Below are 57671 nucleotides of genomic sequence, written 5' to 3'. Positions count from 1 at the left end.
AGCGCCGCGCCGCGCGATGGCCGGCCCTGCTGCCTACGCTTCAGGAAGCCTCGGAAATCACCACCCGCACCGCCCTGGCCAACCTTGCCCGGAGTTTCGCCGGAGTCACCGGTCAAGTCTGGCACGCAGCGGGATGGCGGGTGATCTGGGCGCACGACCGACAACTCGAGCCCTCGCCGCTGTTTCGCACCTTGCTGCTCAAACCGCTGCCGCGGGCACTCATCTGCGGCACTCTGCTGCCCTGGCGCAATGTCCTGCAAAGCTGTGCACTGATCTGCGCCGAGCCAGAATCTGCCGAATTGTCGCGCACGCTGATTGCGGCAGGTATCACCCGCATCACGCCGATCGAGGCGATCCATGACGGCTACGATGGCGAACCCCACGATGGCGTCTACGCCCTGCAACGCTTGAGCCGACGGGTGTCGGTCAGCCTGTCGCCAGCGATATTGCCCCGCCATGCCACACTTGACGCGTTGCCATCAGCGCCCTGCGTCATCGGCCAGCCGATCCTGAGCAAAGAGGCGTTTGCCGCGCACCCGATCAATCCGTCGGCGCAGCTGTACTTCCGCTCCGGTGGCAGCAGCGGCGTGCCAGCGTTGGCGGGCTACAGCTATCGCGACTTCCACCAGCAAATGCGCGCCGCGGCCGACGGTTTGTTTGCCGCCGGTCTCGACCCAGCCCGGGACAGGGTGATGAATCTGTTCTTCTGCGGTGGCTTGTACGGGGGGTTCTTCAGTTTCGCCAAGGTCCTCGAGCAACTGGACGTGACGCATCTGCCGATGGGCGCGCCGGCCGACGACGATTACAGCGAAATTGCCCAACTGATCGTCGATCAACGTGTAACAACGCTGGTCGGTATGCCCAGCACCCTGCACCGCCTGTTTCTCAATGAGGGGCAGCGACTGCGCGACTATGCCGGGGTGGAAAAAATCTTCCTCGGCGGCGAGCACATGGGTGAGCAAAGCCGCCAGTTGATGCACAGCTGCGGCGCCACATTGATTCGCTCGGCGATTTACGGCAGCGTCGATGCCGGCCCGTTGGGCCATGCCTGCACGGCTACAGGTGATGGTGTGTTTCACCTGATGAGCGACGCCCAGCATCTGGAAATCGTCGAGTTCGAGACAGATCAGCCAGTCAGCGGCGATGAAATCGGTCGACTGCTGTTTACATCAATCGCTCGCGAAGGCCAGCACGTTCACCGTTACGACATCGGCGACAGCGGCCGCTGGGTCACGGGCCGATGCGCATGCGGCCTCACATCGCCACGCTTCGAATTGCTGCAACGCCATGGCAAGCTGCTGCGCATCGGCACGGACTTCATCTCTCTGACGGAACTGGCGCAGAACCTGCAAACACCGTTTCAGTTGGTGCTGGATCACGCGGATGACGGACTCGAACGCATGCTGTTGCGCAGCGCAACAGCGCCAGACGAGGTGCATGCGCGACTGCTGAACTACCCGACACTGGCCACGGTGATTCAGACCGGGTTGCTGCGCGTGGACGCTGAAGTCTGCGACGAAGGGCAATTCGCGCGAAATACCCACAGCGGCAAGACACCGCTGGTGATCGATAACCGGCGTCCACCGCGATCCGCACCCGCCAGCCGCACGGTCGCTCTGGAGCAAACGCCATGAACGACTTCATTGAACTGAACGAGCTGCTCGCTTTCGCGCGTGAGCATTCAAGTTTTTACCGCGAGCATTTCACCGGTGTACCCGAACACATACGTTTGCTCAGCGAACTGCCGATCGTCGACCCGGTTGCCTATTGGAAGGACAGTCATGATCTGGACCAGTGGCCAGTGCTGAGTTGCGCGATAAGCAACGCACTGATCTACAAAACCGGAGGCACCACCGGCGAAGGCCGGTTTTCGGTATTCGACCGGGAAGAATGGCGAATGCTGGTGCAAGACTTCGGCAACAGTCTTGCGCAGCAACTGAATGCAGGCGACCGCGTGGCGAACCTGTTCTTTGTAGGCGACCTGTATGCCAGTTTCATATTTGTGCATGATGCCTTGGCACACGCAGGGCCGGGGGTCGTCGAATTTCCGTTTACCGGCATGGTCGAGCCCGCAGTTCTGGCCGAAGCGATTGCGCAGCAACGGATCAATGTGTTGGCCGGCGTACCTGCACAGCTACTGACATTCGCTGCGTGGCTGGATCAACACGACCAGACGCTGTACGGCGTTGAAACCCTGCTCTACGGCGGCGAAAGCCTGTTCCCCGCGCAACTGCAATTGCTCGGCCGGGTCTTCCCCAACGTGCGCGTTGCCTCGATGGGCTACGCCAGCGTCGACGCCGGGTTCCTCGGCGCCAGTCATCTTGATTGCATCCTGGGTGAACACCGAACGCCGGATGGCCACAGCGTTCTGGAGATCATCGACGAGCACACCGGCGAAGTGATTACTGAATGTGATCGCATCGGCATGCTGGTGACGACCAACCTCACGCGGCGCCTGATGCCAATGATCCGCTACCCGGTGGGTGATCGGGCCTGCTGGCGCGAGCCTTGCGCGACGCCCATGCGCAAATTCGCGTTGATGGGCCGCAGCGCTGACAGCCAGCGTGTGCGCGTGGGCATATTGACGCTGCTGATCCGCACGCTTGGCGAGCTCGTGCAGCGCTACACCGGCAGTGTCGACTGGCAATTGGTGATCGAGCAGACCGGGCGCAAAGATGTGCTGAGCGTGAAATGGGCGCCGGTCGGCACCACGCTTACACCTGCCGAGGCCAATCGCGCACTGCGCCAGGCGTTGATCGAACACTACCCACTGATTGACCAACTGCGCGCCGATCAGCTCCTCGATTTGCACACGCAGTGCTGCCCGGTCGAAGCGCTGTCACGCCATCCGCGCTCGGGCAAGCACCGCCAGGTAATCGATCTGCGCGAGTACGACAGTTCGCCTCAGGAGCCTTCATCATGCAAAGCGTGATTCTGAGAAGCTTCCGCAAGAGCGACGCTTCGGCCGTTACCGATTTGTTTCGCAAGGTTTATGGCGACTGTTACGTGCAGCCTCAGGTCTACCTGCCATGCATGATCAACCAGAACCACGCGGCGGGTCGCTGGCACTCACTGGTGGCGGTGGCCGATGATCAGATGCTGGGGCATGCCACGCTCGTTCGCGCCAAGGGGTCGAGTATCGCTGAACTGGCGTTGACCGTGGTTGACCCGGATACCCGCGGCCTGAGCATTGCTACCCGGCTGTCACAGCAACTATTGATTCACGCCCAGGCGCTGGGCTGTCAAGGCGTAACCATCAAGCAGGTCACCCACCATGACTACACGCAACGCATGGCTGCCCGCCTCGGCTTTCACAACATCGGCGTTTTGCCTGACTACGCCCGATCTCCGCATGGCGAGTCGGAGCCGGTGACGCTGGTCATCGGTTATCAACCCATCGACGGTTATCAACGCGCAATTCCGGCGTTGGCCTGGCCCGTGGCGTGTCGCGATTTCATGCTGCGCCAATGCGCAGTATTCGGAACGCAGCCGATCGCGTCGCCATGGATCGGTGCCCCGGTGCATCTCGAACAGAATGCCGACCGTTACGACGGGACTTTCAAGGAGCTGGACGCAAGCCTGCTGTCGCAGCTGCAGCGCTTGCCCTATCACTGGATGATCTCGATCCGGCTCAGACTGGCGCAAGGTTTCGACAGCGCTGAATACGCGTTATCGACGATGGGTTTTGTGTTCACCGGGCTGGCGCCAGATGAGCGGGGTAGAGGATGGCAGGCTTTGTTTCATCGAGGTTTTCAACGACGGGCGCTGGAAATGCACTGCCCGCATATGCAGTATCTGCATGACCGGATGGGCTTCCCGCCATCGTCCGCAGACACGATGCGCCTTGAAGGAAGCTGATCGGAGGACAAGGCCCGTTCCGTCATCGGACGGGCCACAAACCAGCATCAGGCCTTGGCGCTGACGCCCTTGTCGGTAGGCGGAAGGCGCTCGCCACCCTGGCCGTACGTCTTCAGGTTCTGCAGCACATAAATGGCTTTTTTATACTCGGGGATCAACGCGTTGGCGTACTTGTTGCCCTGGATATTGTTGCTCTGGATGTTGTCCAGTTGCGTGGCGAAATACTCCAGCGCGTTGAACTTGGCGTCGATGTCCTTCGGTACGCCGAAGCGATCGAACTTGTCACCGGCATTGAACAGGTTGATCGACGTGATCTCGGAGATCAGGCCGCGGCTGCGCAGCATCTCACTCAATTTGCCCATCTGTTTGGTCGAAACGTTTTCCGGATCAAAACCCCTGATTGCCTTGTGCAACCCCTGCTTGTCCATCTCTGCGGTGTTGATCGCTGTTGGATCGTTACCGACCAAGGCCAGCATTTGCTTGACCTTGAGGTTTTGCGACACCGGTTTGCCGGAAACCGAAGTATCGCGCACCAGCAAACCTGCCTTGGGTTGCCAGGTTCCAGTAAGGCCGATCGTCATGAGCGGGTTCCTTGCGAGAAAGACATGGATATTTCCTTATTGATCGACTGCAAATTGCCGCGAGTATCGGTCGATGAACAGATGGATCCAACTCTTTTCTCATATTTTTTACAAATCTTGTACATTCCGGATACAAACCAGCCTCCCCTAGCAATCATTGACTTTTGTCGGCTCTGACCGGATCACCAGATTGCAGCTTTAAGACCAATGAACCGTCTGGTTAGTCTTCATGTATCGATCTCGATACCCACCACTGGTCTTCAAAGCACTTTTTAGTACTTGAGTACCTCAAGCTTCTTTGCGCCACGACGATAAGTAGTAGAACCCCGCGCTGTTTTCTCTCCGCCGATAATAAGAATCCCTGCTCAAGGACCGGTTTCCATGCCCGCATTCCGCACTATTCAGGCTCGCTACACGCTGTTTCTGGTTCTGTTCATTCTGCTGCTGTCGGTGCTGACGGTGGTTGGCATCAGCCAACTGGTTGCACCCAAGCTGCGCCACACCGAAGAGCAGGTAGTGCTCAACCGCATCGCCGAAGTCGCCGAGCAGATCCAGGGCGAACTGAACAAGGTGCAGTCCCAGCAGCGCAGCATCACCCAGACTGTTCCGCTGCTCGACAGCGCAGCCATCGACACGGTGCTGCCGGGGCTGGTGGATCAGTACGGCGAGCTGAAAGTGTTCGGCGGCGGGATCTGGCCGTTGCCGGGACAGCGCGAGGCCGGGCGCAACAAATTCAGCACGTTCTGGCACCGCGATGCCTCGGGCAAACTGGCAGTCAACACCTTCTGGAACAGCGACGCGGCACCCAACTATTACGATCAGAGCTGGTACAAGGGCGGCATGCAGACCCCGCGCGGTCAGTGCGCCTGGGCCGCCGCTTATAAGGACGACGCCAGCGCCGAACCGCGCACCAACTGCGCCATGGCCATCCAGAAAAACGGCAGCGCGTGGGGCGTGTCGACCATCGACGTCACGCTGGGCTTCTTCAACGACCTGGTGGCGCGCAAGGAAAAAGACCTCAACGCCGAAATGCTCATCGTCGAAGCCGACGGCAAGGTCATCAGTAATAGCTCGCGCATCAGCGGCCCGATCGTCCTGAAAAACATCAGCGAACTCGCCGCCAGTTCGACCTTCGCCAGCCAGGTCAAGGCCGGGCTGCAAAACCGCGATCAGGCGCAGCGTGTCGAATTCGACAATAACGGCGAAGCCAGCACCTTCTTCATGCGTCCGATCGAAGGTACGCCGTGGTTCCTCGCCACCGCCCTGCCGACCCGCCTGATCACCGCTCAGCGCGATGACGTACTGAGCACGCTGAGTCTGTTGCAGATTCCGATGGTGATCCTGCTGGTGCTGTTGCAGCTCTATGCGATCCGCCAACTGGTGCAGCGCATGAAAGCCCTCAAAGCCAACATCGATCTGCTGTCCAGCGGCGACGCCGACCTGACCCGACGCATCACCATTCGCGCCGAAGACGAACTGGGCGCCATTGGCCACTCGGTCAACACCTTCATCGTTTACCTGCAAAACATGATCGGCGAAGTCACCCAGGCCACCGGCGCGATGGCGTCCGGCCTTGACGATCTGCAACGCACCTCGGCGCACACCAGCCAGATCCTGCTGCGCCACGCCTCGGAAACCGACCAGACCGTCACCGCCATCACCGAAATGAGTTCGACCGCCGAAAGCGTCGCGCAGAACGCCGCCGAAACCGCAGCCTTCACCCAGCGCGCCAACGAAAACGCCGACCGCTCGCGGATCGTCGTCGGCGAGGCCTCCAACAGCGTCGTGGCCTTGATCGACGAAGTCGCCGGCGCCACGCGCAAAGTCGAGAGCATGCAGCAGGACGCACAGCGCATCACCGAAATCCTTGGCGTGATCGGCGCCATCGCCGGTCAGACCAACCTGCTGGCGCTGAACGCCGCCATCGAAGCGGCCCGCGCTGGCGAGCAGGGTCGCGGCTTCGCAGTGGTAGCTGACGAAGTACGCGCCCTCGCCGCCCGCACCCAGGCCAGCACCTCGGAAATCAACGAGATGTTGACCCGTTTGACGCAAGGCGTGAGTTCGTCGGTCAGCGCCATGGAAAACACTCAGGTCAGTTGCCAGTCGGCCGCCGACGCAACCGCCCGGGTCAATTCCGGCCTCGACGAAATGGCCGGTTCGGTCAGCCACATCAACAGCCTGAGCACACAGATTGCCACCGCTGCCGAACAGCAAAGCGCGGTGACCGAAGAGATCAACCGCAGCATGGTGCAGATCCGCCACATGGTCGAAGAGCTGGTGCAGAGCGGCCACACCAGCGAACTCAACACCCGTCAGTTGCTCGAAGCCAACAGCCGCGTCAGCGCAATCATGGGGCGTTTCAAGGTTCGCTGACAGATTTGTCATCTGCCACTCAGCGGCCTGTCAGGTTTGATCTACGATCATCCTGGCAGGCCTGCCTTGAATTAACTGGAAACACTCCGTTGAAGCCCGGCAGGAAAATCAGGTCAAAATGCGTTCTTTTCTGACCACATTCAAGCCGAGAGCCCTGTATGCGAAACCCTCTGCGTCTGGTCGCCCTGAGCGCCCTGTTCATTTCCTCCCTGGCGCAAGCCGCCGACCTGATCCCGATTGAAGTCCATCGTGACGCCAATTGCGGCTGCTGCAAAAAGTGGATCAGCCACCTCGAAGCCAACGGCTTCAAGGTCGAGGATCACGTCGAAAGCAACATGAGCGAGTTCAAGCTCAAGCACGGCGTGCCGCCACGTCTGAACTCGTGCCACACCGGAATCATCAACGGCAAATTCGTCGAGGGCCACGTGCCCGCGGAACAAGTCCTCGCCCTGAGCAAGCGTGACGACCTGCTTGGCGTGGCCGCACCGGGCATGCCGATGGGTTCGCCCGGCATGGAAATGGACGGCATGAGCGATGCGTATCAAGTCATCGGTCTGAAAAAGGACGGTACTGACGTGATCGTGGCGGACTACCCGGCGCATTGATGGCGGCGGCTTACACCGGGCTGTTCTTCGCCGCATTTGGGGCCGCGACGTTGCTGCCGCTGCAATCCGAGGCATTGCTGGTCGGTTTGATTGTCAGCGAGCGCTATTGGCTGTGGGGCTTGCTCGCGGTGGCGACATTGGGCAACGTGCTCGGTTCGCTGGTGAACTGGTGGCTGGGGCGCGGGCTGGAGCGGTTCCAGGATCGGCGCTGGTTTCCCGTGAGTGCCGACCACATGCAGCGAGCACGCAAGCACTATCAGCGCTACGGACATTGGACGCTGCTGCTCAGTTGGCTGCCGGTGATCGGTGATCCACTGACGCTGGTTGCGGGCGTGATGCGCGAGCCGCTATGGCGTTTTCTGTTGATCGTCACGCTGGCCAAAGGTGCACGCTATACCGTGGTAGCGATGCTCACGCTCGGCTGGCTCGGTTGAACGTTCGGGCGCGGGTATTGCCTGTGGTTAACGTCGCCATAATCCGGCCGATCAAGCATCGGTCGATTTCCTACGGAGTTGCCCCTATGTCTGTGTCGCTTTCCCGCTGGCTGCCCGGCCTGCTCCTGACCGCAACTCTGCCGCTGGTTGCGCATGCCGAAGACGCGCAATACGGCCCGGAACTGCAAGGTTTCGACTATCCCTACACCCTCAAACATTTTGAATTTCAATCCCAGGGCAAATCCCTGCAAATGGGCTACATGGACGTCGCCGCCGATGGCAAGGCCAATGGTCGTTCGGTAGTTCTGATGCACGGCAAGAACTTCTGCGGCGCGACCTGGGACAGTTCGATCAAAGCCCTGAGCGAGGCCGGTTACCGGGTGATCGCACCGGATCAGATCGGTTTCTGTAGCTCCAGCAAGCCCGAGCACTATCAGTACAGCTTCCAGCAACTGGCGACCAACACCCAGCAATTGCTCAAAGCGCTGGGTATCCAGAAAGCCACCTTGCTCGGCCATTCCACAGGCGGCATGCTCGCCACCCGCTATGCGCTGCAATACCCGGATCAGGTCGACCAGTTGGCGCTGGTCAACCCGATCGGTCTGGAAGACTGGAAAGCCCTCGGCGTGCCGTATCGCACCGTAGACCAGTGGTATCAGCGTGAACTGAAAGTCACCGCCGAAGGCATCCGCGACTACGAACGCACAACTTATTACGACGGCCGCTGGAAACCTGAATTCGACCGCTGGGTAGACATGCTCGCGGGTCTGAGCAACGGCCCGGGCAAGACGCAAGTCGCATGGAACTCGGCGCTGATCTACGACATGATTTTCACCCAGCCGGTGTACTACGAGTTCAAAGACCTGAAAATGCCGACCCTGCTGTTGATCGGCACCTCCGATACCACGGCCATCGGCAAGGACATCGCGCCGCCTGAGGTAAAGGCGAAGATCGGGCATTACGAAGTGCTCGGCAAGCAGGTAGCGAAGCTGATTCCACATTCGACGCTGGTGGAATTCCCCGGAATGGGCCACGCCCCGCAGATGGAAGAACCGGCCAAATTCCACCAGGCATTGCTCGGCTGGCTGGCGCAAAACAAACTCGCTCCTTGATGAGGTAAGGCTGATGGCGTTGCAAATCGCAGTGATCGATGACTGGCAGGACGTGGCTCGCGATGTGGTCGACTGGTCGGTGCTGGACAGCCTGGGCGAAGTGAGTTTTGTGCATGAGTATCCGGCGGACAACGCCACACTGGCCGAACGTCTGGCACGCTTCGAAGTGATCTGCGTGATGCGCGAGCGCACCCGGTTCGATGAGGATTTGCTCAAGCGACTACCGAACCTGAAGTTGCTGGTCACCGGCGGCATGCGCAACGCCGCGCTGGACATGCCAGCCGCTGCGAAGCTGGGCATCCGCATCTGCGGCACCGACAGCTACAAGCACGCCGCTCCCGAACTGACCTGGGCGCTGATCATGGCCGCCACCCGCAACCTGGTGACCGAGGCCAATGCCCTGCGCGACGGCCAGTGGCAGCAAGGTCTGGGTGGCGACCTGCACGGCAAGACCCTGGGGATCCTCGGGCTGGGCAGCATTGGCCAGCGGGTTGCGCAGTTCGGGCAGGTGTTCGGCATGCGCGTGATTGCCTGGAGCGAAAACCTTACCGCCGAACGCGCGTCCGAGGTCGGCGTTACTTATGTCAGCAAGCAGCAACTGTTCGAACAAGCCGATGTGTTATCGGTGCATCTAGTGCTCAGCGAGCGCAGCCGTGGGCTGGTTGATGCTCAGGCCTTGGGCTGGATGAAACCCACTGCGCTGCTGGTCAACACCGCACGCGGGCCGATTGTCGATGAAGCGGCGTTGATCAAGGCGTTACAGAAACAACAGATCGGCGGCGCGGCACTCGATGTGTTTGATCAGGAGCCGCTGCCGTCGCTGCATCCCTTCCGCACGCTGGAGAATGTCTTGGCGACGCCGCATGTGGGCTATGTCAGCCGGCAAAACTATGAGTTGTTCTTTTCGCAGATGATCGAAGATGTTCAGGCTTGGTCAGCTGGAAAGCCGATTCGACTACTGAACTGACTCTCCGCACCGCAACAGTGCACCCGGGCGCCTGCCGCGCCCGAAATGGTGACTGACCAGTCACCGTTTTGAATCGCCCGCCTCTGAAAACCTGCACTTCGTCGGTGCGTACCCCCGCTACAACCCGCGATTTACCTGACGCTGAAACAGATTGTCGAACAATTCGTCCGATTGCCCTCGCCCGCTCTAGGATCTGGCCTAGACTGCTTTTCGCGGGGCGAAATCTCGCCGTCACATAGCAGAAAATTAATCGAAACTTTTGCTGAAGGCGGCGGGTCATCTGAAAGGCAAGGCCAACGCGAGTGGTTCAACTTTTGCAATGGCCTCCTCACCCATTCTGCTTGCACGTGTTGGGTAGCGTTTGCTCACCGATGCGTGGCGCGTTTGCGCCCGGCCACAGGACTTGGCCATGGTCATCGGGTGTTCCAGACAAGAATCAGATCAACGACGGGAGATTCATATGATCAGCGTGGCATTGGATATTCAGGGAGAGCGTGTGCAGCAGTCGATCGGTGAATCGACCACAGTGAGCGTTCCCGGCACCCGGACAATCAACGTCCCGGGTACCAAGCCACTGACGCCGGTAATCCGCCAGAATCCCAACAAGAAGAAAGTTTTGTTCGTTACCTCGGAAATCGCCGACCTGGTGAAAACCGGCGGTCTGGGTGACGTTTCTGCCGCCCTGCCCCGGGCCATGGCGCACCTGCATGATGTAAGAGTGCTGATCCCCGGCTACCCGCAGGTGATGAACAGCGAAAACCCGATTCATATTATCGGCGAGCTGGGCGGGCATGCCGCCTTGCCACCCTGCAAGATCGGGCGCATGGACATGCCTGATGGTCTGGTCATATATGTGCTGATCTGCCCCGAACTCTACGAGCGCGAGGGTTCACCTTACGGCGCCAACAACGGTCGCGACTGGCCGGACAACCACATTCGTTTCGCCCGTCTCGGTCTGGCCGCTGCCGATATCGCCGCCAACCTCGCACAAATTCACTGGTGCCCGGATCTGGTGCACGCCCATGACTGGCCGGCCGGCCTGGCGCCTGCTTACATGCACTGGCGCGGGCAACGCACTCCGACTTTGTTCACCATTCACAACCTCGCCTATCAAGGCGTGACCAGCCTCGGTTCGTGCCCGGAACTCGGCATTCCCAACCATGCCCTGCAACAGGAAGGCATGGAGTTCTACGGCAAGATGTCGTTCCTCAAGGCTGGCATGGCCTATTCGAGCCACATCACCACGGTCAGTGCCACCTATGCGCAGGAAATCACCACCCCGGATTTCGGCTGCGGCCTCGACGGTTTTCTCGCCGCCAAGACCCAGCAAGGTTTGCTCAGCGGTATTCCGAATGGCATCGATGAGAGCTGGGATGCAGCTACTGATCCGCACTTGTTTGCGCCATTCGCCATTGGTGACTGGGAAGGCAAAGCGGTCAACGCCGCGCATGTGCGGCAGTTGTTCGGCCTGAAAGATTCCACCGGCCCGCTGTTCGCCGTGGTCTCGCGTCTGGTTTACCAGAAAGGTCTGGATCTGACCGAAGCAGTGTCTGAGTACATCGTGCAGAACGGTGGCCAGATCGCAATCATCGGTCGCGGAGAGCCAGAGGAAGAACAAGCCATGCGCGAACTGGCGCTGCGCTTCCCCGGCCAGATCGGCGTGCGCATCGGCTTCAATGAAACCGACGCCCGACGCATGTTCGCCGGCAGCGATTTCCTGTTGATGCCATCACGTTACGAACCTTGCGGCCTGAGCCAGATGTACGCCCAGCGTTTCGGCTCGTTGCCGGTGGCACGCAATACCGGCGGCCTGGCTGACACCATCGAAAATGGCGTCACCGGTTTCCTCTTCGACGAATCCACTGCCGACAGTTACCGCGAGGCCCTGAGCCGCGCATTCAAAGTCTTCGCTTATCCCGAACTGCTCAACGCCATGCGTTGCCGGGCGATGGCTGCACCGTTCAATTGGTCCAAAGCGGTCGAACCCTACGCTGAACTTTACGAACAACTGGTCGCCAAGGCGCTAGGTAAAGCCAGCCACAGATAAACAGAGAGATTTTCCACAATGCCGTCACGGTCTATAGCAACCTGGCCCCACGGCGCGATCATGCTGGACGCCGAACACACACAGTTTGCGTTATGGGCGCCGGATGCGTTTTACGTCAGTGTCGAACTGGCCGATGGGCAATCCTTACCAATGCTGCCGCAGGATGACGGCTGGTTTGTAGTCAAGACTCGCTGCCCCGCTGGCAGTCAGTACCGCTTCAATATCGATGGCGAACTGCAAGTGCCGGACCCGGCCTCCAGGGCGCAAAATGGTGGCCTCCAAGGCCACTGCGTGGTGGTCGACCCCCTCGCCTATCAATGGCGAAACACATCCTGGCAGGGTCGGCCGTGGAGTGAAGCGGTGATCTACGAGCTGCACGTCGGTGCGCTTGGCGGCTTCGCCGAAGTCGAACAGCACCTGGCGCGCCTCGCCGAATTGGGCATCACGGCCATCGAACTGATGCCCATCGCGCAATTCCCCGGCGAACGCAATTGGGGTTATGACGGCGTCCTGCATTACGCGCCGCAAGATTCCTACGGCACGCCCGAACAACTGAAACACTTGATCGACAGCGCTCACGGCCATGGCCTGGCGGTGATCCTCGACGTGGTTTACAACCATTTCGGCCCGGACGGAAATTACCTGCATCGCTACGCCGAGAGCTTCTTCCGCGAAGACAAACACACGCCGTGGGGCGCCGCGATTGATTTTCGCCTGCCTGAAGTGCGGGATTTTTTCATCGGCAACGCGCTGATGTGGCTGTTCGAATATCGCTTTGACGGCCTGCGTCTGGACGCGGTTCACGCGATAGAAAGCGAGGATTTCCTGCCGGAACTGGCGCAGCGCATTCGCCAGCAGACCGACCCGGGCCGCCACATATGGCTGACCCTGGAGAACGAACTCAACCAGTCGAGCCTGCTCGAAGAGCACTATGACGCGCAGTGGAACGATGACGGCCATAACGCTCTGCACGTGCTGCTGACCGGTGAAACCGACGCTTATTACGCGGATTACGCGCTGCAACCGACACGCCAGTTGACCCGCTGCCTGAGTCAGGGCTTCGTGTTTCAGGGCCACATCACGCGCCACGGTGAACCGCGCGGCGAGCCTAGCGACCATTTGCCAGCGACCGCTTTCGTGCTGTTCTTGCAGAACCATGATCAGATCGGCAACCGCGCGTTCGGTGAACGCTTGCATCAACTGGCCGCCCCCCGGGCGCTGGAAGCGGCCACGGTGCTGTTACTGCTGTCGCCGATGATTCCGCTGATGTTCATGGGCGATGAATTCGCCGCCGAGCAGCCATTCGTATTTTTCACCCACCATCACGATGAACTGGCCGAGTTGGTGCGCGATGGCCGTCGCAATGAATTCGCCGGTTTCAGTGCCTTTGCTGACCCGGAAAAACGTCAGCGAATTCCCGATCCGAATGCCGAAAAAACCTTCCTTGCCTCGCAACCGCGGCTGATCGGTAACGGCTCACCCAAGCAACAAGCGACGTTGGCGCTGTACCGGCAACTGCTGAAACTGCGCCATCAATACATCATTCCGAACCTGCCTGGCACCCAGGCACTCGGCGCGCAACTGCTTGATCGCGCCGCCGTCAGCGCGCGCTGGCGACTGGGTGATGGCAGTGAGCTGCGAATCGACCTGAACCTCAGCGACAAGCCAGTGGTCAACCTTCCACGGACCGACGCGGTGTGGCGCTTTCAGCAGCCACCCGCCGACGAGACGGCGGATGAGGGCCTGCTCCCTCCGTACTGCGCACTTGTCAGCCTCACGGCCGCAACCCCTTTGCAACCTTTGGATGGAGAGCGCCTATGAGCGATGCGCAACTGGAAATTCTGGCAAGCCGCGCGGGCCTGGCCGTCGACTGGATCGATGCCAACGGCCGTCCGCAGAAAGTCGCTCCGGCAGTGCTGCGCAATGTCCTCACCGGACTTGGCCACCCGGCCAGTACCGCACAGGAAATCGACGCCAGTCTGCTGCAACTGCAACAAGTGCAGCAGGATCGGCACCTGCCGCCGCTGCTGACCGCCGACGTCGGTGTCGGCGTAGATCTGGCACGTTACTTCAAGCCTGAAACGCCTTGCGAAATTCACCTCGAAGACGGTTCGCGCATGGACCTCAAGCTCGACGGGGAAGCACGCTTGCCCGGCCTGATCCCGGTCGGTTACCAGCAAGTGCACATCGACGATCAGCATTTCACGCTGGCCGTGGCCCCTGAGCGTTGCTACAGCGTTGGCGATGCGGTGGACAGTCCGATCCCGCGCGCCTGGGGTTTGAGTGTTCAGCTTTATGGGCTGCGTCGCCCCGGCGATGGTGGCTTCGGCGACACTCAGGCGCTGGAAGAACTGGCCCGAGTGGCGGGTGAACGCGGTGCCGAAGCGCTGGCGATCAGCCCTTTGCACGCGATGTTCAGTGCTGACACCGGGCGTTACAGCCCGTACTCGCCTTCCAGCCGCTTGTTCCTCAATCCGCTTTACGCGGCGCCAGGTGCGATTCTCGGCGAGCGCGCCCTGCGTGATGCAATCGAGTCCGCCGGGCTGACCGAGCAGTTCAAACAGCTCGAAGAGCTGAAACTGATCGACTGGCCAACCGCCGCCGAGGCCAAGCAAAAACTCCTGCACGCCTTGTACGAAGGCTTCACCAGCGGCGCGCATCCGCTGCACGAGGACTTCGCCAGTTTCCGTCACGTCGGCGGCGCGGCGCTGGAAAACCACTGCCGTTTCGAAGCCATTCAAGAGATGCGCGCCGCCCGCGGCGAAAGTCTCGACTGGCGCACCTGGCCAGAACAATGGCAGGACCCGCGCGGCACCGCCCTTGGCGAGTTTGCCGAAGAGAATGCCGCGCGCATCGGCTACTTCGCCTTCTGCCAATGGCTGATCCACCGCTGCCTCGAGCGTGCACAAACTGCCGCGCGCAGCGCCGGGATGGGCATTGGTCTGATCGCCGACCTCGCCGTTGGAGCCGATGGTGGCGGCAGTCAGGCCTGGAGTTTTCAGGACGAGCTGCTCGCCTCACTGACGGTTGGCGCGCCGCCGGACATTCTTAATCGCTCCGGTCAGGGCTGGGGGATTTCCGCGTTTTCCCCGGAAGGTCTGGTGCGCAACGGTTTCCGCGCGTTCATCGAAATGCTGCGTGCCAACTTTGCCCACGCAGGCGGTCTGCGCATCGACCACGTCATGGGCCTGCAACGTTTGTGGGTTATTCCCAACGGCGCAGCTCCGGCGGACGGCGCGTATCTTTATTACCCGGTAGACGACTTGCTGCGCTTGCTGACCCTCGAGTCTCACCGCCATCAAGCGATCGTACTGGGCGAAGACCTCGGCACCGTACCCGACGGTCTCCAGGAAAAACTCATCGCCCGCGCCATGCTCGGCATGCGCGTTCTGTTGTTTGAACACGACAACACCCGTTTCAAACCGATCCTTGACTGGCCGGACAATGCCTTGGCGACCACCAGCACCCACGACTTGCCGACGCTCAATGGCTGGTGGCATGGCCGCGACATCGACTGGAATTCGCGGCTGGGTTTTGTCGATGCCAATGGCGAGATCGAATGGCGCCATCATCGTGCTCGCGAACGCGAAGGCCTGCGCAGCGCGCTCAGCGAAGACCCGCAAAACTTTCGCGAAGAATCCCACGAGGCCGACCAAGTGGTTGATGCTGCCGTACGCTTCCTCGGCCATACCCGCGCGCCACTGGTTTTGCTGCCACTGGAAGACGCCCTTGGCCTCGACGAACAGGCCAACCTCCCCGGCACTATCGACACTCATCCGAACTGGTCACGACGGCTGCCGGGCACCAGTGAAGCATTGCTCGATGGCGCTGACGCCGCGCGCCGTCTGGAACTGCTGGCCTGCGCCCGCCTGCAAGCTGCCGAGCGTGACCAATGAGCGCGCCGATAACCCAACCCATACGCTCCACGGTGCGCCTGCAGTTCCATAAAGGCTTCACCCTGGAACAAGCCGTGCCTTTGGTGCCGTATTTCGCCAAGCTGGGTATCAGCCATATTTATGCTTCGCCGCTGCTGGCAGCCCGTGCCGGTTCGATGCATGGCTACGACGTGGTCGATCCGACTCAAGTCAATCCGGAACTGGGCGGCGAAGTGGCACTGCGGCGCTTCGTGAAGACGCTGCGCGAACACGATATGGGGCTGATCCTCGATATCGTCTCCAACCACATGGCGGTCGGCGGCAGTGACAACCCGTGGTGGCTGGACTTGCTGGAATGGGGACGCCTCAGCCCGTACGGCGAGTTCTTCGACATTCAATGGCACTCGCCCGACCCGCTGATGGAAGGCCAGTTGCTGCTGCCCTTTCTCGGCAGCGATTACGGTATCGCCTTGCAGGATGCGACGCTGCCGCTGTGCTTCAACGCCGATACCGGCAGCTTCCATGTCGAGCACTACGAGCACCACTTCCCGATCTGCCCCAAGGACTACGGCGAACTGCTCAAGCCCGATGCGGCTGTCGACAGCGAACGCGCCCAGGCACTGAACAACCTCGCCGATCGTTTCAACAGCCTCAGCCATCAGACTGACGCGCATGCACTGGCGATTCCGTTGAAAAAGGAACTCAGCGAACTCGTCAGTGATGCGCAGGCACTTGCAGCCATCACACGTAACCTCGCGCTGTACGATTCGAAAACCGCACAAGGCTTCCAGCGCCTGCATCAACTGCTGGAGCGCCAGAGCTATCGCCTCGCCAGTTGGCGCACCGCTGCCGATGACATCAATTGGCGGCGCTTCTTCGATGTCAATGAACTCGGTGGTTTGCGCGTCGAGCGCCCGGCGGTGTTCGAAGCGACTCACGGCAAAATTTTCGAGCTGATCAGCCAAGGTTTGGTTGATGGCTTGCGCATCGACCATATCGACGGTCTGGCCGATCCACGCGGGTACTGCCGCAAACTGCGCCGCCGTCTCGACCTGCTCGCCCCGGATCGGCATCTGCCGCTGTACGTCGAGAAAATCCTCGGCGAAGGCGAAACGTTGCACGAAGATTGGGCGGTAGACGGCAGCACCGGTTACGAATTCATGAACCAGTTGTCGCTGCTGCAACATGAGCCGAGCGGCGAGCAAGTGTTGGGCGAATTGTGGCAACGCCATGCCGAACGCCCTCCTGCTTTCATTGAAGAAGCGCAGCTCGCTCGTCGGGAAATCCTCAACGGCTCGCTGGCCAGTGATTTCGAAAGCGTTGCTCAAGCCCTGCTGCAAGTGGCGCGCGACGACTTGATGACCCGAGATTTGACACTCGGCGCGATCCGCCGCGCACTGCAAGCCTTGATCGTGCACTTCCCGGTTTACCGCACTTACATCGGCGCCATGGGCCGTTCGGCGCAGGACGACGCATTCTTTCAGCAAGCCATGGACGGTGCGCGCCAGACCCTCGGCGAAGGCGACTGGCCGGTACTCGATTGCGTGGCCGCGTGGCTTGGCGGCGAACCATGGCGCAACAAACCGCGTGGCCGCTCACGCAAGATTCTCAAGCATGCCTGTGTGCGTTTCCAGCAACTGACTTCGCCCGCCGCCGCCAAAGCCGTGGAGGACACCGCGCTGTATCGCTCGGCGGTGCTGCTGTCGCGCAATGACGTCGGCTACAACACCGAACAATTCAGCGCGCCACTGAGTGATTTCCACGACATCTGTCAGCAGCGCTTGAAGAGCTTCCCGGACAATCTGCTGACCACCGCTACCCACGACCACAAGCGCGGCGAAGACACCCGCGCGCGACTGGCAGTGCTCAGCGAACGCAGCGCCTGGTATGCCGACCAGATTGAACTGTGGCGCGTGCTGGCCCGGCCGCTGCGCGGTGACGAGCAACAACCGTCAGCCGGTGACGAACTGATCCTCTATCAAGCCCTGCTCGGCAGTTGGCCCTTGGATTTGCGCGCGGATGATCAGAACGACCTGAGCGATTACGCCCGGCGCATCTGGCAGTGGCAACAGAAAGCTTTGCGCGAAGCCAAGTTGCAAAGCAGTTGGAGCGCGCCGAACGAGGCTTACGAAAACAGCGCCAAAGACTTCACCGAACGCCTGCTGTTGTCGCCCGAGGGCCGGCTGCTGCGCGGCAAACTCGCCGACACGGTCAACCACATCGCCGCGGCGGGTGCGCTGAACAGTCTGGCGCAAACCTTGCTGCGCATGACCGTGCCGGGGATTCCCGATCTGTATCAGGGCAACGAGTTCTGGGATTTCAGCCTGGTCGATCCGGACAATCGGCGGCCGGTGGATTACCCGGCGCGCGAACAGGCATTACAGCCAGTCGCGCCGGTGCCGGAACTGCTGGCGAACTGGCGTGACGGGCGCATCAAGCAGGCGCTGATTGCACAGGTATTGAACCTGCGCGCCGAACAGCTGGAGTTGTTTCGCCGTGGTTCGTACCAGGCGCTTGAGGTACTGGGCAGCCAGGCACACAACGTGCTCGCGTTCAGTCGCGAACATGCAGGGCACCGGGCGATCGTGGTTGTTCCAGTCCGTTGCGCGACACTGCTGGAAGACAGTGCCGTACCTCAGATAGATGCGCTGCGCTGGGGCGATACGCGGGTGGTTTTACCGTTCCTCGCCTCTGACGCAAATCTGAAGGGACTTTTTTCCAGCGTCGCAGTCACAAAAAACAGGGAGCTGAACGTCAGCGCCGCGCTGGGGGATTTCCCGGTCAATCTGTTTATCCAACACTTATAGAAGCACTAGTTCAGTTCAGGAGCATTGCGATGAGTACCGACGATAAACGCATTCGCGAATTCGCCTATCAGATCTGGGAATCCGAAGGTCAACCCGAAGGCGAAGACGCTCGCCATTGGGAGATGGCACGCAAACTGGCCGAGGCCGAAGCACTGGCACCGAAGAAGTCGCCGAAGGCTGCTGGCAGCAAAACTGCTGGCAAAACCGCGACCGTCAAGACTGCTGACGCCAAGCCCAAGGCTGCGGACAAGGCCAAGCCTGCCAGCGCAGCCAAAGTGATTCCCCCAGGCGAAAAAGCCGCCGAGAAGAAACCGCGCACCTCGCGCAAACAGGCGAACTGACGCTACTTAGAACTCTGATTTGAACCACCGCGTGGCGAGCTCGCTCGCCACCGAGGACAAACTCGTCCCGGATTTCCCCGATTTGCAGGAGCAATTGCATGACCAGTCCAAAAAAAGCCGATCCCGCCGCACATACCGAGCCTTCGAGAATCCGTGAAGGCCTGCCCTTCCCGCTCGGTGCGACCTGGGACGGTCTGGGGGTCAACTTTGCACTGTTTTCCGCCAACGCCACCAAGGTCGAACTGTGCATTTTCGACGATGCTGGCGAAGTCGAACTCGAGCGCATCGAACTGCCGGAATACACCGACGAGATCTACCACGGCTACTTGCCTGACGCGCATCCGGGGCTGATCTATGGCTACCGCGTGTACGGTGCTTATGACCCGGCCAACGGCCACCGTTTCAACCACAACAAACTGCTGATCGACCCGTACGCCAAGCAACTGGTCGGCGAGTTGAAATGGTCGGAAGCGCTGTTCGGCTACACCATCGGCCACCCGGACGCCGACCTGAGTTTCGATGAACGCGACAGCGCGCCCTTCGTGCCCAAGTGCAAAGTCATCGACCCGGCGCACACCTGGGGCAACGACCAGCGCGTCAGCGTGCCGTGGGACAAAACCATCATTTACGAAACCCACGTACGCGGCATCAGCATGCGTCACCCCTCGGTGCCGGAAAACGTACGCGGTACGTTTGCCGGTCTGATGAATGACGATGTGCTCAAGCACATTCGCAGCGTCGGGGTTTCTTCGGTGGAGCTGCTGCCAATCCACGCCTTCGTCAACGATCAGCACTTGCTGCACAAAGGCATGACCAACTACTGGGGCTATAACAGCATCGCGTTCTTCGCCCCCGACCCGCGTTATCTGGCCAGCGGCAAGATCGCTGAATTCAAGGAGATGGTCGCGCACCTGCACGAAGCCAACCTCGAAGTGATCCTCGACGTGGTCTACAACCACACCGCCGAAGGCAACGAGCAAGGCCCGACCCTGTCGATGCGCGGCATCGACAACGCGTCGTACTACCGACTGATGCCGGACGACAAGCGCTACTACATCAACGATTCCGGTACCGGCAACACGCTGGATCTGAGCCACCCGTGCGTGCTGCAAATGGTCACCGACTCGCTGCGCTACTGGGCCAGCGAAATGCACGTCGACGGTTTCCGCTTTGACCTGGCGACCATTCTCGGGCGTTATCACGATGGTTTCGACGAGCGCCACAGCTTCCTCGTGGCCTGCCGTCAGGACCCGGTGCTGCGTCAGGTGAAAATGATCGCCGAGCCGTGGGACTGCGGCCCCGGTGGTTATCAGGTGGGTAACTTCCCGCCGGGCTGGGTCGAGTGGAACGACAAATTCCGCGACACCGTGCGCGCGTTCTGGAAAGGCGACGACGGCCAGGTTGCCGATTTCGCCAGTCGCATGACCGCCTCTGGCGAAATGTTCAATGAACGTGGGCGCCGGCCATATTCCTCGGTGAACTTCATCACCGCCCACGACGGCTTCACCCTGAATGATCTGGTGTCGTACAACGACAAGCACAACGAGGCCAACGACGAGAACAATCAGGACGGCAGTAATAACAACCTGTCGTGGAACCACGGCGTCGAAGGCCCGACTGACGATCCGGAAATCAATGCGCTGCGCCAACGGCAGATGCGCAATTTCTTCGCCACCCTGCTGCTGGCCCAAGGTACGCCGATGATCGTCGCCGGCGACGAATTCGCCCGCACTCAGGACGGCAATAACAACGCTTACTGTCAGGACAGCGAGATTGGCTGGGTGAACTGGGACCTGAGCGAAGACGGCAAGGCCCTGCTGAAATTCGTCAAACGTCTGATCAAGCTGCGTCTGGCCTATCCGATCCTGCGTCGTGGGCGTTTCCTGGTCGGCGAGTACAACGAAGACATCGGCGTCAAAGACGTAACCTGGCTGGCGCCGGACGCCACCGAGATGACCACCGAGCACTGGCACGACGCGCACAACCGTTGCCTGGGCATGCTGCTCGACGGCCGCGCGCAGGAAACCGGTATCCGCCGCAAAGGCGCCGACGCGACCTTGCTGCTGGTGGTCAACGCCCATCACGACATCGTCAACTTCACGCTGCCGGAAGTCCCGGAAGGCAGTTTCTGGACCTGCATGATCGACACCAATCAGCCGTCGATTCGCGGCCAGGAGCGCTTCGAGTTCGGCCATGAATACTCTGTCACCGGTCGCTCGCTGTTGATGTTCGAACTGCAACGCGAAGAAGAAGATTGATCATGGACCTGCACGGCTATTTATCCGCGCGCACTGCGGATTACGCCGATCCGCAAGCCCTCGGCCAGTGTCTGCGTGAACTGGTCGAGGCCGGACTGGATCGCCTGCCACTGCCGGGCAGTGGCTACACCCTTGAGCGTTTTCAAGGGCTGGCGCTGGTGGGCGGGCATGATCTGGGCGTGTGCAAACTGTATGAGGGCCACACCGACGCGCTGTCGATCATCGAACAACTGGGTGGCGCGCCGACTCCTGGCAGCACCTGGGGCATGTGGGCCGCCGAGCCACCACAGGCGCGGGTCAAGGTCAGTCCATCCGGGCACATGGTGGTGCTGGACGGGCGCAAGGCGTGGTGTTCCGGCGCTGCCGTGCTCAGTCATGCGCTGCTGACGGCGTGGGATGAAGCAGATCGCCAGCAATTGGTGGCGGTCGCGCTCGATCAACCGGGGGTGACCATCACCGATCAAGGCTGGCAAGCGGTCGGCATGGGCGCCACCGGCTCGGTTGAGGTGTTGTTTGACAGGGTCGAGGGCCAAGCGATTGGCAGTCCCGGTGACTACCTGCAACGGCCGGGTTTCTGGCAAGGCGGAATCGGCATCGCCGCCTGTTGGTACGGCGCCGCGAGGGGGATAGCCGAACGTTTGCGCCAACACTGCACACAACGCGAGGAGCCGCATGCATTGGCGCATCTGGGTGCGGTCGATGTGGCGTTGCAGGCTGCTGCCGATGTGTTGCGTTTCAGCGCGCTGCACATTGATGCTCATCCGCAGGCCAATGCCGAACTGCTGGCCCGCCGTGCGCGGGCGGTGGTCGAACAGTCTGCCGCACAAGTCATTGATCATGTTGGTCGCGCATTGGGCGCCGGGCCGTTCTGCAAGGATCGCCAGTTCGCCCGTTTGAGCGCTGATCTGCCGGTGTTCCTGCGTCAAAGCCATGCCGAACGTGACCTCGCCGCCCTCGGGCAATTGATCGCAGCGCAACCCACGGAGACATGGACGTTATGAAAACCAATCCGATTGTCGGCCAGGGCACGACCTTGCACCAATGGCAGAGCTCGCAGCATTTGGCCGAACTGGACAGCATCGACATTCTCAGCCTGGTGCCGCCCGGTTCGCGCGCGGTGGTCATCGCGCCGCATCCGGACGACGAAGTGCTCGGGTGCGGCGGCTTGCTGCAATTGCTCGCCGCTGCCGGACGTCCGCTGCAATTGATCTCGGTCACCGATGGCAGCGCCAGCCACCCCGGCTCGCAACGGTGGCCGGTGGAGCGTTTGAGCGTGGTCCGTCCGCAGGAATCCGCCGAAGCCCTGCGTCGCCTCGGCCTGCCGATGCATCGCTTGAAATGGCTACGCGGCGGTTTTGCCGATACTCAGGTGGCGGCGCGCGAAGCCGAGTTGTGCGAATTCATCCAGCGCCATTTGCGCCCCAACGACGTGGTGTTCACTACATGGAGCGAAGACGGTCACTGCGACCATGAAGCGGTTGGCCGGGCGAGTAGCGAAGCGGCTCGTCGCACGGGCGCAACCTGTCATGAATTACCGGTCTGGACGTGGCACTGGGCGACGCCCGAAGATGCCTTCGTGCCCTGGCAGCGCGCGCGCAAAATCAATCTGACGTGTGCGCAAGTCGCGCGCAAACGCCACGCGGTGCATGCGTTCGCCAGTCAGTTGGAAGGCGACCCAGTGGCTGGACTCGGCCCGGTGCTGGCACCGTACGTGCTGGATCGACTGCTGCAACCGTTTGAGGTGATCTTCCTTTGAGCGTCGACGACCGCTATTTCGACGGGCTGTTTGCCGGCAACGACGACCCTTGGGCGTTTCGCCAGCGCTGGTACGAGCAGCGCAAACGGGCGATCACGCTTGCGGCACTGCCGCGCCCGCACTATCGCGCAATCTTCGAACCGGGCTGCGCCAATGGTGAACTGAGTGCCGAGCTGGCGCAGCGCTGTGACCGCTTATTGTGCTGCGACACGGCCGCCGCTGCGGTGGGACTGGCGCAAACGCGCTTGAGCTTGTTCGATCACGCCGAGGTCCGCCAAAACCGCCTGCCAGATGACTGGCCGGAAGAAAAATTCGACCTGATCGTATTTAGCGAAATCGGCTACTACCTCGATGGCAATGATCTGACAGCCGTGATCCATCACATCAGCAATTCCCTGAGCGCAGACGGGCAACTGCTGGCGTGCCACTGGCGCCCGCCGATTGATCAATGCCCGTTGAATGCGCGTCAGGTACACGATCAGATCCACGACCAATTGGCTCTGCCGAGGCTGGTTTTGCATCAGGAAGCAGACTTCATTCTCGAGGTCTGGAGCCGCGAACCGCGCTCCGTCGCGGCTTTGGAAGGTTTGCGTTGAATCACTGATGTCGCTCAACGTTTCTGCGCCGGTCTGCGACCTCCAACACAGCTATAACAAAAAAACACAGATCAGATTGCTCGCCGACGCGACGAACCGCGCGCCATGAGCAATACTCTCCTGCGCGGCAATCCAGGGTTCGGAGCGCCGCATGGTTTTCCACCAGCCTTCACGGGTCGAAGCGCTTGAGCGATGCTCGCCGCGCGCGATTGAGGGCGAGACACAACAAGGACGTAGCACTCATGAAACCGTTATATCTAAGTGAAGGCAGCCTGCCGGCGCAAATCTGGAACAGCGCCGCGCAACTCGACAACATTCCCGTCATCAACACCCGCAGTCTGGTGCCGGCCGGCGCACGTGCCGTGGTCATCGCCCCGCATCCCGGCGACGAGGTAGTGACTTGTGGCGGCCTGCTGCAATTACTCTCAAGCCTCGGTCACCCGTTGCAACTGCTCTCTATCACCGACGGCAGCGCCAGCCATCCCGGCTCGCGCCAATGGTCAGAGAAACGCTTGAGCGTATTCCGCCCGCAAGAGAGCGTCGAGGCGCTACGGCGTCTGGGGTTGCCGATGCACAGCCTGAAATGGGTGCGTGGCGGCTTTACCCACAACGCCCTGTTCGACAAGGAACTCCAGCTCAGCGAGTTCATCATGCGTTACCTGCGCCCTGGCGATGTGGTGTTCAGCACCTGGTGCAAAGACGGCAGCGACGACCATCAAGTGGTTGGCCGCGCCAGTGCGCGCGCCGCCTTGCAGGCCGGCGCTACCTACCATGATGTGCCGGTCTGGGCCTGGCACTGGCCGGAACGTGATCACGCACAGATTCCCTGGCACCGCGCACGCAAATTGCGTCTGGACACCTGGACTGTCGCGCGCAAAAGCCACGCGACCCACGCCTACGCCAGCCAGCTCACAGGCGAGCCGGCCATCGGCATTGCCCCGATGCTGCCGCGGGCGATTCTTGAACGCATGCGCCTGCCCTATGAAATCGTGCTCGTCGACTGAAACACTGAACTGCGCGTTCGCACGTCAGTCGCATGCACAGGCAGTCATGATTCATAGGAGTAAACGTGTCCAGTGAACCCCAGCGTCACGCTATCGACGCTCAGCCCCTGGAGCCGTCGGCCATCCACCGCTTGCGCGTGCTGACGGTCAATACACACAAGGGTTTTACCGCACTCAACCGGCGTTTCATCCTCCCCGAGCTGCGTGAAGCAGTACGCAGCACGTCAGCCGATCTGGTGTTTCTGCAGGAAGTGGTTGGCGAACACGAACGCCATTCCAATCGTTACAACGAATGGCCGCAAACCTCGCAATACGAGTTTCTCGCCGACAGCATGTGGGCCGATTTCGCCTACGGGCGCAACGCCGTTTATCCCCATGGCCACCACGGCAACGCCCTGCTGTCGAAGTACCCGATCCGCGAGTACCGCAACCTTGATGTTTCGATCACCGGCCCCGAACGACGCGGACTGTTGCATTGCGTGCTCGACGTACCGGGACACGCGGAAGTCCACGCGATCTGCGTGCACTTGAGCCTGCTGGAAAGTCATCGGCAATTGCAGTTGCAGTTGCTCTGCCAACTGCTCGAGTCGCTGCCCGAAAATGCCCCGGTGATCATCGCCGGCGACTTCAACGACTGGCAATTGCAGGGCAACGCCGCCCTCTCCCGCCGCGACTACCTGCACGAAGCTTTCGAACGCCATCATGGCCGACCGGCAAAAACCTATCCGGCGCGTTTTCCATTGCTGCGACTGGACAGGATCTACCTGCGCAATGCCAGCAGCCACGATCCACAGATTCTTGGCAACAAGCCGTGGACACATCTGTCGGATCATTTGCCGTTGGCGGTGGAGGTGCATCTGTAGTCGCAGTTTTGACAGCGGCGCGCACCGGTGGTCAGTTGCCCAAGCGCTCTGAATCACGGACTCGAGGCCGTTCTTCCATACAAACAAGAACTTAGATATGTTCGGATAAACAAACACTTGCATTGCCTGTTTTACCCCTACCGCTCATCGTTCACTTTCTTGACGCATGGGCGCGGGTCTTCTTGAATCTAGGTTACTACCCCCGGAAATACTACTCGGGGCTAACCCACGGACACCCGCGAAAACGGGCGCCCGGCGGTTCGCCCCGTCTCATTCGGTCGCCCCTCATTCGGGGTAGGAGAGACGACAAGGCGAGAGTGCGCATGCGATAGCAAGGTAGACCTCCATGAAAACTTCACTCACTGCTCAAGAGATCAAAACCACCTTCTGCACTGTTTCGAGTTCTATCTTGCTGTGCTCATCCATGGAGGCGCAGGCCGGTTCTGCGGCGGATGAGACAACGTCCTGGTACCGAGAGAACGTGCCGGTCATGACCTTGCCCGCCACCGTCATCACACCCGGGCCGCAACGCCTGAGTCCGCGCCCCGATCTGCGCGGCAATCACCTGATTACCGAAGACATTTCGCCGACAGCGTGGGATCAGCTTTACGGACCGAGTTCACGCCAGGCACAAACCGACGTCCTTAGCCCCGGTTTCGCGATGCCCGGCAGTGGCGACTTCAAAGGCCCTGCCGTGTTGACCTTGCAAAGTGGCAGCGGCCACACACAAAAAATCGGCCTGATCGGCGGGGTCAATCAGATCCAGGCCAACGGCAACGGCCTGATCAGCAACCGCGCCCTCGCCGACCCGAATTCCGACACTCTCAACCTGCAAGGCCAGAGCCTCGGCGCTTACTACAGCCTGACCGGCCCGCAAGGCTGGCACGTCGATCTGTCGGCCAGTGGCGGCCGCGTCAGCGGTTTCAGCCGCAACCAACAAGGCGCACGCCAAGCCACCGAAGGCAGCGCGATGACGCTGTCGGTGGAAGGCGGATTCCCCATCGGCATCAGCGAAAACTGGGTGGTCGAGCCGCAAGCGCAATTGATCAACCAACGCATCACCCTCGACACGCCGTATGCCGGCTCGGGCAACGCGTCATCGAGCGATATCTCATCGTGGAGCGGCCGGGTCGGCGCGCGCTTGAAAGGCAGTTACGATCTGAATGGTCTGCCAGTCGAGCCGTACGTGCGCACCAACCTGTGGCACACGGTCTACACCGGCAACACGGTGACGTTGGATCAGGTGGACAAAATCAGCAGCAGCCGCAAATCCTCGACCGTGGAAGTCGGATTGGGACTGGTGGCGCGGGTGACGCCGACGGTGAGTCTGTACGTCAGTGCGGATTACAGCAGTGACGTGGATGACAACGACTTGAACGGGTTGATTGGCAGCATGGGGGTGCGCATGCGCTGGTAAGTGGATTCGCCGAGACCCTGTGAGAGCTGCGGTGCGACGATTCGATTTGCCAGCGATAGCGTCGGCACATTCAGCGATGATGTTGAATGTGACGGCCTCATCGCTGGCAAGCCAGCTCCCACAGGTATCAAATCCATCCGAAAACCGCACTTCGCTTTTCACCACTCAACACGATGAGCGTTAGCTCGAGTACCGCTCTTGATCTCAAGCGCCCGTCGGCAGGCTGAGTGGAGGGATTGATCCGGGGTTGGGAGCGCAGCGACCGTTTGGCGCAGCCAAACACATCGAGGGGAGGTGCAGCGCAGCAAACCGGAGGCGATGCCCCCGGATCAATCACGGAGCGAAGGAACCCGAGCCTAAGCGAGGGCCGAACGTCAGGGAAAAGCCTTTTGGGTTACCTTTTTGGCGTTTGAAAAAGGTGACCCGCCGTAAGGGCGGAACCCTCAGAAGCCGTTACCGCAGCAACGGATATGTACTCAGCCAGAAAAATCCATCGCCTGACCCGACGCCATCGCTGGCAAGCCAGCTCCCACAGTTTTCGAGTACATCCGCACTAGCTTCAGCGCCTGAAAGATAGCCATCGACGCGGTCCGGGATCAACCCTCAGGCTTGAGAATCAACACCGCCAGCGGCGGCAAATTCAGCTCCAGCGACAACGACTGGCCATGGCTCGCCACCTCTTCAGTAAACGCCCCACCACCATTGCCATAATTGGAACCGGCATATTGCTCGGCATCACTGTTAAGCAACTCCTTCCAGCGCCCGGCAAACGGTACGCCGACCCGATACGCCTGCCGCGGCACCGGCGTGAAGTTAGCCACCACCAGCACCGGCGTACCGTCCTTGCTCCAGCGCAACCAGGCGAAAACGCTGTTGATCGCGTCATCACCGATCAGCCACTGGAAGCCCTGCGGCGCGTCATCCTGATCGTGCAGCGCCGGCTCCTCGCGGTACAGCCGATTGAGGTCACCAACCAGTTTCTGTACGCCTTTGTGCTCCGAATACTGCAGCAGATACCAATCAAGCTGCTGATCATGATTCCACTCGCGCCACTGGCCAAACTCGCAGCCCATGAACAGCAACTTCTTGCCCGGATGCGTCCACATGAAGCTCAGATACGCCCGCAGGTTGGCAAACTTCTGCCAACGATCGCCGGGCATCTTGTCGATCAGCGAATGCTTGCCGTGCACCACTTCATCGTGGGAAATCGGCAGGATAAAGCGCTCGGACCACGCGTAAACCAGACCAAAACTCAGCTCGTTATGGTGATGGGCGCGGTACACCGGATCCTGCTGAATGTAGTGCAGCGAATCGTGCATCCATCCCATGTTCCACTTGTAGGCAAAGCCGAGGCCACCCTGCTGAGTGCTCTGACTCACGCCCGGCCACGCGGTGGATTCCTCGGCAATCACCAGCGCGCCCGGCGCTTCCAGCTCGACCACGTCGTTCAAATGACGCAGGAAGTCGATGGCTTCAAGATTCTCGCGACCGCCATGCCGATTCGGCACCCACTCGCCAGCCTTGCGCGAGTAGTCGCGATAAAGCATCGAAGCCACCGCATCCACGCGCAGACCGTCGATATGGAAATGCTTCAACCAGTGCAACGCCGAAGCCAGCATGTAGCCGTGCACTTCGGTGCGGCCGAGGTTGTAGATCAGCGTGTCCCAGTCCTGATGGAAACCTTCCAGCGGGTTGCCGTATTCGTACAGCGCCGTGCCATCGAACTGCGCCAGACCGTGGGTATCGGTCGGGAAATGCGCCGGGACCCAGTCAAGGATCACGCCGATTTCCGCCCGGTGGCAGGCGTCGATGAACGCAGCAAACTGCTCCGGCGTGCCATAACGCGCACTCGGCGCGAACTGCGAGAGCAATTGATAACCCCACGAGCCACCGAACGGGTGCTCCATGATCGGCATCAGTTCGATGTGAGTGAAACCCAGTTCCTTGACGTACGGGATCAGCCGATCCGCCAGTTCCGGCCAGGTGTACTGACGCGCCACTTCACCAAGATCATCCAGCTCGCACTGCCACGAACCGGCGTGCAGCTCATAAATCGACAGCGGCGCGGCATGCGCGTGGCGCTCGCGGCGGCTGTTCATCCAGTCCTGATCCTGCCAATCGACTTGCAGTGGCGCAGCGACTTTCGAAGCGGTGTCCGGCGGCAGGCTGGTGGCCAGCGCCATCGGATCGGCTTTCAACGGCAGAATGCCGTGTTCGCCAAGAATCTCGTATTTGTACAACTCTCCCGCTTGCAGGCGCGGGATGAACAATTCCCAGACCCCGGATGGATGGCGTAAACGCATCGGATGCCGACGGCCGTCCCAGACGTTGAAATCGCCCACAACGGAAACGCGTTTGGCATTCGGCGCCCACACGGCGAAGCGCACACCGTCAACGCCATCGACGCTGCTCAGCTGTGCGCCGAGGCAACTGCTCAGGTCGCGGTGATTGCCCTCGGCGAACAGGTACAAGTCCATCTCGCCGAGCAACTGGCCGAAGCTGTACGGATCTTCCACAACCTGCTCGCCGCCAGCCCAACGCGTGCGCAATAAATATGGACGTGCCTGCGGGAAGTGGCCGACAAACAGCCCCGCAGTTTCAGTCGCCTCCAATGCGCCGATTTCTTCGCCGCTGTCCTTGTCCAGTACCGCAACGCTCAACGCGCCGGGCAGATAGGCACGGATGAACTGCCCGCCAGCACCATCGCCATGCGGGCCAAGAATCGAGAACGGATCGTGATGCACCGCGCGCACCAAGGCATCGATGTCCCTGGCCGCGGGCAGCAACCTTTCTTTAGCGTGACCCTGTTCCTTGTTTGAGAAACTCATGACTACTCTCCACCAAGATCGGAAAAGGGTTTAAGCCCCGACAACAACCCGTACAGACCGTGCAACGGCACGGGCAGCCAGGTAGGGCGATTTTCGGCTTCATAGGCCACTTCGTAAGCCGCTTTCTCCAGGCCGAACAACGCCAGTGCGGCGTCAGCACCTTCAGGGTCCTGCCAGGCATGATCAAGACTAGCTGCCGCTTGGCGATATGCCTGAACAAATGCCTCACGGGCCTCACGCAAGTAGCGATCAGCGACTCGTTTGCGCGCCGCCTCGGACTCGGCGCTCATGTCGACCGTATGCACATTAATGGTCATCGCCGCCGCGTAATCGAAGGAGCGCAACACACCGCTGACATCTTTATACGGGCTGTGCTTGCCACGACGCTCGGACAACGGCCGCGCCGGTTCGCCCTCGAAGTCGATGAGGAACGCATCGCCTTTGATCACCAGCACCTGACCCAAATGCAGGTCGCCGTGCACGCGGATGCGCAGGCCGCCAGCAGATTTTTTCGCCAGATCCTGCACGTGGCTGAGGATGGCTTTCTTGTTGTCTTGCAGCCGCGTGACTAGTTTCTGATCCGCGGCGGTCAATTCGCCCTGATGCTGCTTGAGCAGTTTCAGCGTGTGCTCGACCTGCGCCGCAACGTCTTTGGCGGTGGTCTGAGCGTCCTTGGCCGAGCTGACTTGCGGCGCGAAGTCCGGATCGTCGGTCTTGGCTGCCAACACCTGATGCATTTCACCCAGCCGTTGGCCAAGCATGCCGGCGAAATCTCTCAGTTCGCCGAGCGCGTTGTAATGTTGCTCCTGCTCCGACATGGCGTCCGCCAGCTCATCACGCAGCGCCCGTTCAAGGTTGTTCTGCGTCCATTCCCAAGCGTCGCCCTGATTGCTCAAGTAGCCTTGGGCGATCATCAGCAAGTTGTCTTCACCCTGCGCGTCACGGCGAATCACCGAGCCGAGCAGCGGCGAGATATTGGCGAAACCGGCGGCAGTCAGATACGCGCTCATCTCCAGTTCCGGGTGTACGCCAGAGGCGACCTTGCGGATCAATTTCAGCACCAGGCTGTTGCCGATCACCACCGAACTGTTCGACTGTTCGGCCGACAGGTAACGCACCTCGGACTCGGCGCCAAGGCCAAGCGCGTCCAGTTGCGGCGTGGACTCAAAGCGAATCTCGCCGGCGTCCGACGCCAGTACCGTGTTGGCCTGCATGCCTTGCAGCACGGCGCGGACAAACGTTTCGAGGCTGAACGCATCAGTGATCAAACCGACCTGACGCACACGCCGTACGCGGGCCAAAGCCAATTGCTGCGGCAGCGCCGGGCCGACGTGATCTTCGCCGATGAAGCCGAACGGCAGCTGATAGCGGCTGGTCTGCCCGCCACTGGTGACTTCGATTTCGCTGAGCAGCACCGGGTGCTGCGCATCGCCGAAGCGCACGCCATACGTCAGATTGACCTTGTCGATGGCTGCATCCTTGCCAGCGAACCAGCGACGGTTCTGCAACCAGTTCGGCAGAATTTGCTGCTCCAGCGTAGTGCGCGATGGCGCTTCGAGCAGTTCTTCCATGCGTTTTTTCAGCACCAGCGTGGTGAAGTCCGGCAGGCTTTGCGCCGGTTCGACGTGCCAGCTCGGCATCTGATTTTCGGCGGCGAGCACGAACCAGTAGAAGCCGTACGGCGCCAGGGTCAGGAGGAAATTCAACTGACCGATTGGCGGGAACGCGTTGCCGCCAAGCATCTCCACCGGGACCATGCCGGTGTAGGCCGACAGATCGAGTTCCGCCGCTTGCGCGCTGCGCGACACGTTGGCTACGCACAGGATGATTTCGTGCTTGCCATCGGCGTCGGTGAATTCGCGGGTGTAGGCCAGAATCCGTCGATTGCTCGGCGAAAGCATTTTCAACGTGCCACGGCCGAACGCCTTGGATTGCTTGCGCACGGCAAGCATGCGCCGGGTCCAGTTGAGCAGCGAATGCGGGTCACCGGCCTGGGTTTCGACGTTGACTGACTGATAGCCGTATTGCGGGTCCATGATCGGCGGCAGCACCAGACTGGCCGGGTCGGCGCGCGAGAAGCCGCCGTTGCGGTCGATCGACCACTGCATTGGCGTACGCACACCGTCACGGTCGCCGAGGTAGATGTTGTCGCCCATGCCGATTTCATCGCCGTAGTACAAAGTCGGCGTGCCGGGCATCGACAGCAACAGGCTGTTGAGCAACTCCACGCGACGACGGTCGCGCTCCATCAAGGGCGCCAGACGTCGACGAATACCGAGGTTGATCCGCGCGCGACGGTCAGCGGCGTAGTAATTCCACAGGTAATCGCGTTCCTTGTCGGTGACCATCTCCAGCGTCAGTTCATCGTGGTTGCGCAGGAAAATCGCCCATTGGCAATTGGCTGGAATCTCCGGGGTCTGGCGCAGGATGTCGGTGATCGGGAAGCGATCTTCCTGGGCCAGCGCCATGTACATGCGCGGCATCAGCGGGAAGTGGAACGCCATGTGGCATTCGTCGCCATTCAGGCCGTGTGCGTCTGCGTCACCGAAATACAGCTGAGTGTCTTCCGGCCATTGGTTGGCTTCGGCGAGCAGCATGCGGTCCGGATAGTTGGCGTCGATTTCGGCGCGAATCTGCTTGAGGACGTCGTGGGTCTCCGGCAGGTTTTCGTTGTTGGTGCCGTCGCGTTCGATCAGATACGGGATCGCGTCCAGCCGCAGGCCGTCGATGCCCATGTCGAGCCAGTAACGCATCACCGAAATCACCGCTTTCATCACTTGCGGATTGTCGAAGTTCAGGTCCGGCTGGTGCGAATAGAAGCGGTGCCAGAAGTATTGGCCAGCGACCGGATCCCAGGTCCAGTTGGACTTTTCAGTGTCGAGGAAAATGATCCGCGTGCCGTCGTATTTCTGGTCGTCATCCGACCATACATAGAAGTCGCGCGCCGCCGAACCGGGTTTGGCCTTGCGCGCACGCTGGAACCACGCGTGTTGGTCAGAGGTGTGGTTGATCACCAGTTCGGTAATCACCCGCAGACCGCGTTTATGCGCTTCGGCGATGAAGCGCTTGGCGTCGGCCATGGTCCCGTAATCGCTGTGCACGCCACGGTATTCGGCGATGTCGTAACCGTCATCGCGGCGTGGCGACGGATAGAACGGCAGCAGCCAGATAGTGTTGACGCCGAGTTCGGCGATGTAATCGAGTTTGGCGATCAGCCCGGGAAAGTCACCGATGCCGTCGTTGTTGGAGTCGAAAAACGATTTGACGTGAACCTGATAAATCACCGCATCCTTGTACCAGAGCGGGTCTTTGATGAAGGTGGCCGACTTGGGTTTCTTCGCCATGTGTAACTCCTGAAAAATTCGATAATTCACAAATATTTCAAATGTGATGACACCCTGTAGGAGCTGCCGAAGGCTGCGATCTTTTGATCTTGCTTCTAAAGATCGCAGCCTTCGGCAGCTCCTACAGGGGAATATGCAATGCTTTATGCGGGGGTTATGCGCCAGATACTGAACGGCTGTTGCGCCGGGTCGAGCCGCATGAACTGGTATTTGCCGTGCCAGTCCCAACGATGCCCGCTCATCAAATCCTCGCCGTGGGTGGTGGCATCGTCCGGCAGACCCATTTCCCACAGCGGCAACTCGAAATTCGCCTCCTGCGCGTTATGCGGATCCAGGTTCACCGCCACCAGAATGAAGTTGCTGCCGTCGGCGCTGCGCTTACCGAAGTACAGAATGTTGTCGTTCCAGGCGTTGTAAATGGTCAGGCCCAGATGCGTGTGCAGCGCCGGGTTCTGCCGGCGAATGCGGTTGAGCTGAGCGATTTCGGCAATGATGTTGCCCGGCGCATTGAAGTCGCGGACGCGGATTTCATACTTCTCCGAATCGAGGTATTCCTCCTTGCCCGGCACCGGCGCCGCTTCGCACAGTTCATAGCCGGAATACATGCCCCACAGGCCCGAGCCCATGGTCGCCAGTGCCGCGCGGATCAGAAAACCAGCGCGCCCGGATTCATGCAGAAATGCGGGGTTGATGTCCGGCGTGTTGACGAAGAAGTTCGGCCGGTAGCATTCGCGCCACGGCGACTCATTGAGTTCGGTCAGGTAAGTGGCCAGCTCGGCTTTGGTATTGCGCCAGGTGAAATAGGTGTAGCTCTGGGTGTAACCGACCTTGCCCAGCCGCGCCATCATCGCCGGCGTCGTGAAAGCTTCGGCGAGGAAGATCACTTCCGGGTGTAGCGCGCGCACATCGGCGATCAGCCATTGCCAAAACGGCAGCGGTTTGGTGTGCGGATTGTCAACGCGAAAGATCTTCACACCCTCTTCCACCCAACCTATGACGATGTCGCGCAACTCGATCCACAGACTCGGAATCGCATCCGGCGCATAGAAGTCGACGTTAACGATGTCCTGATATTTCTTCGGCGGGTTTTCCGCGTATTTGATCGTGCCGTCCGGCCGCCAGTTGAACCAGCCCGGGTGCTGCTTGAGCCACGGATGATCCTGCGAACACTGAATGGCGAAATCGAGCGCGATTTCCAGACCGTGATCGGCAGCTGCGGCAACCAGTCGGCGGAAATCCTCGCGGGTGCCGAGCTGCGAATGGATTGCCTCGTGCCCGCCCTCCTCGCTGCCAATCGCGTATGGACTGCCCGGATCGTCCGGGCCGGCGGTCAGGGAATTGTTGCGGCCCTTGCGATGGCTACGGCCAATTGGGTGGATCGGCGTGAAGTACAACACGTCGAAACCCATGTCCTGAATCATCGGCAGCCGCGAGTGCACGTCATTGAAGGTGCCGTGACGGGCCGGATCGTCGGTGATCGAGCGTGGAAACAACTCGTACCAACTGGCGAATTCGGCAAGTTGACGCTCGACGTCCAGCGGGAATTCCGGGCTGACACTGAGATAGGTGCGATGATCGGCCTCGGCCATCAATTGCGCACTTTGCGGGTGCAGAAACAGCGCGACCTGCTCGGTTTCGAGCAGCCCGGACAGCTCATGATGCAAAGCCGCCAGTTGTTCACTGAGCTGGCCTTCGCTGCGTTCGGCGGCCTGTTGCACCATCGTGCGGCCTTCCTGCAACTCCAAGCTGACCGGCACGGCTGCAGCGTGTTTTTTTTCGAGTTCGTACTGAAAACTGGCGAACTGGTCGATCCACGCTTCGATCAGGAACAGATAACGGCCCATGCGTTCCGGGCTGAACTGACCCTGCCAGCCGTTATTGCCCTGATCGGCCATGACCTCGGTTTGCCAGGTCTGCTCGCCCTCTTCACGCCAGCGGATACGCACCGCGAGTTTGTCGTGACCGTCGGCGAAGACCTTGCTGGTTACCACGACTTCACGGCCGGCAATCGCCTTGACAGCAAACTGTCCACCATCAAGAGTCGGCGTAACGTCTTCAATAGCTATGCGTGGCAGCAACAGCGCTTGCGACAACGGAATATGCGGGTTGTAGCTCGAATCGGTACCTGTTTCAGCAGTCATTGAGCATCTCTCCTTAACGCCCCAAGGACGCTCGTTTGCCTGATCGATGTCCACAGCGATGCATCTGTCCGCCGCGAACTCACCTAGATACCGAGCGACCGGCGCGGGGAAAAGTTCACAGGGATTTGCCGCACAACAAAACTGGATCGAATTCGCTGCGAGGTGGTCAATCCACTTAAGCACTTCTCACGCCATGTGCCACACGGAGGTAGATCTGATGAACAACCCGTTCCCGGCTGAAACGCCAGATCCGAACATCGACAACCCGGTGATTCCGGAAACCGAACCGCAACCGATCCCTGAGCAGGAGCCGCCAGGCACCACGCCGCCGCCCAAGGAAGAACCACCGACGACGATGCCTCCGGTGATTCTCTAGCGCTTGAATTACAGCTTGTCGTTACGTCGTTCGTCGTGATCCTTGTCGAAGATTTTCACGATCCTCGGCATGACACTGAAAATGCCTAATGTCAGCAACGTACTGAGCAACGCCGTCGCTTCGCGGCCCAGACCGGCCGCGACGCCGATGGCGGCGGTCATCCACAATCCGGCGGCCGTGGTCAGGCCTTTGACCCGACCTTCCTCGCCGTCCTGATTTTTCAGGATGGTACCGGCGCACAGGAAACCGATACCGGCAATTACGCCCTGCACCACTCGACTCATTGCGTCGGATTCGGACCCGGAGGTTTGCGGTACCAGCACAAACAGCGCCGCGCCGAGCGCCACCAGCATGTGCGTGCGTACCCCGGCAGCCTTGCCTTTGGATTCACGTTCAAAACCGAGAATCCCGCCCAGAATCGCCGCTACCAGCAAGCGCACGGTAATGCGCGTCAATTGCGACGCATCGCCGATTTCGGCGAACTCCGCCTGCAGGGTCACCCAGACTTCATGCCACCACGCATTCATTGCGTCATCCTTGTTTCAGATTGATGAACGGTGGACAGCGCCGACCATTAATCAGTTGCGTAGAACCATCGCCACGCCACGCGTCCTAACCTCTCAACACCCCTCGGAAAAAAGGACAGCCTCATGACCATGCGCATCGAAAACCAGACCTGCTTTTTCGCCAGTGAAAACGGCGAGGAAATCCGTTTGTGCAGTGATCTGACCGTGATCACCGACAGCGACAAAGCCATGTCAGCCGTGGAAATAGAGGGCCGTCGCGTGTATATCACCGAAGCAGAAGCCGACGCATTGACCGTTGCAGGCGCCACCGACGGGCGTAAGCATCTAAAGGCCGACAGCAGTGATTCGGTGATTTGACTGACCCTGATCAACACCCCGCGCAGACGTCTGGGATAGACATCTGCGCCTGTGCCTGCGGGCTGCTTCAAGTTGTCGCAGGCACGCCGCCAAGTCCCATCTGATCCGCTTTTTATTCATTTAGCTGAGTCTGTTATGCAAACAGATCGGCGCTCATAGTGCATCGGCCTGATGGAGGCTGATGAGCGACTGACCATGAGCGAACAAATCCCCGTCCGAACCCTGGAAACAGATTCCAAGCCGAAGATTCAGAATGTGCCATTGCGTCCAATGAAGACCAAGGCCGGCTCCAGCGACAACCAGATCCACACCCGCAGCTTCACCGGGCTGTTTCGAACCCTGCGCATGAGTGGCGCGGGGTTTCTGTTTTTGCTGTTCTTCGGCACCGTGTGGCTGACCTGGGGCGGGCGACAAGCCGTGCTCTGGGACCTTTCCGAAAGCAAATTCCACATCTTTGGCGCGACGTTCTGGCCGCAGGATTTCATCCTGCTGTCGGCGCTGTTGATCATCGCTGCGTTCGGCCTGTTCGCGATCACGGTGTTTGCCGGCCGGGTCTGGTGCGGTTACACCTGCCCGCAGAGTTCGTGGACGTGGATTTTCATGTGGTGCGAAAAGGTCACCGAGGGCGAACGCAACCAGCGCATCAAGCTGCAAGCCGCGCCGTGGAGCCTGAACAAACTCGCGCGCCGCGCCGCCAAGCACACGATGTGGCTAGCGATCAGCGTGCTCACCGGCCTGACCTTTGTCGGCTACTTCACGCCGATCCGCCCGCTCGCCGAAGAACTGCTGACCCTGCAAATCGGCGGCGTCAGCCTGTTCTGGGTGCTGTTCTTCGCCGCCGCCACCTATATAAACGCCGGTTGGCTGCGCGAAGCAGTGTGCATGCACATGTGCCCGTATGCGCGCTTCCAGAGTGTGATGTTCGACAAAGACACACTGGCGATCTCCTACGACGTGGCGCGTGGCGAAAACCGTGGCCCGCGCAAACGCGACGTCAAACCGCTTGAGGCCGGCCTCGGTGATTGCATCGACTGCCAACTCTGCGTGCAGGTGTGCCCGACCGGGATCGACATCCGCGACGGTCTGCAAATGGAGTGCATCGGTTGCGCGGCGTGTATCGACGCCTGCGACTCGATCATGGACAAAATGAATTACGCCCGCGGCCTGATCCGCTACACCTCCGAGCGCGAGTTGCAGGGTGGCAAGACGCATCTGCTACGCCCGCGTTTGATTGGTTACGTCGCGGTGCTGCTGGTGATGATTGGCGCGCTGGTGCTGGCATTGGTCGAACGGCCGATGGTCTCGCTGGATGTGACCAAGGATCGCGGCTTGTTCCGCGAGAACGCCTTGGGCCAGATCGAGAACATCTACAGCATGAAAGTCATCAACAAGACTCAGCAGCGCCAGGACTACAAGCTGAGTCTGGTGGATGGCGACGGTTTCCAGTTGCAGGGCAAGACCGAGCTGAGCCTTGCGCCGGGCGAGATTGTCGATGTGCCGGTGTCGGTGGCGATGACCACGGATCGGCCGTCGAGCAGCTCGCAGACGGTGAGTTTCAAGATTGAAGACAGTGATGAGCCGGCGGTGAATAGCGTGGCGAAGAGCCGGTTTGTTGCGCCGATGAATCGTTGAGCCGTTAGAATCCCCCCCTCACCCCAGCCCTCTCCCCCCGAGGGGGCGAGGGTGAAAGGGAGCAGATCTCAGTTGTTTTCAAACCCGAGTTCGACTCGATATCCCAGGTCGATGTATTTCGTGAGCATCCCCCGATCAGTCCCCTCTCCCCCCGGGAGAGGGCTAGGGTGAGGGGCTTTTCCCTGACACCCTACACATCCAGCAAGCACCAAGGCCCCCGATGAAACGCTACGAAAAATTCGCCGAAGACATCGCTGAACTGATCCGCTCCGGCGTTCTCGGCCCCGGCCAACGGGTGCCGTCGGTGCGCTACGCCAGCCAGACCTACGGCGTCAGCCCGTCCACGGTGTTCCAGGCCTACTACCTGCTCGAGCGCCGTGGCCTGATCCGTGCGCGGCCGCGTTCCGGCTACTTCGTCAACACCCACGCACCGAGCCCGTTCTCGGAGCCAGTGATCAGCAGCCACGTCAGCGATTCGACCGAAGTTGACGTCAGCGAGCTGGTGTTCTCGGTACTCGAATCGATCAAAGACCCAAGCACCGTGCCGTTCGGCTCGGCGTTCCCTAGCCCGACGCTGTTCCCACTACAACGCCTGTCGCGCTCGCTGGCCAGCGCGGCACGGGAGATGGATCCGCGCATGGTCGTCACCGACATGTCGCCGGGCAACCCGCAACTGCGTCGACAGATCGCCCTGCGCTACATGGTCGGCGGCTTGATGCTGCCCATGGAAGAATTGCTGATCACCAACGGCGCGCTCGAAGCGCTGAACCTGTGTCTGCAAGCCGTGACCGAACCCGGCGATCTGGTGGCCATCGAAGCCCCGGCGTTCTACGCCAGCCTGCAAGTGCTCGAGCGACTGAAACTCAAAGCCGTGGAAATCCCGGTGCACCCGCGCGACGGCATCGACCTCGGCGTGCTCGCGCAGACTCTGGAGCGGTATCCGATCAAGGCATGTTGGTGCATGACCAGTTTCCAGAACCCGATGGGCGCGACCATGCCCGAGGCCAAGAAGCAGGAACTGGTTGAGCTGCTGCGCCGCCATCAAGTGCCGTTGATCGAAGACGACGTCTACGCCGAGCTGTATTACGGCCAGCAAGCGCCGAAACCGGCCAAGGCCTTTGATACCGAAGGTCTGGTGATGCATTGCGGTTCATTCGCCAAGAGTCTGGCCCCCGGCTACCGCATCGGCTGGGTTGCTGCGGGACGCTACGCGCAGAAGATCGAACGCCTGAAGCTGATGACCTCGCTGTGCGCTTCAATGCCGGCGCAAGCGGCCATTGCCGATTACCTGCAACACGGCGGTTATGACCGACACCTGCGCAAATTGCGCTACGCACTGGAAGAACAGCAGAGTGCGATGCTCGCAGCGATTGCGCGCTACTTTCCAGCGCAGACGCGGGTCAGCCAACCGGCCGGTGGCTACTTTCTGTGGCTGGAGCTGCCAGCGCAGATGGACTCGTTGAAGTTGTTTCAGATGGCATTGGCGCAAGGCATCAGCATCGCACCGGGGCCGATTTTTTCACCGACCCAGCGCTTCAGGAATTGTATTCGCTTGAACTATGGCAGCCCGTGGACTGAAGACACCGAAAAGGCGATGGAGACGTTGGGGCGGATTGTTAGATCCTTTTAACAGCAAAAGATCGCAGCCTGCGGCAGCTCCTACAGAGAAACGCTTATTCCCGGGTAGGAGCTGCCGCAGGCTGCGATCTTTTGATCTTGCTCTTAACGCCCACCACCCAAGTCAACAAAAGTCCCGGTCGCATACGAAGCCTTGTCCGACAGCAACCAGACAATCGCCTCCGCCACTTCATCCGGACGCCCCCCGCGGGCCATCGGAATCCCCGACTCAAGCTTGCTGACCCGATCGGGATCACCGCTCAATGCGTGAAAATCCGTGAAGATGTAGCCCGGCCGCACCGCATTCACCCGAATCCCCTCGCCCGCGACTTCCTTGGACAAACCGATGGTGAAGGTGTCGAGCGCGCCTTTCGACGCTGCGTAATCAACGTACTCATTCGGCGAGCCCAAGCGTGCAGCAACCGAGGACACATTGACGATGCTGCCGCCCTGCCCGCCATGCTTGGGCGACATGCGCAGGATCGCGTGCTTGGCGCAGAGGATCGGCGCCAGAACATTGGTCTTGAGGATTTTGAGGATGCGAAATTCGGACATCTCGTCGACCCGCGACTTGTGCCCGACGGTGCCGGCGTTGTTCACCAGTGCGGTGACCCGGCCCAATTCGCTGTCGACCCGTTGAAACAGCGCGATCACTTCGTCTTCGATACTGACATCGGCGCGCACCGCAATCGCTGTGGCGCCGCGTTCACGCAACTGATCGAGCACGTGATGGGCAGCCTGTTCGTCCGACTGGTAATTGATGCAGATCCGATAGCCTTGCTCGGCAGCCAACATTGCCGTGGCGGCACCAATCCCGCGCCCGCCTCCGGTAATCACAATGACTTTATCCATGCTGGCCGTTCCCCTGAATGCACACGTAACAGTCGGGGGCAAGAATAACCGTCATTGGCGGTTTTTGCATGGCGAGCGTAGTGACCCAGGTCAGACCTTGGCCAGTTGCTCGCCACGTACGATGTCGCGCATGAAGCGATCCGCCGGCAACGGATGCCCAAGCAGATAGCCCTGCAGCGAATCACACCCCAGTTTCGTCAGAAAATCCTGCTGTACGCCGGTCTCGACACCTTCGGCAACAATTCGCAGACCGAGCGCCTGACCCAGCGCCACGATGGCGGAGACGATCGCTGCGTCGTCACTGTCATGCTCCAGATCACGTACAAAACCCCGGTCGATCTTCAGCTCGTTGGCCGGCAGGCGCTTGAGGTACATCAGACTCGAATAGCCGGTGCCGAAGTCATCAATCGACAGGTCGACGCCCATGTCCGACAATTCCTGCAACACCATCATGCTCGCGTCGGCGTCGCTCATGGCGGTGGTTTCGGTGATTTCCAGAGTCAGGCTGTTGGCCGGCAAATGGTGGGTGGCCAAGGCTTTGGCGACGCTCTTTACCAACCCGGCGTGACAAAATTGCAGCGCCGACAGGTTTACCGCGATGCGCCAGTCGGTGTAACCGAGCACGTACCACTCGCGCATCTGCCGACACGCTTCGTTGAGCACCCACTCGCCAATCGGGATGATCAGCCCGGACTTCTCCGCCAGATCGATGAATTTGTCCGGCATCAGCATGCCGTGCAGCGGATGTTCCCAGCGCAGCAGCGCCTCGGCACCCACCGCGCGACCGCCGACGGCATCGAATTTTGGTTGGTAATGCAGACTGAATTCGCCGTGTTCCAGTGCCGCGCGCAAGTCCTGCAACAACTGCAATTGCTTGCGCGCGTTGCTGTTCATCGAGGCGTCGAAGAAGCTGTAGCCGTTCTTGCCGCCGCCCTTGGCGTGGTACATCGCGGCGTCGGCGTTCATCAGCAACTCCTGCGCGGTTTCGCCGTTACCGGGGTACAGCGCAATGCCGACGCTGGCGGAAATCTGCAAGTCATGATCGGCGACACGGAACGATTGCCCGATCAAGCTGACCTGCCGCGCGGCCAGACCCAGCGCATCGTTCGGTTCACTCAGGCGTACCAGCAGCACAAATTCATCGCCGCCGATCCGCGCCAACGTATCCAGACTGCGCAGATCTTCGCGCAGACGCACACCGACTTCGCGCAACAACTGATCGCCCATGTGATGGCCGAAGGCATCGTTGACCGGTTTGAAACCGTCCAGATCGATGAACATCAACGCAAAGCAGCCGCCCTGCTCCTTGACCTTTTTCATGGCCTGATTGATCCGGTCGTCCAGCAGCAGACGATTGGGCAGACCGGTCAATGTGTCGTGCAAGGCAAGCTGCGTGAGTTCGCGGTTGGCCACGACCAGCGAGTGGGCCAGATCGGCAGTACGTGCTTCGAGGCGCGCATCCAGAACCGAGGTAAGCAGCGCGATGCTGAGCACCGCCAACGTAGTGATCAACACCAGGCTGTCGAGACCATTGCCGTTCAAGCCACTGAACGCGGCGCCGCAAAAACTGCCTTCGGGAAACCGCGCCGCCGCCATGCCGGTGTAGTGCATGCCGACAATCGCCACGCCCATGATGATTGCCGCACCGGCGCGGAACAGCCGAACGTAGGGCGAATTCTGCCGCAGCCGGAAGGCGATCCACAGTGCCGCGGCAGACGCGCCGACCGCAATCACCAACGAAGCACCGAACAAGGTCGGATCGTAATCAATCCCGGGTGTCATGCGCATCGCGGCCATGCCGGTGTAATGCATGGCGCTGATACCGGCGCCCATGATCAACGCGCCGAACGCCAGTTGCCATGCCGGCAACTTCGGCTGACTGACCAGCCACAGCGCAAAACCACAGGACAGCACGGCAATCACCAGCGACAGCGCAGTGATACCGACGTCGTAACCCAGGCTGATCGGCAGTTTGAAAGCCAACATGCCAATGAAATGCATCGACCAGACGCCGATGCCCATGGCGAACGCACCACCCGCCATCCAGAAATGCACGGCGCGACCTCTGGCCGTGGCGATGCGCCCGGTCAGATCAAGCGCGGTATAGGACGCGAGAATCGCCACACACAGCGAAATGAAGACCAGCGTGAAGGAATAACTACCGATGAGCATGCGAATTCTCGTGACCACCCCGCCGTACTCCGTCCGTTCTCAGCGGGGCCAAAGGCCGCGATTGTACTGATTGCACGGAAGAACGCACTGACAAACTGAGCAATTGGCCATCAAGCCGATGAAACGCTTGTTTTATTGTTCTACAACGCTCTAGCACGGTGGCTCGGTTCATGTAGGAGCTGCCGCAGGCTGCGATCTTTTGACTTTGTTTGGCGTAATCAAGATCAAAAGATCGCAGCCTGCGGCAGCTCCTACAGGATCGGATCCAGCCTATGGGGTTTCGGTGGGTTCGAGCTCGCCGTCCCAGCCGCCACCCAGTGCGGCAATCAGTTGCACGCTGGCGATCAAGCGACTCTGCAGGATATTCAACACGGTGCGCTCGTTGTTCAAGGCAGTCGCCTGCACCACCACTACATCGAGGTAAGCAATCACCCCGGCCTTGTACTGGTTTTCGGTCAGGCGCAAGGAATCTCGCGCAGCATCCAACGCTTCCTGACGCACTGCCGCTTCGTCTTCGTACACCTTGAGTTGCACCAGATAGTTTTCCACCTCGCGGAAGCCGTCGAGCACGGTCTGGCGGTATTTGGCCACGGTCTGGTCGTAGACCGCTTCGGTGCGGTCGACTTCTGCCGAACGTATGCCGCCGTCGAACAGTGGCAGGGTCATTTTCGGGCCGACCGACCAGAAGCGGTTGGGCAGGCTGATCAGGTTCTGCGAAGTACTGCTGCTGTAACCGCCACTGAGGCTGAGTGACAAGTCCGGGTAATAGGCGGCTTTGGCCACGCCAATGTTGGCGTTGGCGGCGATCACCGAGCGTTCGGCCGAGGCGATGTCCGGGCGGCGTTCGAGCAATTGCGATGGCAGACTCAGCGGAATCTGCGGGAGCTTGGGAATGTTCTGGGTTTCAGCAATGTTGAACTGCGCTGGCGGCTGGCCAGTGAGCACCGCGATGGCGTTTTCGAACTGCGCGCGCTGCCAGATCAGGTCGACCAGATCGCCCTGAGTGCTTTTCAGTTGAGTCTGCGCCTGAGCCACTGCATCACGCCCGGAAACGCCCGCGTTGTACTGGTTCTGAGTCATTTTCAGCGAGCGCTGATAAGCCGCGACGGTCGATTCGAGCAAGCGTTTCTGCTGGTCGATCACGCGCAATTGCAGATAGTTCTGCACCAGTTCCGACTGCTGGCTCAGGCGCATCGCCGCCAGATCGGCAAAACTTGCCTGAGCGCTGGCCTGGTCAGCCTCCAGACCCCGGCGCAATTTGCCCCAGATATCGGCCTCCCAACTGACCCCCAGCTCGGCGTTGTAGGTATCACGAATGCCGCTGGAAGAACTGCTCAGGCTCGAACTGCTGCTGCCGGTGCCTTGGCTGGAGCGGGTCTTGCCGACGCTCAGATCAACGCTTGGGTAAAACGCGCCGCGCGCGCTACGCACCAACGCCTGCGCCTGACGGTACTGAGCTTCGGACTGGGCGACGGTCTGGTTCGAGCTGTTGAGTTTCTCGATCAGTTCGTTGAGCTGGCGGTCGCCATACAGCTCCCACCACGCGCCACGCGCCAGCGAGTCGCTCGGGTTGGCCTGACGCCAGCCCTCGGCCTCTTTGTACTGGGCGATTTCAGCGGTTTGCGGGCGCTGGTAGTCCGGGCCGACGGCGCAGGCACTGAGCATCGCCACGCACAGTGACAGGCTCAACAAACGCGAACCGCGAACAGTGGCCAGAGTGAAAAGCGAACGGTCGGTCATAGCGGAGTTTCCAGAGCAGCATCAGTACGCACGCCGCGCCATTTGTTGAAGCGATGGCGCAGCTTGTCGAGATAGAGGTAAACCACCGGGGTGGTGTAAAGGGTCAGGACCTGGCTGAAAATCAGCCCGCCAATAATGGTCAGGCCCAGAGGCTGGCGCATTTCCGCGCCTTCGGCACGGCCGAGCAGCAATGGCAAGGCACCGAGGATTGCCGCCAGCGTGGTCATCAGGATCGGCCGCAGTCGTTGTAGACAGGCGCTGCGGATCGACTCCAGCGGCGACAGCCCTTGATGGCGCTCCAGTTGCAGCGCGAGGTCGATCATCAGGATCGCGTTCTTCTTCACCACGCCGATCAGCAGGAACAATCCGAGCAACGAGATCAGGCTGAATTCACCGCCCAGCGCATAGATCGACAGCAGCGCACCAACCCCGGCCGATGGCAACGTGGACAGAATGGTCAGTGGGTGAATGTAGCTTTCGTACAGCACGCCAAGCACCAGATACACCGCCAGCAACGCACCGAGAATCATGAACGGCTGGCTTTTCTGCGTGGCGGCGAAGGCGTCGGCGGTGCCGGCCATTTTCGCGATCACGTCTTCCGGCAATCCGACCTTGGCAATCGCCCGCTCGATGGCAGCGCCACCCTGCTCCACCGTCACGCCTTCGGCCATGTCGAAAGCGATGCTTTCAGAGGCAAACTGGCCTTCATGGCTGACACGGTCGTTTTCCAGACTGTTTTCGTAGTGAGCGAAGGTCGACAGCGGAATTCGCGCGCCATCGGCGGTAATCACTTGGACCTGCTTGAGCGTCACCGGATCCTGGGCATATTTCGGATTGACCTCCATCACCACTTGATACTGGTTGAGGCTGTCGTAGATCGTCGAAATCTGCCGCTGGCTGTAAGCGTTGTTGAGCACAGCGGTGACCATCTCCATATCTACGCCGAGACGTTTGGCCTGATCGCGGTCGACAATCAGCGTCACCTGCTGAGCCCCTCCGCCCTCGCGGGCATCGATCGCGGTCAGTTCCGGCAAGGCTCTGAGCGCGGTCACCACTTTCGGGTACCACTCGCGCAAGGCCCCCAGGTCACCGCTTTGCAAAATGTAGCTGTACTGCGACGTGGTCTGTTCGCGGCCACCACCAAATTGCAGGTCCTGATCGGCCATCAGCATCAACTGTGCGCCGGGCACCTTGGGCATTTCCTTGCGCATGCGCTCGATGACTTTTTGCGCCGACAGATTGCGCTCCTTGATCGGTTTCAGACGCACCAGCATGAACGCGTTGTTGGTGCCGTTGCTGCCACCAATGAAACCGGCAACGCTTTCTACTGCAGGGTCCTTGAGCACTTCGCGGCGGAAGATTTCCATCTTCGGCTGCATCACGCTGAACGACAGCCCGTCATCGCCCCGCACGAAGCCGATCAACTGGCCGGTGTCCTGCTGCGGCATGAAAGTCTTCGGCACCACTACATACAGCGCGACGTTGACCCCGACCGTGACGAACAGGCTGAGCAGGGTCAGGCGTCGATGGCGCAGCACCCAGTCGAGGCTGGTGGCGTATTTGCCGACCATCCAGTCGTTAGTACGCCGACTCCAGCGTTGCAGGCGATTTTCCTGGCCCGGCGTATGCGGTTTGAGCCAGCGCGCGCAAAGCATCGGCGTCAGGGTCAGCGAAACCACCAGCGACACCACGATGGCTGCAGCCAGCGTGATCGAGAATTCGCGGAACAGGCTTTCGACAATCCCGCCCATGAACAGGATCGACAGGAACACCGCCACCAGCGACACGTTCATCGACAGCAAGGTGAAGCCGACCTCCTTGGCCCCGAGGTACGCGGCCTGCATCGGTTTGACACCTTCGTCGATATGCCGGGAGATGTTCTCCAGCACCACGATGGCATCGTCCACCACCAGTCCGGTGGCGAGAATCAGCGCCATCAGTGACAAGTTGTTCAGCGAAAACCCGTAGAGGTACATCACGGCGAAGGTGCCGACCAGCGACACCGGTACCGCCAGCGTCGGAATCAACGAAGCGCGGAAGTTACCGAGGAATAGATAAACCACCAGAATCACCAGCGCCACGGCGATCAGCAGGGTCATTTCCGCTTCGTGCAGCGTGGCTTTGATCACCGGCGAGCGGTCCATCGCCAGATTCAGTTTGACGCTGGCCGGTAACACCGCTTGCAGCGCCGGCAACTGGGCCTTGATCTCGTTGACCGTTTCGATGATGTTAGCGCCCGCCTGGCGGTTGATCACCAGCAGCACCGCCGCATCATCGTTGAAGAAGCCGCTGTTGTAGCGGTCTTCGACGCCATCGCTGACCTTGGCCACGTCCTTCAGACGCAACGCGGCACCGTCGGCGTAGTGGATGATCAGCGATTCGTAATCCTTGGCTTTCTCCAACTGATCGTTGGCCTGGATCTGCCACAGCCGCTGGCCGTCCTCGACCGAACCTTTCGGCCGGCGCACGTTGGCTTCGGCGATGGTCTTGCGCACATCGTCGAGCGCCACGCCGTACTGGTTCAGCGCTTGCGGTTCGAGTTCGATGCGCACCGCCGGTAGCGAACTGCCGCCGATCTGCACTTCACCGACGCCCTGCACCTGCGACAGGCTTTGCGAAAGGATGGTCGAGGCCAAATCGTACAACTGACCTTTTTCCAGCACGTCCGAAGTCAGCGACAACACCATGATCGGCGCTTGCGACGGGTTGACCTTCTTGTAGGTCGGCATGCTGCGCATCCCGCTCGGCAGCAAATTGCGCGAGGCGTTGATCGCCGCTTGCACTTCACGCGCTGCGCCGTTGATGTCGCGGTCGAGGTCGAATTGCAGAATGACTCGGGTCGAGCCTTGGCTGGAACGGCTGCTCATGGTGTTGACGCCGGCAATCGCGCCGAACGAGCGCTCCAGCGGCGTGGCCACGGTCGAGGCCATGACTTCCGGGCTGGCACCGGGCAGGCTGGCCTGCACCACGATCACCGGGAAATCCATTTGCGGCAGCGGCGCCACCGGCAGCAGGCCGAAACTCACGCCACCGAGCAGCATGATCGCCAAGCTCAAAAGCATGGTCGCCACCGGACGCTTGATGAAAGGACCGGACAGGTTCATGGCTGTTCTACCGGCTCCACGGCCGAAGGCGCGCGGCCCCAGCGCCGACCGAGACGGTCGAAATAGAGGTAGATCACAGGTGTAGTGAACAGCGTCAGCACTTGGCTCAGCAGCAAACCGCCGACCATAACCAGACCCAGCGGTTGACGCAATTCAGCGCCGGAACCGGTCGCCAGCATCAGCGGCACCGCGCCGAACAGCGCAGCCAGCGTGGTCATCAAGATTGGCCGGAAGCGCAGCAGCGCAGCTTGATAGATCGCGGTTTCCGGGTCCATGCCCTGATTGCGCTCAGCATCGAGGGCGAAGTCGATCATCATGATCGCGTTCTTCTTGACGATGCCGATCAGCAAAATGATGCCGATGATCGCGATCATCCCCAGATCGTTGCCACTGAGCAGCAACGCCAGCAAGGCGCCGACCGCCGCCGATGGCAGGGTCGAGAGAATGGTGATCGGGTGGATGTAGCTCTCGTAAAGCACGCCGAGCACGATGTACATGGTCACCACCGCCGCCAGAATCAGCAGCAAGGTGCTCGACAGCGAAGCCTGGAATGCTTCGGCCGCCCCCTGGAACTGGGTCTGCACGCCGATCGGCATGGCGATGTCTTTCTGCACCTGCTCGATCACGTCCACCGCATGCCCCAGCGCCACACCGGGCGCGAGGTTGAAGGACATCATCACTGCCGGAAACTGGCCGATGTGAGTGATCGCCAGTTGCGCCTGGCGTTCTTCGATATGCGCCAGACTCGACAGGCGTACCTGACCGCCGTCGGTGGTTTTGACGTGAATCTGATCCAGCGCCTGCGGGCCGATCTTCTCGCCGGACTGCGCTTGCAGCACCACGCGGTACTGGCTGGCCTGGGTGTAAATCGTGGAAATCTGCCGTTGGCCAAAGGCGTCGTACAGGGCATCGGTGATGTTCGACACCGACACGCCGAGGCGCGAAGCCGCGTCGCGATCGATCACCAGAAACACCTGCAAACCCTTGTCCTGCAAATCGCTGGCGACGTCGGTCAGTTCCGGGCGCTGCGCCAATGCTTCGACCAGTCGCCCGCTCCACTGACTGAGCAGTTCGGAGTCCGGCGAGGACATGCTGAATTGGTATTGCGTGCGGCTGACCCGGTCTTCAATGGTCAGATCCTGCACCGGCTGCATGAACAGGCGAATGCCCACCAGTTTGTCGAGTTGTGGTTGCAGACGCGCAATCACTTCTGTGGCGCTCAGGTCGCGGGCACCGTGCGGCTTGAGGTTGATCAGCAAGCGGCCACTGTTGAGCGTGGCGTTGTCGCCGTCGATACCGATATAGGACGACAGGCTTTCCACGGCGGGATCTTCAAGAATCACCTTGGCCAGCGCTTGTTGGCGCTCGCCCATCGCTGCAAAGGAAATCGACTGCGGCGCTTCGGAAATGCCCTGAATCACACCGGTATCCTGCACCGGGAAGAAGCCTTTCGGCACCACCATATACAGCACGACCGTCAGCGCCAATGTGCCGATGGCCACCAGCAGGGTCAGCGGCTGATGCTTGAGCACCCACTGCAACTTGCGTCCGTATGCGGCGATCATCCAGTCGATGACCGCGCCGCTGGAACGGTAGAACCGGCCCTGTTCGTGCGGCTCAGGCTCTCGTTTGAGCAAACGCGCGCACATCATCGGCGTCAGGGTCAGCGAGACCACCAGCGAAATCAGGATCGCCACCGCCAAAGTGATGGCGAACTCGCGGAACAATCGCCCGACCACATCGGCCATGAACAGCAGCGGAATCAATACCGCGATCAGCGACAGGGTCAGGGAGATCAAAGTGAAGCCGATCTGCTTCGCGCCTTTGAGCGCGGCCTGCATCGGACTGTCACCCTCTTCAATGAAGCGCGCGATGTTCTCCAGCATCACGATTGCATCGTCGACTACAAAACCGGTGGCGATGGTCAGCGCCATCAGTGTCAGGTTGTTCACCGAGAACCCGGCCAGGTACATCACGCCGAAGGTGCCGATCAGCGACAGTGGCACGGCAATCGAGGGAATGATCGTCGCGCTGGCGCGGCGCAGAAACAGGAACGTGACCATCACCACCAGCGCGATGGCAATCAACAGTTCGTGCTGCACGTCGGTGACCGAGGCGCGGATGGTCTGGGTGCGGTCGGTGAGCACGGTGACTTCGAGGCCGGCCGGCAAGTTGTCGGTGATGCTTGGCAGCAGCGCCTTGATCCGGTCAACCACTTCGATCACGTTGGCACCCGGTTGGCGCTGAATATTCAGCAACACCGCTTGATTCTGATTGGCCCACGCTGCCAGGCGCTCGTTCTCGGCGCCGTCGACAATTTCTGCGACGTCTTTGAGCCGCAGCGGCGCACCATTGGCGTAGGCCAGAATCAGGTTGGCGTAATCCTTCGGGGAAGTCAGTTGGTCGTTGGCATCGAGCATCGACACCCGGGTCGGGCCGTCGAAGTTGCCCTTGGGCTGGTTGACGTTGGACGCGCCAATCAAAGTGCGTACGTCCGACAGGTTCAAGCCGTTGGCCGCCAGTGCTTCCGGGTTGACCTTGATCCGCACCGCCTGACGTTGACCGCCGGCAATGCTGACCATGCCGACACCGCTGATCTGCGCGATTTTCTGCGCCATGCGCGTATCGACCAGATCGTTGAGCTTGGGCAGCAGCATGGTTTTCGAGGTGATGGCCAGGGTCAGCACCGGGGTGTCCGCCGGGTTGACCTTGTTGTACACCGGCGGCGCGGGCAGATCGGTTGGCAGCAGATTGGTCGCGGCGTTGATCGCGGCTTGCACCTGCTGCTCGGCGACGTCCATATTGATGTCGAGGCTGAAACGCAGGGTCAGCACCGAAGCGCCGCCGGAACTGGTGGAGGCCATTTGCGTCAGGCCCGGCATCTGCCCGAACTGACGCTCCAGCGGCGCGGTCACGGCGCTGGTCATCACGTCCGGACTGGCGCCGGGATACAGAGTCATGACGCGGATGGTCGGGTAATCGACCTGTGGCAACGCCGAAACCGGCAACAAGCGATAAGCGATCAAACCGGCCAGCACGATGGCCAGCATGCTCAGCGTAGTGGCTACCGGACGGAGGATGAACAGCCGCGAAATGTTCATGCGCCCTTCTTGGCCTTGTCCGTTACAGCAGCGTCAGCCGGGGTCGCGGCCGATTTGCCTTGCAGATGTTCGGTCGGGGTGGTGGGCACTTCCTGGCTGTCGTTGACCACTTCCACTTCGCTGCCTTCTTTCAAGCGGTCGGTGCCTTCCAGCACCACGCGGTCACCGGCGGCAAGGCCTTCGGTGATCACGGTGTTGTCGCCGTCGCTGGCGCCGATTTTCAACTGGCGGATGGTGACTTTTTTGTCGCCGTCCAGCGCATAAACGAAGGTGCCGTTGGTACCGAACTGAATCGCCGCCGACGGTGCCAGCACGACGCCTTTCAGCGTATCGGCCAGCAGGTGAATGTTGACGAACTGATTGGGGAACAGCGACTGATCGCGGTTTTCGTAGCGTGCCTTGAATTTCAGGGTGCCGGTGGTCACGTCGATCTGGTTGTCGAGGCTTTGCAGCACGCCGGTCGCTTGCAGTTTTGTGTCACCGCGATCCCAGGCTTCGGCCGGCAGCTTGGCGCCGCTGCGGTAGCGCGCGAGCACGGTATCGAGGGTGTTTTCCGGCAGCGTGAAGGCGACGCTGATTGGCTGGGTCTGGGTGATGACCGCAATGAACGTGGTGTCATTGGCGGTGACCAGGTTGCCAACGTCGATCTGCCGCAAACCAACGCGGCCGGCAATCGGTGCGCGAATCTTGGTGAATTCGAGATTGAGCTTGGCGTCGTTGACCGCCGCCTGATTGGTCTTCACGGTGCCAAGATACTGGCCGACCAGCGCTTCAGCGGTGTCCAGCGTCTGCTTGGCGATGCTGTCTTCCTTGAACAAGCCGCGATAGCGCTCGACGTCGACCTGCGCGTTTTTCAGTTGTGCCTGATTCTGCAGCAAGGTGCCTTCAGCCTGCAGCAAGGCGTTCTGGTACGAGCGCGGGTCGATCTCTGCCAGCAGGTCGCCGGCCTTGACCATCTGCCCTTCTTCGAAATGGATCTTCACCAGCTCGCCGCCCACCCGGCTGCGCACGTTGATGGTGTTCAGCGCTGTTACCGTGCCCAAGGCTTTGTAGTACAGCGGGAAGTCACCCTTGACCGCCGGCGCCACACGCACCGGGATCGGCCCGGCCGCACCACCGAAGCCCGGACGCATCATCCCCGAACGACCGGTATGGCCGCCAGCCTTGTCCGCGCCCTCCTTATTGGCTGAGCCGGCGGGCCAGAATTTCCAGCACAGAACGGCGATGACCAACAATACGAGCAGGCTGAGCAGCCAGCGACGGGAGTTACGGGAGGACGATTGCATGGAGTGATTAACCATTGGGCGCGTGGGCTTCTTCTACGGGAGGCTGAACGATAAGCACTGATGGGGGTAAAGCAAAGCAGCTTTACCGGCAATTTACCTTCAACTTACGTTTCAAGGTGTGAAGCAAAACACTGATACACAAATGAAAACGGCCTGGACAGGGCCAGGCCGTTAACAATTGTAAAACCGCTTATTTCAGAACAGTTATTTCAGAACGGCGAGCGCTGCGTCGTAGTTCGGCTCTTCAGCGATTTCCTTGACCAACTCGCTGTGCAGCACGTTGTCGTTTTCGTCGAGCACGACCACGGCACGCGCAGTCAGGCCTTTGAGCGGGCCGTCAGCAATGGCCACGCCATAGTTTTCGATGAACTCGGCGCCGCGCAGGGTCGACAGGTTCTGTACGTTTTCCAGGCCTTCGGCGCCACAGAAGCGTGCCTGAGCGAACGGCAGGTCAGCCGAAATGCACAGCACCACGGTGTTGGCCACGTCATTGGCCTGAGCGTTGAACTTGCGCACGGAGGTGGCGCAGGTCGGGGTGTCGACGCTTGGGAAGATGTTCAGCACTTTGCGCTTGCCGGCGAAGCTCGCCAGGGTCACGTCGGACAGGTTGCCGGCAACCAGGGAAAAGGCTGGCGCCTTGGAACCGGCTTGTGGCAACTGGCCGTTGACTTGAACCGGGTTGCCTTTAAGAGTGACTTGAGCCATGAACGTAGTCCTTCTGAACGTTGTTGTTAAGAATTTCTGAGAGGCCGAAGTTAACCACGAAATTGTCCGACGACCTATGGTTGAACTGAAATTGTCATGGTTGTGCACGCGAAACTGGATACAACCGATCTGCATCATTCCCACTGTAGGAGCTGCCGCAGGCTGCGATCTTTTGATCTGGCTCTGGCTGTTAACGATCAAAGTCAAAAGATCGCAGCCTTCGGCAGCTCCTACAGGGGGTCGGCGATTTATGGTTTGTTTGTCGATTCAGGTTTCGCTTATTCGACTACACCGTGAATAACCTCAAATCATTGGAGAAAAAACCATGCGCTTCATGATCATCGTCAAAGCCAGCCCGGATTCCGAAGCCGGGGTCATGCCCAGCGAAGAACTGCTCACCGCCATGGGCAATTACAACGAGGAACTGGCCAAGGCCGGCATTCTGGTCTCGGCCGATGGCCTGCACCCCAGCAGCAAAGGTGCTCGCGTACGTTTCAGCGGCGAAACCCGCAGCGTGATCGACGGCCCGTTCGTCGAAACCAAAGAGCTGATCGCCGGCTACTGGATCTGGGACGTGAAATCCAAAGACGAAGCCATCGAATGGGTCAAACGCTGCCCGAATCCGATGCCCGGCACCGATGCCGAAATCGAGATTCGCCAGGTGTTCAGCGCCGAAGACTTTGGCGCTGAATTCACCCCCGAGTTGCGCGAACAGGAAGAACGCATTCGCGACCAGTCCAGAAAAGCCTGACACCTGGAACGTTGGTTATTTGGATTTGAGCTTGAGGTAGGACTGATGCAGATCCGAAGCCCAGCCATCTATCACGTTTTTAACGTCACTGGCCTGCATCACCTGCGAATCGTTTTGCAGCGGTTTGCCGGTGCCTTTGCGCACGACTTGAGCGAGCACATGGTTGTTGCCGCCATCGAGAAACACCGCTTCAGTGGCCAGCGTGGTTTCCTGATCGCGAATACCACTGGCCGTGCTGACCGCCGCCGCCACCAGTGCAATCGGAATCACTTCATACGGTTTCAGACCTTCAGTCTTGCTGCTGACTGCGGTGATCGCCGCACGCACCACAATCACGCCCGGGCCAGGAGCAGCGGCCAATGGCAGCGACTTGCCGAGCTCACGTTTGAGCGCCTGATCGTAATAACCGGTGATGCCATTGAGGGTCTGCTGCGGAATTTTCACCGTAGCTTGCGGCTTGGGATAGAGCTGAGTCGGCTCGATGTAAACACTGGTGAACTTGCGGGTGTCGAGCTTGGGATCCATCCAGCGCATCACCTCGGCGCCCGACGGCGATTTGGCTTCCCTGAGCTGGCTGTAATCTTTCAGGAAGCCGGAGTACTCATCGGGAGCGACGGTTTTGCTGGAGCAGCCCACCACTCCGAGCGTGGCAATGCACAGCGTGCTCATCATTACTGCTAGCTTCATGCTGTAACTCCTGTCAGATGTCCGGATTTATTGCGTGGGGAAATACAGTTATAGCTAAACCCCGGTTTTTTGCGTTCGCCGAACGCAAAATTCGCGCAACCGATCACAAGCACAGTTGATTACCAGGAAGAAGTCTCACCACTCCTCATCTTCATCTCGCGCCGACTGTTCGCGCGCATCGCTTTGATCAACGACACCGTGCCCACCAGCAAGATCGCCGCGCCAAACAGGAAGTCGATGTTGTACAGCTGAAAGTCCTCCACCGGCCCCACCAGCAACACCCGCACTACGGCAATCCCCACCAGCGTCGCGAGGAAATCGATCCCCGGCTCTTCGCGGAAGAACACCAGCAGCAACGGCAGGCACAGCACCAGCAACAGCATGAACACCAGAACCTTGAACGAACCTTTACGCTCGACGCTGAACGCGCATTCATGCGGGCCGTAGGCCTTGTAGTCTTCGTCGCGGATCATCGAGTTGTTCTCGCTGATGTAGTCGACGCGGTTGTACTTCTGGATGGGTGTGAAGGTGTTGGACATCTCCATCAGCGTGGTGATGTTCTTGAAACGCAGGTCGACGCGCTCGGTGCCCTTGAGGTAGTAGAGCACCGGTTTGTAGCCGTAACGGTAGGTGTCGAAGGGGAATTCGGTGACGCGGCCCTGAACGCCGATCGGCCGCGATTCGAGTTCGGCGAACGCGCTTTTATTGGTCGCCGCCAGGTTACGGCTCAGGGGCAGGACTTTCACCTGTTCAAGGAAAATCGGCGTGACGCCGTACGACCATTGCAACGGCTCCAGCCGCAGGCGCAGTTCGTTGCGGCCGAGGTCGTAGCGGTTGAAGGTGCGCTCGGAAACCACCACCGCGCCGCTGAGCATGAACTCGCCGCGCAGGTTGTTGGTGATGCGCAAGGTCAGTTGATCCTTGCCCAGCAGCGCCGCTTCATTGGACGGCGGCGTGCCGCACCACGCGGTGCTCTGGTTGGCGCCGCCCAACTGGCCGTCGCGGTTTTCCTTGAACACGTAAAAATAGCTGGCCCACAGCATCAGCATCAAAAGCAACGCCGTGAGGCCCAAGATCTTCTTGCCCACAGTCACAAACAGACTCCCTTCTTCGTTCCGTCGTCCAGCCGAAAACCCGCTGGCGGCGAGGACTCTACCAAAAGGCCAGCATCGACCCAAGGAGAAATCCCGAAATGGGCAGCTATCTAAGGGTTTCCCCTGCATCGCTGGCGCACAAAGAACCTGTGGCGAGGGGATTCATCCCCGTTCGGCTGCGCAGCAGTCGTCAATCCTGAGTACTCGGTTCCCATGCCAAATCGCAGGGGGCCGCTGCGCAGCCCAACGGGGATAAATCACCTCGCCACAAAAGCACTCTACTGGCAGAGAGATAGAATCAGCGCCGACGAAATAACGGGCGTGGCTCGATCACTGAACGGCCGTACAGCACGCTCATTCCGGCCAACCCCTTGAGCGCATCCTCGGCAGATTTGTCCTCACGCACCGCGAAGCTGTCAAACCCGCACTGGCGCATGTGGCTGAGTTGATCGCGCAGCACATCGCCAATCGCGCGCAACTCGCCGGCCCAGCCGAAACGGCTGCGCAGCAGATACGCCTGGCTATAGGCGCGGCCATCGCGAAAACTCGGGAAGTCGAGGGCAATCAGCGGCAGTGAGGCCAGCCACGGCAGCAGGCTTTCGACGCCGTCATCCGGCCCTAACCACACCGCGTGGGTCGAGGGCGATTCGAGCCAGTGCGCCAGCGGCAGAATCGCCATGGCAGCGGGAAGATCGGTTTCAGGCGAGCGCACCAGCGTCCACGGATCATCCGCGACAATCCGCGCGCCGCCCTCCTCCATGCGCAGCAGATTATTCATGCCGAAACCTCCAGCGCTTTCGGATACACGCGTTCCTTGAACGGCTCCAACCCGATGCGCGCCACCGTATCGATGAACAACTCCTCACTTTCGCGATAGCGCACGAACGTGCCGATGATCCGCTCGATCACCTGCGGAATCTCCGCAGCGCTGAATGACGGGCCGATCACCTTGCCCAACGAACTGTTGCGACCCTGCGCGCCGCCAAGGGTGATCTGGTACCACTCGCTGCCGTTTTTATCGACACCCAGAATGCCGATATTGCCGATGTGGTGATGGCCGCAGGCATTGATGCAACCGGAGATATTCAGGCTGATGTCACCGAGGTCATGCAGATAATCGAGGTTGTCGAAACGCGCCTGAATCGCCTGAGTAATCGGGATCGACTTGGCATTCGCCAATGCGCAGAAATCGCCACCGGGGCAGGCGATGATGTCGGTCAGCAAGCCGACGTTGGCACTGCCCAGCCCATGTGCGCAGGCCTGTTGCCACAGCGCAAACAGTTGCGCCTTCGGCACGTCCGGCAAGACGATGTTCTGTTCATGGGCGATGCGAATCTCGCCAAACCCGAAACGCTCGGACCAGTCGGCCACCGCCAGCATCTGCTGGCCAGTGACATCCCCTGGCGGCGAAGCCTGACCCGGTTTGGTCGACAGCACCACGCTGGTGTAACCCGGCACTTTGTGCGGCTGCACGTTGCGCGCGACCCAGCGGGCGAACGCCGGCGTCTCGGCCATATGCGTGCCGAACTCCAGATCGGTATTGGCCAGCGCCTGATAGGTCGGCGGCACGAACGCGCTGGCAACCCGCTGGAATTCCGCTTCGGTCAACTGCGCCGGGCCGTCCTTGAGGTGCTGCCATTCTTCTTCGACTTCCTTGGCGAACGCCTCGATGCCCAGCGCTTTGACCAGAATCTTGATCCGCGCCTTGTACTTGTTATCGCGTCGGCCGTGGCGGTTGTAGACCCGCAGCACCGCTTCGACATACGAGAGCAAATGCTGCCACGGCAAGCCGTCACGAATCTGCAAACCGAGGATCGGCGTACGCCCCAGCCCGCCGCCGACGATCACGCGCAACAGCATCTGCCCGTCGCGACCGGGATAAAGATACAGGCCGATGTCATGCATCATGATCGCCGCGCGATCCTGTTTGGCCGAGCAAATGGCGATTTTGAATTTGCGTGGCAGAAACAGGAATTCCGGGTTGATCGTCGACCACTGCCGCAGGATCTCCGCCAGTGGACGCGGGTCGATCAATTCGTCCGCCGCGACCCCGGCAAAGGCTTCGGTGGTGATGTTGCGCACGCAGTTGCCGGAGGTCTGGATCGCGTGCATGTTGACCTGCGCCAGGCGCTCGAGGATGTCCGGCACATCGCTCAGCTCGATCCAGTTGAACTGCATATTCTGGCGCGTGGTGAAGTGGCCGTAGCCGCGATCATAGTCGGCGGCAATGCTCGCCAGCGTTCGTAGCTGATCGGCGCCGAGGGTGCCGTAGGGAATTGCCACGCGCAGCATGTACGCGTGCTTTTGCATGTACAGGCCGTTTTGCAAACGCAGCGGCAGGAACTCCTCTTCGCTCAATTCCCCGCCCATGAAGCGCTCGACCTGATCGCGAAACTGCGCAACGCGCTCGAACACCAGCGCCCGGTCGTAATCGTCGTACTGATACATCGGCCTTCCTCATCA

The 57671-nt window shown here is 60.3% G+C and carries 41 protein-coding genes (1 of these 41 running past the window's edge); 25 read left to right on the top strand and 16 right to left on the bottom strand.

The annotated features are described in order from the left end of the window. The 3 genes in view from ACOI8A_RS21820 to ACOI8A_RS21810 are tightly spaced (each overlapping or abutting the next) and all read left to right on the top strand, a layout consistent with a single transcriptional unit that may run on beyond the window. Positions 1-1634: the 3' portion of an acyl-CoA reductase gene (locus ACOI8A_RS21820; RefSeq protein ID WP_420649878.1), read on the top strand. 820 nt of this gene lie to the left of the window's left edge; only the last 1634 of its 2454 coding nucleotides appear in the window; the start codon falls outside the window, past its left edge; its stop codon occupies positions 1632-1634. Further along, complete coding sequence (locus ACOI8A_RS21815; RefSeq protein WP_420649879.1) at positions 1631-2932, top strand: phenylacetate--CoA ligase family protein; 1302 nt, start codon at positions 1631-1633, stop codon at positions 2930-2932. The genes ACOI8A_RS21820 and ACOI8A_RS21815 overlap by 4 nt, the downstream gene beginning before the upstream one ends. Further along, positions 2920-3858 carry a GNAT family N-acetyltransferase gene (locus ACOI8A_RS21810; RefSeq protein WP_420651451.1) on the top strand — a complete coding sequence of 313 codons (939 nt, stop codon included), beginning with the start codon at positions 2920-2922 and terminating at the stop codon, positions 3856-3858. The genes ACOI8A_RS21815 and ACOI8A_RS21810 overlap by 13 nt, the downstream gene beginning before the upstream one ends. A 47-nt stretch (positions 3859-3905) precedes the next feature. On the opposite strand, the gene ACOI8A_RS21805 is transcribed toward ACOI8A_RS21810, so the two are convergent. After that, positions 3906-4439 (bottom strand): hypothetical protein, encoded by a 534-nt coding sequence (locus ACOI8A_RS21805; RefSeq protein WP_420649881.1) that lies wholly within the window; start codon positions 4437-4439, stop codon positions 3906-3908. 381 nt (positions 4440-4820) lie between these two features. Between ACOI8A_RS21805 and ACOI8A_RS21800 the strand changes: the two genes are divergently transcribed. The 17 genes from ACOI8A_RS21800 (at position 4821) to ACOI8A_RS21720 (ending at position 26894) form a co-directional block, all read left to right on the top strand. After that, positions 4821-6812, top strand: a complete 1992-nt coding sequence (locus ACOI8A_RS21800; RefSeq protein WP_420649882.1) for a methyl-accepting chemotaxis protein — start codon at positions 4821-4823, stop codon at positions 6810-6812. Positions 6813-6970: 158 nt separating this feature from the next. After that, positions 6971-7417: a DUF411 domain-containing protein gene (locus tag ACOI8A_RS21795; RefSeq protein WP_420649883.1), complete on the top strand. Its 447-nt coding sequence runs from the start codon at positions 6971-6973 to the stop codon at positions 7415-7417. Continuing rightward, positions 7417-7851: a YqaA family protein gene (locus tag ACOI8A_RS21790; RefSeq protein ID WP_420649884.1), complete on the top strand. Its 435-nt coding sequence runs from the start codon at positions 7417-7419 to the stop codon at positions 7849-7851. The genes ACOI8A_RS21795 and ACOI8A_RS21790 overlap by 1 nt, the downstream gene beginning before the upstream one ends. An 86-nt stretch (positions 7852-7937) precedes the next feature. After that, entirely contained in the window at positions 7938-8963 is a 1026-nt protein-coding gene (locus tag ACOI8A_RS21785) for an alpha/beta fold hydrolase (RefSeq protein ID WP_420649885.1), read from the top strand. A 13-nt stretch (positions 8964-8976) separates the two neighbouring features. Further along, positions 8977-9930, top strand: coding sequence for a D-2-hydroxyacid dehydrogenase family protein (locus tag ACOI8A_RS21780; RefSeq protein ID WP_420649886.1), 954 nt, complete (start codon positions 8977-8979; stop codon positions 9928-9930). A 460-nt stretch (positions 9931-10390) separates the two neighbouring features. Continuing rightward, on the top strand, positions 10391-11977 hold the full coding sequence (glgA, locus tag ACOI8A_RS21775) for a glycogen synthase GlgA (RefSeq protein WP_420649887.1): 1587 nt from the start codon (positions 10391-10393) through the stop codon (positions 11975-11977). Between the two features lie 18 nt (positions 11978-11995). Then, the gene (gene treZ / locus ACOI8A_RS21770) at positions 11996-13798 is read left to right on the top strand and encodes a malto-oligosyltrehalose trehalohydrolase (RefSeq protein ID WP_420649888.1); all 1803 of its coding nucleotides are present in this window, start codon (positions 11996-11998) and stop codon (positions 13796-13798) included. Beyond that, on the top strand, positions 13795-15873 hold the full coding sequence (gene malQ / locus ACOI8A_RS21765; protein ID WP_420649889.1) for a 4-alpha-glucanotransferase: 2079 nt from the start codon (positions 13795-13797) through the stop codon (positions 15871-15873). The genes treZ and malQ overlap by 4 nt, the downstream gene beginning before the upstream one ends. Then, positions 15870-18659, top strand: coding sequence for a malto-oligosyltrehalose synthase (locus ACOI8A_RS21760; protein WP_420649890.1), 2790 nt, complete (start codon positions 15870-15872; stop codon positions 18657-18659). The genes malQ and ACOI8A_RS21760 overlap by 4 nt, the downstream gene beginning before the upstream one ends. Positions 18660-18688: 29 nt before the next feature. Then, entirely contained in the window at positions 18689-19000 is a 312-nt protein-coding gene (locus ACOI8A_RS21755; RefSeq protein WP_420649891.1) for a DUF2934 domain-containing protein, read from the top strand. 98 nt (positions 19001-19098) lie between these two features. Next, positions 19099-21258: a glycogen debranching protein GlgX gene (gene glgX / locus ACOI8A_RS21750; protein ID WP_420651449.1), complete on the top strand. Its 2160-nt coding sequence runs from the start codon at positions 19099-19101 to the stop codon at positions 21256-21258. A 2-nt stretch (positions 21259-21260) separates the two neighbouring features. Next, entirely contained in the window at positions 21261-22259 is a 999-nt protein-coding gene (locus ACOI8A_RS21745) for an acyl-CoA dehydrogenase (RefSeq protein WP_420649893.1), read from the top strand. Further along, the gene (locus ACOI8A_RS21740; RefSeq protein ID WP_420649894.1) at positions 22256-23014 is read left to right on the top strand and encodes a PIG-L deacetylase family protein; all 759 of its coding nucleotides are present in this window, start codon (positions 22256-22258) and stop codon (positions 23012-23014) included. The genes ACOI8A_RS21745 and ACOI8A_RS21740 overlap by 4 nt, the downstream gene beginning before the upstream one ends. After that, positions 23011-23610, top strand: a complete 600-nt coding sequence (locus ACOI8A_RS21735; RefSeq protein ID WP_420649895.1) for an SAM-dependent methyltransferase — start codon at positions 23011-23013, stop codon at positions 23608-23610. Before ACOI8A_RS21740 ends, ACOI8A_RS21735 begins: the two co-directional genes overlap by 4 nt. Positions 23611-23852: 242 nt before the next feature. After that, positions 23853-24614, top strand: a complete 762-nt coding sequence (locus ACOI8A_RS21730; protein WP_420651448.1) for a PIG-L deacetylase family protein — start codon at positions 23853-23855, stop codon at positions 24612-24614. Between the two features lie 65 nt (positions 24615-24679). Beyond that, positions 24680-25477, top strand: coding sequence for an endonuclease/exonuclease/phosphatase family protein (locus ACOI8A_RS21725; protein WP_420649897.1), 798 nt, complete (start codon positions 24680-24682; stop codon positions 25475-25477). A 346-nt stretch (positions 25478-25823) separates the two neighbouring features. Continuing rightward, positions 25824-26894, top strand: coding sequence for an autotransporter domain-containing protein (locus tag ACOI8A_RS21720; RefSeq protein ID WP_420649898.1), 1071 nt, complete (start codon positions 25824-25826; stop codon positions 26892-26894). Positions 26895-27490: 596 nt separating this feature from the next. Here the strand turns inward: ACOI8A_RS21720 and glgB are convergent. From glgB to ACOI8A_RS21705, 3 genes are all read right to left on the bottom strand, one after another. Continuing rightward, positions 27491-29722, bottom strand: a complete 2232-nt coding sequence (glgB, locus tag ACOI8A_RS21715) for a 1,4-alpha-glucan branching protein GlgB (RefSeq protein WP_420649899.1) — start codon at positions 29720-29722, stop codon at positions 27491-27493. A 2-nt stretch (positions 29723-29724) separates the two neighbouring features. After that, positions 29725-33066: a maltose alpha-D-glucosyltransferase gene (gene treS, locus ACOI8A_RS21710; protein WP_420649900.1), complete on the bottom strand. Its 3342-nt coding sequence runs from the start codon at positions 33064-33066 to the stop codon at positions 29725-29727. A gap of 143 nt (positions 33067-33209) precedes the next feature. Then, on the bottom strand, positions 33210-35207 hold the full coding sequence (locus tag ACOI8A_RS21705) for an alpha-1,4-glucan--maltose-1-phosphate maltosyltransferase (protein WP_420649901.1): 1998 nt from the start codon (positions 35205-35207) through the stop codon (positions 33210-33212). A gap of 217 nt (positions 35208-35424) precedes the next feature. On the opposite strand from ACOI8A_RS21705, the gene ACOI8A_RS21700 reads away from it, so the two are divergent. Continuing rightward, positions 35425-35583, top strand: coding sequence for a hypothetical protein (locus ACOI8A_RS21700; protein WP_420649902.1), 159 nt, complete (start codon positions 35425-35427; stop codon positions 35581-35583). Positions 35584-35591: 8 nt separating this feature from the next. On the opposite strand, the gene ACOI8A_RS21695 is transcribed toward ACOI8A_RS21700, so the two are convergent. Beyond that, positions 35592-36110 carry an MgtC/SapB family protein gene (locus ACOI8A_RS21695; protein ID WP_420649903.1) on the bottom strand — a complete coding sequence of 173 codons (519 nt, stop codon included), beginning with the start codon at positions 36108-36110 and terminating at the stop codon, positions 35592-35594. A 123-nt stretch (positions 36111-36233) separates the two neighbouring features. Here ACOI8A_RS21695 and ACOI8A_RS21690 point away from each other — a divergent pair, with 123 nt between their 5' ends. The 3 genes from ACOI8A_RS21690 (at position 36234) to mapR (ending at position 39729) form a co-directional block, all read left to right on the top strand. Next, positions 36234-36467 (top strand): DUF3203 family protein, encoded by a 234-nt coding sequence (locus ACOI8A_RS21690; protein WP_420649904.1) that lies wholly within the window; start codon positions 36234-36236, stop codon positions 36465-36467. Between the two features lie 195 nt (positions 36468-36662). Then, on the top strand, positions 36663-38099 hold the full coding sequence (gene ccoG / locus ACOI8A_RS21685) for a cytochrome c oxidase accessory protein CcoG (protein WP_420649905.1): 1437 nt from the start codon (positions 36663-36665) through the stop codon (positions 38097-38099). 220 nt (positions 38100-38319) lie between these two features. After that, positions 38320-39729, top strand: a complete 1410-nt coding sequence (gene mapR / locus ACOI8A_RS21680) for a GntR family transcriptional regulator MpaR (protein WP_420649906.1) — start codon at positions 38320-38322, stop codon at positions 39727-39729. 92 nt (positions 39730-39821) lie between these two features. On the opposite strand, the gene ACOI8A_RS21675 is transcribed toward mapR, so the two are convergent. From ACOI8A_RS21675 to tpx, 7 genes are all read right to left on the bottom strand, one after another. After that, the gene (locus ACOI8A_RS21675; protein WP_420649907.1) at positions 39822-40568 is read right to left on the bottom strand and encodes an SDR family oxidoreductase; all 747 of its coding nucleotides are present in this window, start codon (positions 40566-40568) and stop codon (positions 39822-39824) included. 90 nt (positions 40569-40658) lie between these two features. Then, entirely contained in the window at positions 40659-42740 is a 2082-nt protein-coding gene (locus tag ACOI8A_RS21670) for a putative bifunctional diguanylate cyclase/phosphodiesterase (protein ID WP_420649908.1), read from the bottom strand. A 270-nt stretch (positions 42741-43010) separates the two neighbouring features. Then, on the bottom strand, positions 43011-44480 hold the full coding sequence (locus ACOI8A_RS21665) for an efflux transporter outer membrane subunit (protein WP_420649909.1): 1470 nt from the start codon (positions 44478-44480) through the stop codon (positions 43011-43013). Next, positions 44477-47584: an efflux RND transporter permease subunit gene (locus tag ACOI8A_RS21660; protein ID WP_420649910.1), complete on the bottom strand. Its 3108-nt coding sequence runs from the start codon at positions 47582-47584 to the stop codon at positions 44477-44479. Before ACOI8A_RS21660 ends, ACOI8A_RS21665 begins: the two co-directional genes overlap by 4 nt. Continuing rightward, positions 47581-50685, bottom strand: a complete 3105-nt coding sequence (locus ACOI8A_RS21655; protein ID WP_420649911.1) for an MdtB/MuxB family multidrug efflux RND transporter permease subunit — start codon at positions 50683-50685, stop codon at positions 47581-47583. Before ACOI8A_RS21655 ends, ACOI8A_RS21660 begins: the two co-directional genes overlap by 4 nt. Further along, positions 50682-51986: an MdtA/MuxA family multidrug efflux RND transporter periplasmic adaptor subunit gene (locus tag ACOI8A_RS21650; RefSeq protein ID WP_420649912.1), complete on the bottom strand. Its 1305-nt coding sequence runs from the start codon at positions 51984-51986 to the stop codon at positions 50682-50684. Before ACOI8A_RS21650 ends, ACOI8A_RS21655 begins: the two co-directional genes overlap by 4 nt. Before the next feature lie 189 nt (positions 51987-52175). Then, on the bottom strand, positions 52176-52676 hold the full coding sequence (tpx, locus tag ACOI8A_RS21645) for a thiol peroxidase (protein ID WP_258696018.1): 501 nt from the start codon (positions 52674-52676) through the stop codon (positions 52176-52178). Positions 52677-53001: 325 nt separating this feature from the next. Between tpx and ACOI8A_RS21640 the strand changes: the two genes are divergently transcribed. Further along, positions 53002-53427 (top strand): YciI family protein, encoded by a 426-nt coding sequence (locus ACOI8A_RS21640; RefSeq protein ID WP_420649913.1) that lies wholly within the window; start codon positions 53002-53004, stop codon positions 53425-53427. Positions 53428-53442: 15 nt separating this feature from the next. Here ACOI8A_RS21640 and ACOI8A_RS21635 read toward each other — a convergent pair whose 3' ends face one another. The 4 genes from ACOI8A_RS21635 to ACOI8A_RS21620 all read right to left on the bottom strand — a co-directional run bounded on the left by ACOI8A_RS21635 (position 53443) and on the right by ACOI8A_RS21620 (position 57656). Further along, positions 53443-54114: a DUF3313 domain-containing protein gene (locus ACOI8A_RS21635; RefSeq protein ID WP_420649914.1), complete on the bottom strand. Its 672-nt coding sequence runs from the start codon at positions 54112-54114 to the stop codon at positions 53443-53445. Positions 54115-54233: 119 nt separating this feature from the next. Continuing rightward, complete coding sequence (locus tag ACOI8A_RS21630) at positions 54234-55208, bottom strand: hypothetical protein (protein WP_420649915.1); 975 nt, start codon at positions 55206-55208, stop codon at positions 54234-54236. A 298-nt stretch (positions 55209-55506) separates the two neighbouring features. Next, the gene (locus tag ACOI8A_RS21625) at positions 55507-55986 is read right to left on the bottom strand and encodes a DUF934 domain-containing protein (RefSeq protein WP_420649916.1); all 480 of its coding nucleotides are present in this window, start codon (positions 55984-55986) and stop codon (positions 55507-55509) included. Continuing rightward, positions 55983-57656 carry a nitrite/sulfite reductase gene (locus tag ACOI8A_RS21620; protein WP_420649917.1) on the bottom strand — a complete coding sequence of 558 codons (1674 nt, stop codon included), beginning with the start codon at positions 57654-57656 and terminating at the stop codon, positions 55983-55985. The genes ACOI8A_RS21625 and ACOI8A_RS21620 overlap by 4 nt, the downstream gene beginning before the upstream one ends. Between the last annotated feature and the right edge of the window lie 15 nt (positions 57657-57671).

This window comes from Pseudomonas sp. P4795 (genome assembly GCF_048822895.1).
Lineage (GTDB): Bacteria > Pseudomonadota > Gammaproteobacteria > Pseudomonadales > Pseudomonadaceae > Aquipseudomonas.
The sequence above is the reverse complement of the archived record's forward strand: the minus strand, read 5'-3'. Positions and strand labels throughout refer to the sequence as shown.

Coding starts and splice junctions, on each gene's coding strand:
- ACOI8A_RS21815 (WP_420649879.1), top strand. CDS start 1,631: ATGAACGACTTCATTGAACTGAACGAGCTGCTCGCTTTCGCGCGTGAG.
- ACOI8A_RS21810 (WP_420651451.1), top strand. CDS start 2,920: ATGCAAAGCGTGATTCTGAGAAGCTTCCGCAAGAGCGACGCTTCGGCC.
- ACOI8A_RS21805 (WP_420649881.1), bottom strand. CDS start 4,439: ATGACGATCGGCCTTACTGGAACCTGGCAACCCAAGGCAGGTTTGCTG.
- ACOI8A_RS21800 (WP_420649882.1), top strand. CDS start 4,821: ATGCCCGCATTCCGCACTATTCAGGCTCGCTACACGCTGTTTCTGGTT.
- ACOI8A_RS21795 (WP_420649883.1), top strand. CDS start 6,971: ATGCGAAACCCTCTGCGTCTGGTCGCCCTGAGCGCCCTGTTCATTTCC.
- ACOI8A_RS21790 (WP_420649884.1), top strand. CDS start 7,417: ATGGCGGCGGCTTACACCGGGCTGTTCTTCGCCGCATTTGGGGCCGCG.
- ACOI8A_RS21785 (WP_420649885.1), top strand. CDS start 7,938: ATGTCTGTGTCGCTTTCCCGCTGGCTGCCCGGCCTGCTCCTGACCGCA.
- ACOI8A_RS21780 (WP_420649886.1), top strand. CDS start 8,977: ATGGCGTTGCAAATCGCAGTGATCGATGACTGGCAGGACGTGGCTCGC.
- glgA (WP_420649887.1), top strand. CDS start 10,391: ATGATCAGCGTGGCATTGGATATTCAGGGAGAGCGTGTGCAGCAGTCG.
- treZ (WP_420649888.1), top strand. CDS start 11,996: ATGCCGTCACGGTCTATAGCAACCTGGCCCCACGGCGCGATCATGCTG.
- malQ (WP_420649889.1), top strand. CDS start 13,795: ATGAGCGATGCGCAACTGGAAATTCTGGCAAGCCGCGCGGGCCTGGCC.
- ACOI8A_RS21760 (WP_420649890.1), top strand. CDS start 15,870: ATGAGCGCGCCGATAACCCAACCCATACGCTCCACGGTGCGCCTGCAG.
- ACOI8A_RS21755 (WP_420649891.1), top strand. CDS start 18,689: ATGAGTACCGACGATAAACGCATTCGCGAATTCGCCTATCAGATCTGG.
- glgX (WP_420651449.1), top strand. CDS start 19,099: ATGACCAGTCCAAAAAAAGCCGATCCCGCCGCACATACCGAGCCTTCG.
- ACOI8A_RS21745 (WP_420649893.1), top strand. CDS start 21,261: ATGGACCTGCACGGCTATTTATCCGCGCGCACTGCGGATTACGCCGAT.
- ACOI8A_RS21740 (WP_420649894.1), top strand. CDS start 22,256: ATGAAAACCAATCCGATTGTCGGCCAGGGCACGACCTTGCACCAATGG.
- ACOI8A_RS21730 (WP_420651448.1), top strand. CDS start 23,853: ATGAAACCGTTATATCTAAGTGAAGGCAGCCTGCCGGCGCAAATCTGG.
- ACOI8A_RS21720 (WP_420649898.1), top strand. CDS start 25,824: ATGAAAACTTCACTCACTGCTCAAGAGATCAAAACCACCTTCTGCACT.
- glgB (WP_420649899.1), bottom strand. CDS start 29,722: ATGAGTTTCTCAAACAAGGAACAGGGTCACGCTAAAGAAAGGTTGCTG.
- treS (WP_420649900.1), bottom strand. CDS start 33,066: ATGGCGAAGAAACCCAAGTCGGCCACCTTCATCAAAGACCCGCTCTGG.
- ACOI8A_RS21705 (WP_420649901.1), bottom strand. CDS start 35,207: ATGACTGCTGAAACAGGTACCGATTCGAGCTACAACCCGCATATTCCG.
- ACOI8A_RS21700 (WP_420649902.1), top strand. CDS start 35,425: ATGAACAACCCGTTCCCGGCTGAAACGCCAGATCCGAACATCGACAAC.
- ACOI8A_RS21695 (WP_420649903.1), bottom strand. CDS start 36,110: ATGAATGCGTGGTGGCATGAAGTCTGGGTGACCCTGCAGGCGGAGTTC.
- ACOI8A_RS21690 (WP_420649904.1), top strand. CDS start 36,234: ATGACCATGCGCATCGAAAACCAGACCTGCTTTTTCGCCAGTGAAAAC.
- ccoG (WP_420649905.1), top strand. CDS start 36,663: ATGAGCGAACAAATCCCCGTCCGAACCCTGGAAACAGATTCCAAGCCG.
- mapR (WP_420649906.1), top strand. CDS start 38,320: ATGAAACGCTACGAAAAATTCGCCGAAGACATCGCTGAACTGATCCGC.
- ACOI8A_RS21675 (WP_420649907.1), bottom strand. CDS start 40,568: ATGGATAAAGTCATTGTGATTACCGGAGGCGGGCGCGGGATTGGTGCC.
- ACOI8A_RS21670 (WP_420649908.1), bottom strand. CDS start 42,740: ATGCTCATCGGTAGTTATTCCTTCACGCTGGTCTTCATTTCGCTGTGT.
- ACOI8A_RS21665 (WP_420649909.1), bottom strand. CDS start 44,480: ATGACCGACCGTTCGCTTTTCACTCTGGCCACTGTTCGCGGTTCGCGT.
- ACOI8A_RS21660 (WP_420649910.1), bottom strand. CDS start 47,584: ATGAACCTGTCCGGTCCTTTCATCAAGCGTCCGGTGGCGACCATGCTT.
- ACOI8A_RS21655 (WP_420649911.1), bottom strand. CDS start 50,685: ATGAACATTTCGCGGCTGTTCATCCTCCGTCCGGTAGCCACTACGCTG.
- ACOI8A_RS21650 (WP_420649912.1), bottom strand. CDS start 51,986: ATGGTTAATCACTCCATGCAATCGTCCTCCCGTAACTCCCGTCGCTGG.
- tpx (WP_258696018.1), bottom strand. CDS start 52,676: ATGGCTCAAGTCACTCTTAAAGGCAACCCGGTTCAAGTCAACGGCCAG.
- ACOI8A_RS21640 (WP_420649913.1), top strand. CDS start 53,002: ATGCGCTTCATGATCATCGTCAAAGCCAGCCCGGATTCCGAAGCCGGG.
- ACOI8A_RS21635 (WP_420649914.1), bottom strand. CDS start 54,114: ATGAAGCTAGCAGTAATGATGAGCACGCTGTGCATTGCCACGCTCGGA.
- ACOI8A_RS21625 (WP_420649916.1), bottom strand. CDS start 55,986: ATGAATAATCTGCTGCGCATGGAGGAGGGCGGCGCGCGGATTGTCGCG.
- ACOI8A_RS21620 (WP_420649917.1), bottom strand. CDS start 57,656: ATGTATCAGTACGACGATTACGACCGGGCGCTGGTGTTCGAGCGCGTT.